The 57,671-nt window shown below is 48.6% G+C and carries 46 protein-coding genes and 2 pseudogenes (1 of these 48 running past the window's edge); 25 read left to right on the top strand and 23 right to left on the bottom strand.

The genetic code is table 11. The features are described from left to right. The 4 genes from ftsH to B9A32_RS16965 form a co-directional block, all read left to right on the top strand. A protein-coding gene (gene ftsH / locus B9A32_RS16980) for an ATP-dependent zinc metalloprotease FtsH (protein ID WP_084071162.1) crosses the window boundary here: on the top strand, positions 1–1,428 show its 3' portion. It extends 564 nt beyond the left edge of the window; the window shows 1,428 of its 1,992 coding nt (coding positions 565–1,992); its start codon lies off the left edge, out of view; the stop codon is at positions 1,426–1,428. Further along, positions 1,425–2,291 (top strand): dihydropteroate synthase, encoded by an 867-nt coding sequence (gene folP, locus B9A32_RS16975; protein ID WP_084071161.1) that lies wholly within the window; start codon positions 1,425–1,427, stop codon positions 2,289–2,291. Before ftsH ends, folP begins: the two co-directional genes overlap by 4 nt. Before the next feature lie 62 nt (positions 2,292–2,353). Then, on the top strand, positions 2,354–3,268 hold the full coding sequence (locus B9A32_RS16970; RefSeq protein WP_170923881.1) for a CdaR family protein: 915 nt from the start codon (positions 2,354–2,356) through the stop codon (positions 3,266–3,268). 219 nt (positions 3,269–3,487) lie between these two features. Continuing rightward, the gene (locus B9A32_RS16965; RefSeq protein ID WP_084071159.1) at positions 3,488–4,267 is read left to right on the top strand and encodes a type III pantothenate kinase; all 780 of its coding nucleotides are present in this window, start codon (positions 3,488–3,490) and stop codon (positions 4,265–4,267) included. Between the two features lie 353 nt (positions 4,268–4,620). On the opposite strand, the gene B9A32_RS16960 is transcribed toward B9A32_RS16965, so the two are convergent. From B9A32_RS16960 to B9A32_RS16940, 5 genes are all read right to left on the bottom strand, one after another. Then, entirely contained in the window at positions 4,621–5,298 is a 678-nt protein-coding gene (locus B9A32_RS16960; protein WP_084071158.1) for a zinc ribbon domain-containing protein, read from the bottom strand. 5 nt (positions 5,299–5,303) lie between these two features. Beyond that, complete coding sequence (locus B9A32_RS16955) at positions 5,304–6,467, bottom strand: type IV pilus twitching motility protein PilT (protein ID WP_084071157.1); 1,164 nt, start codon at positions 6,465–6,467, stop codon at positions 5,304–5,306. Between the two features lie 169 nt (positions 6,468–6,636). Next, positions 6,637–7,719 carry a type IV pilus twitching motility protein PilT gene (locus B9A32_RS16950; RefSeq protein ID WP_084071156.1) on the bottom strand — a complete coding sequence of 361 codons (1,083 nt, stop codon included), beginning with the start codon at positions 7,717–7,719 and terminating at the stop codon, positions 6,637–6,639. A 52-nt stretch (positions 7,720–7,771) separates the two neighbouring features. Then, a complete protein-coding gene (locus B9A32_RS16945) occupies positions 7,772–8,272 on the bottom strand; it encodes a DivIVA domain-containing protein (protein WP_084071155.1) in 501 nt (166 codons plus the stop codon). Between the two features lie 112 nt (positions 8,273–8,384). Next, positions 8,385–8,684 carry a YggT family protein gene (locus tag B9A32_RS16940; protein WP_084071154.1) on the bottom strand — a complete coding sequence of 100 codons (300 nt, stop codon included), beginning with the start codon at positions 8,682–8,684 and terminating at the stop codon, positions 8,385–8,387. Positions 8,685–9,056: 372 nt separating this feature from the next. Here B9A32_RS16940 and B9A32_RS16935 point away from each other — a divergent pair, with 372 nt between their 5' ends. The 11 genes from B9A32_RS16935 to B9A32_RS16880 all read left to right on the top strand — a co-directional run bounded on the left by B9A32_RS16935 (position 9,057) and on the right by B9A32_RS16880 (position 23,009). Next, positions 9,057–9,794, top strand: a complete 738-nt coding sequence (locus tag B9A32_RS16935) for a FadR/GntR family transcriptional regulator (RefSeq protein WP_084071153.1) — start codon at positions 9,057–9,059, stop codon at positions 9,792–9,794. A 71-nt stretch (positions 9,795–9,865) separates the two neighbouring features. Continuing rightward, on the top strand, positions 9,866–11,950 hold the full coding sequence (locus tag B9A32_RS16930; RefSeq protein WP_084071152.1) for an FAD-dependent oxidoreductase: 2,085 nt from the start codon (positions 9,866–9,868) through the stop codon (positions 11,948–11,950). Further along, positions 11,950–13,107 (top strand): NAD(P)/FAD-dependent oxidoreductase, encoded by a 1,158-nt coding sequence (locus tag B9A32_RS16925; RefSeq protein ID WP_084071151.1) that lies wholly within the window; start codon positions 11,950–11,952, stop codon positions 13,105–13,107. The genes B9A32_RS16930 and B9A32_RS16925 overlap by 1 nt, the downstream gene beginning before the upstream one ends. 577 nt (positions 13,108–13,684) lie before the next feature. Then, a complete protein-coding gene (locus tag B9A32_RS16920; RefSeq protein WP_084071150.1) occupies positions 13,685–14,692 on the top strand; it encodes a proline racemase family protein in 1,008 nt (335 codons plus the stop codon). A 550-nt stretch (positions 14,693–15,242) separates the two neighbouring features. Continuing rightward, positions 15,243–16,553 carry a histidinol dehydrogenase gene (hisD, locus tag B9A32_RS16910; RefSeq protein ID WP_084071148.1) on the top strand — a complete coding sequence of 437 codons (1,311 nt, stop codon included), beginning with the start codon at positions 15,243–15,245 and terminating at the stop codon, positions 16,551–16,553. A 158-nt stretch (positions 16,554–16,711) separates the two neighbouring features. Beyond that, positions 16,712–17,914, top strand: coding sequence for a DegT/DnrJ/EryC1/StrS family aminotransferase (locus B9A32_RS16905; RefSeq protein ID WP_084071147.1), 1,203 nt, complete (start codon positions 16,712–16,714; stop codon positions 17,912–17,914). 100 nt (positions 17,915–18,014) lie between these two features. Continuing rightward, positions 18,015–18,395 carry a RidA family protein gene (locus B9A32_RS16900; protein ID WP_084071146.1) on the top strand — a complete coding sequence of 127 codons (381 nt, stop codon included), beginning with the start codon at positions 18,015–18,017 and terminating at the stop codon, positions 18,393–18,395. Positions 18,396–18,814: 419 nt separating this feature from the next. Continuing rightward, on the top strand, positions 18,815–19,819 hold the full coding sequence (gene cuyA, locus B9A32_RS16895; RefSeq protein WP_084071145.1) for a D-cysteate sulfo-lyase: 1,005 nt from the start codon (positions 18,815–18,817) through the stop codon (positions 19,817–19,819). Between the two features lie 120 nt (positions 19,820–19,939). Then, entirely contained in the window at positions 19,940–20,647 is a 708-nt protein-coding gene (gene cuyB / locus B9A32_RS16890) for a cysteate racemase (protein ID WP_084071144.1), read from the top strand. Between the two features lie 35 nt (positions 20,648–20,682). Continuing rightward, positions 20,683–21,345 carry a GntR family transcriptional regulator gene (locus tag B9A32_RS16885; protein ID WP_084071143.1) on the top strand — a complete coding sequence of 221 codons (663 nt, stop codon included), beginning with the start codon at positions 20,683–20,685 and terminating at the stop codon, positions 21,343–21,345. Positions 21,346–21,557: 212 nt separating this feature from the next. Beyond that, positions 21,558–23,009 carry an SDR family oxidoreductase gene (locus B9A32_RS16880; protein WP_084071142.1) on the top strand — a complete coding sequence of 484 codons (1,452 nt, stop codon included), beginning with the start codon at positions 21,558–21,560 and terminating at the stop codon, positions 23,007–23,009. Positions 23,010–23,024: 15 nt separating this feature from the next. Here the strand turns inward: B9A32_RS16880 and B9A32_RS16875 are convergent, their stop codons facing one another. Both B9A32_RS16875 and B9A32_RS21895 read right to left on the bottom strand, forming a co-directional pair. Further along, positions 23,025–23,690, bottom strand: coding sequence for a nitrite/sulfite reductase domain-containing protein (locus B9A32_RS16875; RefSeq protein ID WP_084071141.1), 666 nt, complete (start codon positions 23,688–23,690; stop codon positions 23,025–23,027). 79 nt (positions 23,691–23,769) lie between these two features. Next, entirely contained in the window at positions 23,770–23,910 is a 141-nt protein-coding gene (locus tag B9A32_RS21895; protein WP_212637984.1) for a hypothetical protein, read from the bottom strand. A 64-nt stretch (positions 23,911–23,974) separates the two neighbouring features. Here B9A32_RS21895 and B9A32_RS16870 point away from each other — a divergent pair, with 64 nt between their 5' ends. From B9A32_RS16870 to B9A32_RS16855, 4 genes are all read left to right on the top strand, one after another. Further along, positions 23,975–26,284 (top strand): TolC family protein, encoded by a 2,310-nt coding sequence (locus B9A32_RS16870; RefSeq protein ID WP_170923880.1) that lies wholly within the window; start codon positions 23,975–23,977, stop codon positions 26,282–26,284. A 138-nt stretch (positions 26,285–26,422) separates the two neighbouring features. Further along, positions 26,423–27,589, top strand: a complete 1,167-nt coding sequence (locus tag B9A32_RS16865) for an efflux RND transporter periplasmic adaptor subunit (RefSeq protein ID WP_170923879.1) — start codon at positions 26,423–26,425, stop codon at positions 27,587–27,589. Between the two features lie 30 nt (positions 27,590–27,619). Continuing rightward, entirely contained in the window at positions 27,620–30,763 is a 3,144-nt protein-coding gene (locus B9A32_RS16860; protein ID WP_084071138.1) for an efflux RND transporter permease subunit, read from the top strand. A 423-nt stretch (positions 30,764–31,186) separates the two neighbouring features. Continuing rightward, positions 31,187–31,438, top strand: a complete 252-nt coding sequence (locus B9A32_RS16855; RefSeq protein ID WP_084071137.1) for a prevent-host-death protein — start codon at positions 31,187–31,189, stop codon at positions 31,436–31,438. Positions 31,439–31,913: 475 nt separating this feature from the next. Here the strand turns inward: B9A32_RS16855 and B9A32_RS16845 are convergent, their stop codons facing one another. The 4 genes from B9A32_RS16845 to B9A32_RS16825 form a co-directional block, all read right to left on the bottom strand. Continuing rightward, on the bottom strand, positions 31,914–33,002 hold the full coding sequence (locus tag B9A32_RS16845; protein WP_084071135.1) for an alkene reductase: 1,089 nt from the start codon (positions 33,000–33,002) through the stop codon (positions 31,914–31,916). A gap of 344 nt (positions 33,003–33,346) precedes the next feature. Next, positions 33,347–34,702 carry a type II toxin-antitoxin system HipA family toxin YjjJ gene (yjjJ, locus tag B9A32_RS16840; RefSeq protein WP_084071134.1) on the bottom strand — a complete coding sequence of 452 codons (1,356 nt, stop codon included), beginning with the start codon at positions 34,700–34,702 and terminating at the stop codon, positions 33,347–33,349. 521 nt (positions 34,703–35,223) lie between these two features. Beyond that, the gene (locus tag B9A32_RS16830; RefSeq protein ID WP_332308532.1) at positions 35,224–35,820 is read right to left on the bottom strand and encodes a DUF2238 domain-containing protein; all 597 of its coding nucleotides are present in this window, start codon (positions 35,818–35,820) and stop codon (positions 35,224–35,226) included. 302 nt (positions 35,821–36,122) lie between these two features. Further along, positions 36,123–37,289, bottom strand: a complete 1,167-nt coding sequence (locus B9A32_RS16825) for a Fic family protein (RefSeq protein WP_084071131.1) — start codon at positions 37,287–37,289, stop codon at positions 36,123–36,125. A 378-nt stretch (positions 37,290–37,667) separates the two neighbouring features. On the opposite strand from B9A32_RS16825, the gene B9A32_RS22215 reads away from it, so the two are divergent. The 5 genes and pseudogenes from B9A32_RS22215 to B9A32_RS22195 all read left to right on the top strand — a co-directional run bounded on the left by B9A32_RS22215 (position 37,668) and on the right by B9A32_RS22195 (position 39,062). Continuing rightward, positions 37,668–37,952 carry a transposase zinc-binding domain-containing protein gene (locus B9A32_RS22215; protein ID WP_232367211.1) on the top strand — a complete coding sequence of 95 codons (285 nt, stop codon included), beginning with the start codon at positions 37,668–37,670 and terminating at the stop codon, positions 37,950–37,952. Beyond that, positions 37,949–38,017: pseudogene (locus tag B9A32_RS22210) on the top strand (hypothetical protein); the annotation flags it as partial. The gene B9A32_RS22215 and the pseudogene B9A32_RS22210, both read left to right, overlap by 4 nt. Before the next feature lie 102 nt (positions 38,018–38,119). After that, positions 38,120–38,491, top strand: coding sequence for a transposase (locus B9A32_RS22205; protein ID WP_232367210.1), 372 nt, complete (start codon positions 38,120–38,122; stop codon positions 38,489–38,491). Continuing rightward, positions 38,394–38,717: pseudogene (locus B9A32_RS22410) on the top strand (transposase); the annotation flags it as partial. The gene B9A32_RS22205 and the pseudogene B9A32_RS22410, both read left to right, overlap by 98 nt. Positions 38,718–38,756: 39 nt before the next feature. After that, the gene (locus B9A32_RS22195; protein ID WP_232367212.1) at positions 38,757–39,062 is read left to right on the top strand and encodes a hypothetical protein; all 306 of its coding nucleotides are present in this window, start codon (positions 38,757–38,759) and stop codon (positions 39,060–39,062) included. Between the two features lie 91 nt (positions 39,063–39,153). Here B9A32_RS22195 and B9A32_RS16815 read toward each other — a convergent pair whose 3' ends face one another. From B9A32_RS16815 to B9A32_RS16765, 11 genes are all read right to left on the bottom strand, one after another. After that, complete coding sequence (locus B9A32_RS16815; RefSeq protein WP_084071130.1) at positions 39,154–40,242, bottom strand: S41 family peptidase; 1,089 nt, start codon at positions 40,240–40,242, stop codon at positions 39,154–39,156. A gap of 4 nt (positions 40,243–40,246) precedes the next feature. After that, positions 40,247–40,744, bottom strand: coding sequence for a hypothetical protein (locus B9A32_RS16810; RefSeq protein ID WP_084071129.1), 498 nt, complete (start codon positions 40,742–40,744; stop codon positions 40,247–40,249). Positions 40,745–40,761: 17 nt separating this feature from the next. Continuing rightward, positions 40,762–41,439, bottom strand: coding sequence for a glycine zipper domain-containing protein (locus B9A32_RS16805; protein WP_170923878.1), 678 nt, complete (start codon positions 41,437–41,439; stop codon positions 40,762–40,764). Positions 41,440–41,463: 24 nt separating this feature from the next. Beyond that, positions 41,464–43,260: a hypothetical protein gene (locus B9A32_RS16800; protein WP_084071127.1), complete on the bottom strand. Its 1,797-nt coding sequence runs from the start codon at positions 43,258–43,260 to the stop codon at positions 41,464–41,466. A gap of 10 nt (positions 43,261–43,270) precedes the next feature. Then, positions 43,271–44,848: an SUMF1/EgtB/PvdO family nonheme iron enzyme gene (locus B9A32_RS16795; protein WP_084071126.1), complete on the bottom strand. Its 1,578-nt coding sequence runs from the start codon at positions 44,846–44,848 to the stop codon at positions 43,271–43,273. Beyond that, positions 44,848–46,647, bottom strand: a complete 1,800-nt coding sequence (locus B9A32_RS16790) for an ABC transporter permease (RefSeq protein ID WP_084071125.1) — start codon at positions 46,645–46,647, stop codon at positions 44,848–44,850. Before B9A32_RS16790 ends, B9A32_RS16795 begins: the two co-directional genes overlap by 1 nt. After that, positions 46,644–47,375: an ABC transporter ATP-binding protein gene (locus B9A32_RS16785; protein ID WP_084071124.1), complete on the bottom strand. Its 732-nt coding sequence runs from the start codon at positions 47,373–47,375 to the stop codon at positions 46,644–46,646. The genes B9A32_RS16790 and B9A32_RS16785 overlap by 4 nt, the downstream gene beginning before the upstream one ends. Before the next feature lie 5 nt (positions 47,376–47,380). Then, positions 47,381–49,534 (bottom strand): vWA domain-containing protein, encoded by a 2,154-nt coding sequence (locus tag B9A32_RS16780; RefSeq protein WP_084071123.1) that lies wholly within the window; start codon positions 49,532–49,534, stop codon positions 47,381–47,383. 256 nt (positions 49,535–49,790) lie between these two features. Further along, positions 49,791–50,498, bottom strand: coding sequence for a tetratricopeptide repeat protein (locus B9A32_RS16775; protein ID WP_084071122.1), 708 nt, complete (start codon positions 50,496–50,498; stop codon positions 49,791–49,793). After that, positions 50,495–50,797: a hypothetical protein gene (locus tag B9A32_RS21165; RefSeq protein WP_139795873.1), complete on the bottom strand. Its 303-nt coding sequence runs from the start codon at positions 50,795–50,797 to the stop codon at positions 50,495–50,497. Before B9A32_RS21165 ends, B9A32_RS16775 begins: the two co-directional genes overlap by 4 nt. Before the next feature lie 281 nt (positions 50,798–51,078). Then, positions 51,079–56,349, bottom strand: a complete 5,271-nt coding sequence (locus tag B9A32_RS16765) for a hypothetical protein (protein WP_084071120.1) — start codon at positions 56,347–56,349, stop codon at positions 51,079–51,081. 300 nt (positions 56,350–56,649) lie between these two features. Between B9A32_RS16765 and B9A32_RS16760 the strand changes: the two genes are divergently transcribed. Further along, a complete protein-coding gene (locus tag B9A32_RS16760; protein ID WP_084071119.1) occupies positions 56,650–56,880 on the top strand; it encodes a TetR/AcrR family transcriptional regulator in 231 nt (76 codons plus the stop codon). Between the two features lie 402 nt (positions 56,881–57,282). On the opposite strand, the gene B9A32_RS16755 is transcribed toward B9A32_RS16760, so the two are convergent. Beyond that, positions 57,283–57,537 carry a hypothetical protein gene (locus B9A32_RS16755; RefSeq protein ID WP_084071118.1) on the bottom strand — a complete coding sequence of 85 codons (255 nt, stop codon included), beginning with the start codon at positions 57,535–57,537 and terminating at the stop codon, positions 57,283–57,285. Positions 57,538–57,671: the final 134 nt, after the last annotated feature.

Raw genomic sequence — 57,671 nt, 5'->3', positions numbered from 1 at the left:
GGCGTTTTGTTGGTGGGTTCTCCTGGTACGGGAAAGACTTTGTTATCCCGGGCCGTTGCCGGGGAAGCAGGTGTACCTTTTTTCACCATCAGCGGATCTGATTTTGTTGAGATGTTTGTGGGTGTGGGTGCCTCCCGGGTGCGGGATCTGTTTGCCCAGGGTAAGAAAAATGCCCCTTGCATTATTTTCATTGATGAAATTGATGCTGTGGGCCGCCAGCGGGGGGCCGGCATGGGCGGCGGACATGATGAACGGGAGCAGACTTTGAATCAGCTGCTGGTGGAGATGGACGGTTTTGAATCCAATGAGGGGGTTATCCTCATGGCTGCCACCAACCGGGCAGATGTGCTGGACCCGGCCCTGCTCAGACCCGGGCGCTTTGATCGCCAGGTGGTGGTGGATATGCCCGACATAAAAGGCCGCATCGGTATCCTTAAAGTTCATATGAAAAAGACGCCCCTGGGCGATGATGTGGATGTGGTCACCCTGGCCAAGGGAACCCCCGGTTTTTCCGGTGCAGACCTGGAAAACCTGGTGAACGAGGCAGCCTTGCTGGCAGCAAAGAAAAATCATGAAAAATTGACCATGATGGATTTTGAGGAGTCCAAAGATAAGGTTTACATGGGACTTGAGCGAAAATCCAAGGTAATCCGCAAAGATGAAAAACGCACCACAGCCTACCATGAAGGGGGGCACGCCCTGGTGGCACGCCTGCTTCCCAATACCGATGCCGTCAATAAAGTGACCATTATTCCCCGGGGACGGGCTGCCGGGGTGACCTGGTTTCTTCCCGAAGAGGGGGGCTTTAAATATAAAGATCAACTGGAAAATGAGCTTGCCGTGGCCTTTGGGGGACGGGTGGCTGAAGAGTTGATTTTTAAACGTATCAGTACCGGAGCCTCCAACGATATCAAGCAGGCCACATCCATGGCCAACCGCATGGTCCGTGTGTGGGGTATGAGTGAAGAATTGGGGCCCCTGGCCTATGATTCAGGAGATGAGCAGATTTTCATTGGCAGAGAGGTGGGGCATGCCAAGGAATACTCCGAAGATACGGCCCGGAAAATTGATGCTGAAGTGGCTGCCATTATTGATAGAAACTACAAAAAAGCCTGGAATGTACTGGAAGAAAATATTGATATCCTCCACAGCCTTGCAGATCTTCTGCTGGAACAGGAAACAGTCATGGGAGCGGAGCTTGATGAATTAATTAAATCCATGAAACCTGATTTTGATCCGCCAAAACCGGAGAATCTCTTTAAAGATGAGGAGCTTCAAGCAGAGGTTGAAAAAGAAGACAGCCCGTCCGAGGGCGATGATCAAGGCAGTGATAATAAAGATGACCAAGGTACAGACATCCGTGAAGATGAGTCCGATGATGTCCGGAAAGACCATGGTGAAAAGGATGGAGGCAGCAAAGAGTCATGAAATCTTTTACCATTGAGTGGGATGGCTATTGCCTTGATCTGAGCCCGGGCAATACCTGTATCATGGGCATTCTTAACACCACCCCGGATTCTTTTTCCGATGGGGGAAAATTTTTCAGCTTTGATGACGCCTTGGCCCAGGGCAGGGCATTGGTTGACGCCGGGGCCGGAATCCTTGACATCGGGGGGGAGTCCACCCGTCCTTTTTCAAAGGGGGTATCTGTCCAGGAAGAGATGGACCGTGTGGTTCCGGTGATTGAACGACTGTCCCGGGAAATTGATGTGCCCATATCCATTGATACCGTGAAAGCTGATGTGGCAAAGGAGGCCCTCAAAGCCGGGGCCGCCATTATTAATGATATCACGGCCCTGGAACGGGATCCCGGCATGGCCGTCCTTGCTGCTGCAGAAAAGGTGCCTGTCATGCTCATGCACATGAAGGGTACCCCGGAAACCATGCAGGTCGATCCCCAATATGATGATTTCATGGGTGAGATAACAGCCTACCTGGAACAACGGATTCAATTTGCCGTTGAATCCGGCATATCAAGGGAGCACCTCATTGTGGACCCCGGCATTGGATTTGGTAAAACCGTGGACCATAATCTCATGCTTATTAAACACCTTGATCAGATTCATTCATTGGGATGTCCGGTGTTAATGGGACCCTCAAGGAAATCTTTTATCAGGAACCTCCTGTCCCGGAAGCTCAATAAAACAGAAGTGGATATGAACCGTATGGAGCTGGGTAATCTGGGGGCCGTGGCAGCCTGTATACTCAATGGTGCTCAGATTGTCCGGGTTCACGATGTCAACCTTCTGCGTCCCCTGGCCTGCATCATTAACGCCATTCAAACCGTATGATCCCGTGGGAAATACACCGGAACGGTGTATTTCCCATTGATATTTCTGGCTTGGATTTTCCAGTGAGACCATTTTGCCTTATCATCTGTACATGGCTTTTTCTTTTTGCAGGATGTGCCCCGGATCCTGTGGAAACAGATCTGCTGGTTCCGGTGAAATTTGCTGCTGTACCCGCAGGGCTTACCCGGACACAGTTCTATACCCGACACATTGAAGTTCGTGTGAAAGGTCGTCCGGGGAAGATTCGTCAGGTGGAGGCATTGGATTTGACTTACCTTGTGGATTTGTACGCTGATCTCACCTCTGATCCTGTAGATGTTACTGCTTTTATTCCTCCGGCATTTTATGCCATTCCTGTGATAAAAAAACGATTGCCCCTTCCCCCGGGTGTTGACATTATCCATGTGAAACCCGCGTATATTAAAGTGGAGCTGGACAGGAAAGAAACCCGCCGTCTTCCGGTGAAGGTGATGATCACCGGTGAACCCGCCGTGGGATATGAAGTGGCCCACATAAAAAGTGAACCGGCAACCATGGCCCTCACAGGTCCGGCATCATTGTTTGACAAAATCACTGAAATTCAAACAAAACCTGTGGATATAACCGGGGCAGATGCAGATCTGAAAAAAACAGGATCTCTGGACATTGATGCACTTGCAGGGGCAGATGTGAATTCCCTGGTTACTGTCATGGTTGCCATTCAAGAGAAGATTGTCACCCATACCTATGGGGGGATTCCGGTGGGCATCCGCAACGGCCCTGACACGGTCCAGGTAACTCCCCCTGAAATGCAGATTATGCTAAGGGGGGCTGCCAATGTTTTTAAAGATAAGGATAATGCCGGTTATTTTGAGGTATTCATTGATTTAAAAGATCTGCCCCCGGGGGTATATGTGCGACCGGCTGTTATCAATGTACCGGTGGGAGTGATGCTTGTGAGTGCAAAGCCGGAGAATTTTACCGTGACAATAAAGTAATACCTTCGCCAATTTTATGTCGGCTGGCATTTCAAGGGATATATTGTGATTTAAATATAAGTATAAATACAATATATGGTATTGTGATTGCCAGATTTCACATTGATTTTGAGTTTGGCGAAGGCCTTGTAAAATAGATCTGTTTGTTTTCTCATATGGTGCTGAACACCGTGGTCGCGGACTTTTGTGTGGGTAATATTAAATAAAAAAGGAAAAAAGATGCTGCTGGTAATTGATGTGGGAAACACCAATACGGTGCTGGGTGTGTTTGACAAGGATCATTTGATTTGCGACTGGCGAATTCGCACAGTGAGGGATACCACCGCTGATGAGTTTAACATCCTTGCCAGGGGGTTGTTCAATGACAACGGCATTGCCTTTTCTGACATTGGAAAAACCGTGATTTCCTGCGTGGTGCCCCCGGCCGTGAGGATTCTTGACAACTTTTGCCACAAATATCTTGATCAGACCCCCTTGTGGGTGAATCCCGATGCTGTCAGACAGTTGATGCCCGTCCTTTACAACAACCCTGCCGAAGTGGGGGCAGACAGGGTGGTCAATGCCATTGCAGCCTATGAGAAGTATAAAGAGAGTCTTATCATCATTGATTTTGGCACGGCAACCACCTTTGATGTCATCACCGAAAAAGGGGAATATCTGGGGGGAGCCATCATTCCGGGCATCATGATTTCAGCCGAGGCCTTGTTTCAAAAAGCGTCACGCCTTCCCCGGGTGGAGATGTTCATGCCCCCGGAGTCGGTGATTGGGCGGGACACCATTGACAGCATTAAATCAGGACTCATGCACGGCAATGCGGCCCTTGTGGACGGCATGGTGGCCCGCATGAAAAAAGAGATGGGCACATCCCCCCGGGTGATTGCCACAGGTGGACTTGCGGTGCTCATTGCCGAACTCACCGATACCATTGAGGTTGTGGATAATAGTCTCACCCTGGAGGGGCTTCGTATTATCAGCCGGGAACTTGACAAAAACAATTAAGCTTTTTTTATAACCGCCACGGGCGGACCTTATTCTGTCCTCGCTCCGCCCACAACAAAGTTTGAAATACACCCCTGATTTGCGGAGTATTTCATATAAACCCACATCTCCTGGCGGACACAACAAATATAGGGTCGTAGACGCGGAGCCAAATGGTATTATGCCGCTGCCCCCCGATGGGCAATGGGCCCGGACCGGAACTGTAGACAGCTCAATTGTCCGGTTCCTATTACCCATCGGGGGGCGGCTCTGCCTTAGCTTGCCTTGTATATAAAACTGCCACAGGTACCTTGCCCCCATGGGGCTTTATTTCAGGGGGCGGTTGATATGGGATGAGGGATGTTTGAAATCGTCTAAATTTTACCCATCTTTTTAAGGGTTTCATTGAATATGGCGTAAAATTGTCCGTGGTCTTTCAGTGTCTTTTTAAAGAGGTTCAGGGCATTGGCGGGCATATCCTTGCGATTGATGATCTGGTTGACACTGGTGTGCAGGGCCGCCATGTTATCCTGGGTTCTCACTGTATTGGAGATGAGAATCACCACAATCTGTCTTCTTAGCCCCATATCCAGATCTTTTAATTCCTGGAACAGGGTGCCGGTGCCCCTGTGCTCTGTGTCAAATTGTTCATCCAGCACAATGATATTAAACAGATGATATTTCATCCGGGTTAATGCTGTTCTGACATCTTTCACCGCTTCTATGTGATACCCCATCTTTTCCAGGGCATTGCGGGCATGCCCTTGGATGTCTGATTCTCCAAGGCAGATCAGGGCGGTCTCTGCGTCATCATCAAGATAATCAAAGGGTCTTTCTGATGCATCATAGTCCGGTGTGTTGGATTGGGCCGGTGCCTCCGCAGCGGCTGTCGGGGCTGTGGGCTTTGGCGTTTCTCCGGTGCCTGGTGCGTCTTGGCCCACATAGAGGCGCTGTTTGCATTTGGGGCACAAAAAAGAGGCTTTTCTATCCTTGGGGATTTTGTGATCCGGTATATTGAGTTTGGCGCTGCAGCCGGTACAGATGATTTCCACGGGTGTTACGCTCCTTCGTAGTTATGGTCCAGTTCCAGGTTTTCAATTTCTGTGGTCTTTTCCCCCCGGGCACTTTTGATGGAGTCCATGCCCCTGCCCACCACCGCCTTTCTGGAAGCATAGCCCATGGCAATGTCCTCGGTGATAAGACCTTTCTGGTATAACCCCAGAATGAAGTCGTCAAAGGTGGTCATATCAAATGCCGTACCGTCTTTGATGATTTGATAAAAAGTTTTGTCTTCGGATTCTCCGTTGGTGATGGCATCCTTGATCCTGAGGTTGTTGCCCATAATTTCAAAGGCCGCCACCCGGCCCCCCCCGGTTTTAGGTAAAAGCCGCTGGCATACAATCCATCTCACAGTGTCTGCCAGGCGCAGACGGATTTGTTTTTCCTCTTCGGATGAAAACATGCCCACAATACGATTAATGGTCTGGCCTGCATCCACGGTGTGCAGGGTGGACAAGACAAGATGGCCGGTTTCTGCAGCGGAAAGACCTATTTCCACGGTTTCCCTGTCCCGCATCTCCCCCACCAGAATTATTTTGGGGGCCTGGCGAAGGGCGGCACGAAGGCCACTTGCAAAGGTGTCAAAATCTGCCCCCAGCTCCCGCTGGTTAAAGGTGGCTTTTTTCTGGGGGTGCTGGAACTCAATGGGATCTTCCAATGTGATGATATGAACAGACCGGGTGTCATTGAACTCATCAAGCAGGGCTGCAAGGGAGGTACTTTTACCACTTCCCGTGGAGCCGGTGACAAATATGATGCCGTTTTTTTCATGGACCATCTTATTAAATGCCGGGGGCAGATTCAGTTGTTTCACCGTGGGAATCTGGGTTTCCAGTTTTCGTAAAACAATGGCGTATTTACCGGATCTTGAAAAAATATTTACCCTGAAACGTGCCATGTCCCCTAATGCATAAGATAAATCGCAGGAGCCTTCTTTTAAAAGGGTTTCTGTGAGACGTCGGTCACCGTGTATGAGATTCAGGGCAAAGGCTTCTGTTTGAAAGGGGGTCAATAAATCAAATTCCGGCTCCATGTGAACCGGGACCAGTTCTCCTGAGCTTTCCACCTGCAATGGTTTTCCCGGGGTAAAATTCAAATCGGAAACATTGTTGTGGGACTCGAGCATCTTGGTCAGTATGTGATCCATTTCTTGTCTTTGCATGGTGGCTTCCTGATTCGTAAATAGTCGGTTTGGTAATGTAAATGTTTTGCCGGTGGCCCATATTGGTTTGTCTGGGCCTGGGCAGTATTGGGCTACTTATGTGAGCCGGGCAAAATGGATGACAATGGCGGTCTTTTCCAATTTTTCCCCAGACACTGTTGTGATTTGTTTAAGCATCTGTGAAGTCTGCCGGCGGTTTCTTGAGAAAGGGCCGAAACAATGACTTGGTATTGGCTTTGGCATAGGCTTCATCCGGGCTGATCCATCCTTTTTCGTAGAGTTGCATGATGGCATCGTCCAACAGCTGCATACCGTATTGTTTCCCGGTCTGGATCATGGAGGGAAGCTGGTGGGTTTTCGATTCCCGGACCAGATTTCGCACGGCCGGGGTGGCCACCATGACCTCCATGGCAGCGCATCTACCTTTTTTGTCAACGCGCTTAAATAATACCTGGGCCACCACAGCCCGAAGTCCGTCGGACAGAGTGGATCTGATCTGTTCCTGTTCTGATGAAGGAAAGACTTCAATGATTCGATCAACGGTTTTAGGGGCAGAAGAGGTGTGCAGGGTGCCAAAGACCAGATGGCCGGTGGAGGCGGCTTCCACAGCCAGGGAGATGGTTTCAAGATCCCTGAGTTCCCCCACCAGGATGATGTCCGGGTCTTCACGAAGGGCTCCTTTAAGGGCGGATGAGAATGTTTTGGTGTGGGTTCCCACCTCCCGGTGGTTTACAATGCATCCCTGGCTCTTATGGACAAATTCAATGGGGTCTTCCACGGTGATGATATGATCTTTTCTGGTTCTGTTGGCCTGGTCAATGATGGCGGCAAGGGTGGTGGATTTTCCGCTGCCGGTGGGACCGGTGACCAGTACAAGCCCCCTGGGAAGATCGGCAAGTTTTGATATAACAGGCGGCAATCCCAGCTGTTCTGCGGTTAATATGTCCGAAGGGATTTCACGGAATACGGCGGCAATGCCGTATTTCTGCATAAAATAATTGGCCCTGTACCGGGCAAGCCCCGGGATTTCATAACCAAAATCCACATCCCCTGTTTCTTCAAAAACCTTTATTTTTTCTTCCGGTGTGATTTCATATAAAAGGCCTCTGAGATCATCATTGGAAAGGACATTATAACGGACCCGTTCAATGTCTCCATGGAGCCTCAAGGCCGGTGGCTGTCCTGCAACGAGGTGTAAATCCGAAGCCCCCTGTTCGTTCATCAACTTGAAAAAAGCGTCTATCTTTGCCATGGAGTCTCCTGGTGTTGTATGGGGTTCTTTTGTCTGACCGGCGGGTTTTGTCCTATCCTTGTTTCATGAATTTCAGGGAGGGATCTGCCTCATCTGCGGCCTTATTTTCTTCTATACTCATTTTGAGTAATTTGGAATGATTTTCAATCACAGCCCCGATTTGAACTTCTATCTGCATACGCTGGCGTTTTAATTCTGTGATGTCACTGTATAGCTGGGCCAGGCGCTGGTGGGCGCGGTTCAGTATTTTTTCTGCCTGGGTTTCTGCATCTGCAATAATGGATTCCGCGGATTTGCTGGCATTTTTTTTCATCTCATCTATGACTTGCTGGGATTTTACCATGATATGCTTCATGGTGTTTTCCCGCTCCCTGTAGCCTCGATTTTCCAGATCCAGACGGTGTCTTTCCGCATCCATTATTTTAATTTTATCGTTGAGCCGGGTCAGTTCCTGGGCCACCTCTTCAAGAAAAGTGTCTACTTCGCGTATATCAAAGCCCCGGAAACGGGTGGAAAATTCCTTTTGTTGAATCACAGCCGGTGTGATGCCCATTTTGGGCTCCTTTTGTTTAAAGAGTAAATAAGTCTTACACTCTTTCATGCTTCGTTGTGGGCGGAACGAGGTCAGAATTCGGTCCGCCCGGAAGGGTTTGGGGCGGTAATGATCAGGACAGTGTCATGGCCAGGCGGTGCAGGCTTCCCACAACAAAGGTTTGAATAAATATGATGCCCAGCATGGCAATAATGGGGGAGATGTCCAGGCCGCCAAAATTGACCGGCAGGTTTCTTCTAATCTGGTATAGAACGGGATCAGTGATGTTATTGATGAATCTGACGATGTTGTTGTAGGGGTCCGGATTGACCCAGGAAAGAACGGCCCTGGCAATGATGATCCACATGAAAATGCTCAATGCATAGTCCAGAACAACGGCAACGGCCTCAAAAAAATTTCCAAGGATAAACATTAATATTCAAAATCTCCTGTTAAATTAAGATGGTTTTTTCTGGTTAAGCCAATGTGATTTTTTGCACGTCAGCCCCGGTGGCCGGGTTGCAGGTGAACCCGTTAACTGAAAACAGTTGATAAAGAAAGAAATATGATATCTGCCCGTTAAATGTCAAGATATTTCGACCTTTTAGGAATCAAAATTGCCGGATTTGATATGTGTCACAAGGAGGCTGGGGAGTGGTAAAAAAAAACAGCCCCGGTGGATACTTTTTTACTGGAAACAGGAGGCTGCATGCCGGTTGGGCATGGAAATGATGTAAAGGGTGCTTGACAAGTAAATAAATATACCATAATAATGGTTTAACCATTCAAAAAGGAAAGGATCCCCATGGCGCTGAAAGTAAAAGCCGATTTCCAGAAAGTGAAAAAAAACAGAATTTTTCAGGATGTCGTAGATCAGATACAAGAGGCTATTTTGAATCGCACACTTCGTCCCGGGGATATGCTTCCCCCGGAGCGGGAGTTGCGGGAAACTTTTAATATCAGCCGTGGTACCCTGCGGGAGTCATTGCGGGTTCTTGAGCAAAAAGGGCTCATTGAAATTCGTCTTGGCACCGGCGGCGGGGCCATGGTGAAAAATGCCGGTACAGAACAACTCACGGAAACATTGGGGCTCATGATTCGCTCAGGCACCCTTTCTGTCCAGGATATCGGTGAATTCAGACAGGGCATAGAGGGTCAGATTGCAAGGCTTGCCACCCGGCGGGCCACCCCCGAAGATATCGCCATCCTTGAAGATCTGGTGGAAAATGCCCGGGTAAAAACCTCCCAGGGGGCCGTGGAAGCATTCCTTGACATTGACCAGGCTGTCCATAAGGAGATGGGGCGCATTGCGGGAAATGCCCTGTATCAATATGCAGCCCAGGTGGTCCACGATAATATTCGAAAATATTATGACAATTTCCTGGATTTCACCCAGAAAAGAATGGAAGAAAATCTGTTGGACCTGCAACGCATTGTCAAGGCCATGCAGGACCAACAGCCCCGGGAAGCCGCCCGTATTGCCGAACAACATGTGAGTCGATTTAATGAACGCATGTTAAAAAAAGAGTCCCTGGGCCATTGATTGCCTGGGACATGCCTGTTGCCTTATTCGTATGACAAAGCAGTTGATTTCATATTTTTGGAGGAACCCAAATGTCTAAGCAAAGATTGACAAAACATCCTGTCATGGAGGTGGACCAGGGGGAGATGGTGGCCTTTTCATGGAACAAAAAATCGCTACAGGGTATCAAGGGAGAAATGATCTCTTCTGCCCTTTTTGCCAATGGTATCCAGGTGTTTGGGCACCACACCAAAGATCACAGTGCCCAGGGCATGTTTTGTGCCAATGGACAATGTTCCCAGTGCCTTGTGATGGCCGACGGCCTTCCTGTAAAATCGTGTATGACCCCTTTGACGTCGGGGATGGTGGTGGAATCCCTGGAGGGGCTGCCCCGGGTGCCCGGGGCCGATGATCCCATTGAGCGAAAAGAGGTTGAGATCCGGGCGGTATCGGTGTTGATCATTGGCGGGGGACCGGCAGGACTTTCCGCTGCCATTGAGCTTGGAAAACTGGGGGTGGACACCCTGATCATTGATGACAAGGATCGGTTGGGGGGAAAACTGGTACTCCAGACCCATAAATTTTTTGGGTCGGTGGAGGATTCCTGGGCCGGGACACGGGGCTTTGAGATCGGTCATATTCTGGCCCGGGAAGTGGAAATATTTTCCACTGTGGAAACCTGGCTTGAAACCACGGCTGTGGGGGTTTTTTCCGACAAAGTGGTGGGGGTGGTGAGAAAAAACAGATATGTGATGATTAAACCCCAAAAGGTTCTTGTGGCCACCGGGGCCCGGGAAAAGATGCTTCCCTTTCCCGGCAATACCCTGCCCGGTGTCTATGGGGCCGGGGCCTTTCAGACCCTGGTGAACCGCGATCTTATCAAGGCATCGGAACGGGTACTCATTGTGGGGGGCGGCAACGTGGGCATCATTGCCGGATACCATGCCCTCCAGGCGGATATTGAGGTGGTGGCCGTCATTGAAGGGCTGCCGGAGGTGGGCGGTTATAAGGTCCACGCGGACAAGTTAAAACGATTGGGTGTCCCTATCTTTACCCGGCACACCGTTGTGTCTGCCAATGGTGAGGAGCGCCTGGAATCGGTGACCATGGCAGCCATAGATGATAATTGGAAGGTCATTCCCGGCACAGAAAAAACCGTTGAAGTGGACACTTTGCTCATTGCCGTGGGCCTTTCTCCGGTGGACGAGTTTTTTGCCAAGGCAAAGGAGTGGGAAATGGATGTCTATGCCGCCGGTGATGCCCAGGAAATTGCCGAAGCCTCTGCTGCCATGTTCACGGGAAAAATAGAAGGGGTTAAGATTGGAAAAGCTCTGGGGGCTTATAAAGGTGACGTTCCCCGGGAATGGCTGGACAAAGCCCGGGTGTTGAAATCCCGTCCCGGTGAAATAAAAAAACAGCCCCCGCCCCTGCCGGTGCCGGAAGGGGTCATGCCGGTGTTCCATTGCACCCAGGAGATTCCCTGCAACCCCTGCACCTCCATCTGTCCGGAACATATCATTAAAACAGAAAACGATCTCATCACAGGACTTCCCCATGTGGATGACGTTAATAAGTGCAAGGGGTGTCTCAATTGTGTGGCCATTTGTCCGGGCCTTGCCGTGAGTGTGGTGGATTATCGAAAGGATACGGCCCACCCCACGGTGACCCTTCCCTATGAACTGGGCCGGGATGCCGTGGAAAAGGGCACCATGATCACGGTCACCGATGTTGATGGAGAGGTTATTGGGGACTATCCGGTGCAGCGGGTGGTGGCAAACAAAAAGAAATTTCCAGGCACTTTGATGGTGCAGATAAAAATGCCCCATGAACTTGCATCCAGGGCCATTGGAATCAAGGAGCAGAAAAGTCCCTTAACATCCCTGGACATCCCAGATCTTTCCGCCTGCCCGGATGATGCTGTTATCTGTCGCTGTGAACGCATCACCGCAGGGGAGATCCGGGCTGCCATCCGTGGGGGGGTGAGGGATATGAACCAGCTCAAAGGTTTGAATCGCACCGGTATGGGGGCCTGCGGTTCTAAAACGTGCCGCCCCATGGTGATGGGACTGTTCCGGGATGAGGGGGTTGACCTTAAAGAGGTAACCGACGGCACCCATCGTCCTTTGTTTGTGGAGGTGCCCTTTGGCACCCTGGCCGGTATCAAAGGAGGTAAATAATGGCAAAGCAATATGATGTGATTCTTGTGGGTGCAGGTTCTGTGGGGGTACCAACGGCCATGGCCCTGGGAGCCCTGGGGGTGAAAACCTGTGTCATTGACAAGATGGCCTCCCCGGGTCAGGGCGAAAATAAACATGCCATTGGCGGTATCCGGGCCACCCATTCTGATCCCGGCAAAATTATTGCCTGCATGCGATCCATAGAGATTTTTTCCACCTGGCAGCAGATCCATGGGGATGATATTGAGTGGCTCAAAGGGGGGTATCTTTTTCCGGTGTACAGAAAAGAGGAAGAAACCCTTTTAAAGGGCTTTCTCCCCATCCAGAAAAAACATGGCTTAAATATTGATTATGTGGATGCCGACACTGTGGCTGACGTGGCACCGGGCATTAATCGTCAGGGGCTTTTGGGGGGCACCTTTTCCCCGGATGACGGGTCTGCGTCCCCCCTTGTCACCGGCAGTGCTTTTTTTCGCCGGGCCGTGGCCACGGGCCATGTGGATTTTTATTTCAATGAAATGGTTATGGAAATTCACCGGGATAAAGGGCGGGTGTGCGGGGTGACAACCAATAAAGAACGTTATGATGCACCTGTGATCATTGATGCGGCAGGCCCCTTTTCAAGGGAGCTTGGGAGCCTTGTTGAGCAGGATATCCCGGTGTTTCCAGACTCCCATGAAGGGGGTGTCTCAGAGCCGGTGGAGCCTTTTTTCAAAGCCATGCTGGTGGATCTTCGTCCGGCCCCGGGTTCCCGGAATTACTATTTTTATCAAAATGCCCATGGGCATATTATTTTCTGCATCACCCCGGACCCCCCCATTGTGGGCATAGACAAGCGGGAAACCTCCCAATTTCTTCCCCAGGTGGCGGCCCGCATGGTAAACCTTTTGCCACGGCTGAAAAATGTCCGGGTGCGCCGGGTGTGGCGGGGGCTTTATCCCATGACCCCGGACGGCAGCCCCATTCTGGGATGGAATAAAGAGGTGACGGGGCTGCTCCATGCCACGGGCATGTGCGGTCAGGGGTATATGCTGGGGCCGGGCCTGGGGGAGATCATTGCAAGGATGGTTACCAGGGAAGTCAGCCCAAAGGATGCTGTTGTTATTGATGAATTTTCCCTGTACCGTGATTTTGGCAAAGAAGAAGGCTTGAAATAAGAGAGATTTGATTTCGGTATGCCACAATAAAGATAGAAAATTTCCACAGATTTGCGGTGTATGTCATATAAACGGGCATCTCCTGCCGGACACAACGAATATAGGGTCGTAGACGCGGAGCCAAATGGTATTATACCGCCCCCCCCCGATGGGCAATGGTCCCGGACCGGAACTGTAGACAGCTCAATTGTCCGGTTCCTATTACCCATCAGGGGGGCGGCTCTGCCTTAGCTTGCCCTGGAGGCTGCCTTGTATATAAACCCACATGGCTGTGACCTCCAGCCACAACGAATAATGAAAAAGCAGTTGCTGTGAACACCCAGAACCTAATACCCATTACCCAACACCCGCTTTGTATATAACTCAACTTTCGGTGTTCGCATTTCGTGGTGGGGTCAGGCTTTCGTTATTGACATTATCGAGGCTTTTTTCGTTGGCAAAGGCCTTGGTCGATAACATCAATAACAAAAGCCTGACCCCGTCGGTACACTGACCCCATCGGTACATTTAAAAATGCCAGCTTTGAAATGAAGCCCGAAAGTTGAGTATATAAAAAAAAGCAGAAAAGGATCGTTGTATGAATATTAAAAAAACAGTAACCACGGTGGATGCCCACACAGCCGGAGAAGCCACCCGCATTGTTACAGGCGGCATCCCCCATGTTCCCGGTAAAACCATGGGGGATAAAAAAAAGTGGATAGAGCAGCATCTGGATGATCTTCGTAAAATGCTCATGTGGGAACCCCGGGGGCACCAGGATATGTTTGGTGCTATTTTAACGGCTCCGGCCTCAGAAGATGCCCACACCGGGGTTGTGTTCATGGATTCCGGTGGATATCTGGACATGTGCGGTCATGGTTCCATGGGGGCTGCAGCGGTTCTTGTGGATACGGGGATGGTGTCTTTGGATGATCTTGAAAACGGTATGGAAAAGAAAATTTTTCTGGATACCCCGGCCGGGAAGATCACTGCCCGGGTGGAAATTGAGGACGGCGGGGCCGATGCTGTTACCATTCAAAATGTGCCTGCATTTTATTACGATACCGTGGAAATCCCTTTGGCAGGACTGGGGAGCATCCGGGTGGATATCTCCTATGGCGGCAATTTTTTTGCTTTGGTCAATGTGGAACAGCTTAAGATGACATTGGCGTTGCCCTGTCTGGATCAATTAAAGTCCCTGGGACTTGAGATCCGGGATCGGGTAAATGAAACGGTTTCCATTGTGCATCCCGGCACGGGAAAACCGGCCCGGGTGGATCTTACGGAAATATATCAGGATGGTGATCCTGTAAAGAATATGGTTATTTTTGGAAACGGCCAGGTGGATCGTTCTCCCTGCGGTACAGGTACCTGTGCCAAGATGGCCTGGCTCCATGAAATGGGCCGCCTTGCTGTGGGGGAACGCTATGACCATGCCAGCATGTTAAATACCCTTTTTACGGGCAAAATTGTTTCAAAAACCAGTGTGGGAGGCAGGACCGCCATTGTACCTGAAATCAGCGGCAGTGCCCATATCACCGGGTTTCATCAATTTGTTGCAGAAAAAAAAGATCCTTTTAAGACAGGATTCTTATTAAAGGCGTAAGATTATATAACCGCCACGGGCGGACCGCATTCTGATCCCGTTCCGCTCACAACAAATATAGGGTCGTAGACGCGGAGCCAAATGGTATTATGCCGCCGTCCCCCCGATGGGCAATGGTCCCGGATCGGAACTGTAGACAGCTCAATTGTCCGGTTCCTATTGCCCATCGGGGGGGGCTCTGCTGAGGTTGCATTGTATATAAACCGCCACGGGCAGAGTGTATTCTGATCCGGCTCTGCCCACAACAAAGCTTGAAATACACCCCTGATTTGCGGAGTATTTCCGTCCATCGCATCGTACATAATAAATAATGATAATGCGCTTATTTTGCTCCTGATCATCCCTTGCTTGCAATGGGAATATCGGGGTTTTTTTTGTGCATACAAGTATTTTATAAAATATTTTATAAAATACTTGCATTGAAATTATTTTTCTTATATTTATGGAAGTACATTATGCGACACGATTGAATCTTAAGGGTGGATTCTGATATCGGATATTTTGTTGGCCGGATCAGGGGCAACCGTCAGCGATAAAAGGAGAAAGATCAATGGAATATATAAAAAAGGCAGTTAAATCAGCAGAATCTGATTCAGATGAAATTCGCGGCATTGTAAAGGGCATTCTTGATGATATTGAAAAGAATGGCGAAAAAGCCGTCCGGGAGCTGGCCAGGAAATTTGATAACTGGGAAGGCGATTTTATCCTCAGTCCGGAAAAAAAACAAAAACTCATTGATCAGGTTCCCGAGGATATTAAACAGGATATCCGTTTTGCCCATGAGCAGATTTTTGGATTTGCCAAGGCCCAGAAAGAGAGCATCTCTGAATTTGAAAAAGAGACCCTTCCCGGTGTGCGCCTGGGCCAGAGAATTGTGCCCATGGATGTGGCCGGATGTTATATCCCCGGAGGGCGTTTTGCCCATGCCTGCTCTGCCCTCATGAGTGTGGGCACGGCCAAAGCCGCCGGAGTTAAGACTGTCATTGCCTGCTCTCCGCCACGGGGTGAGAGCATTGCCCCTGCCGTTGCCTATGCCCTGGATGTGGCAGGTGCTGATATCATCATTGAGATGGGTGGGGTCCAGGCAATTGCCACCATGGCCTTTGGCCTTTTTACCGGTAAACCGGCCAACATACTGGCAGGGCCCGGTAATGCCTATGTGGCAGAAGCCAAAAGTATTTTATCCTCCAACGGCAAATGCACCATTGATGTTTTTGCGGGCCCCACGGAATCTGCTATTATTGCTGATAAAACAGCTGACTACATGACCGTTGCCATTGATCTTGTGTCCCAGGCGGAACATGGGATTAATTCCCCTGTGTGGCTTTTCACCGACTCAAGGGAACTGGGCGAAAAAGTACTTGAAGTAATGCCCAAGATTATTGCAGATATGCCCGATCCCAAGGTGCCTGAAGCTTCCTGGCGGGATTATGGTGAAATTGTTCTTTGTAAAGATCGTGAGGAACTGTGCCGGGTCAATGATGAATATGCTGCAGAACATGTCCAGGTCATTGCGGAAGATCTTGAGTTCTGGGTGAAAAATCTTAATTCCTATGGTTCTTTGTTCCTGGGTGAAGGCAGCACAGTCCCCCATGGGGACAAGTGTTCCGGAACCAATCATATTTTACCCACCAAAAAAGCAGGATTTTATTCCGGTGGACTCAATGTGCTTAAGTTCCTGAAAATTTATACCTACCAGGAGATCAGCAAAGATGCCAACAAGGTCATCAGTGCAGCAGCTTCCCGTCTTTCCCGCGTTGAAGGCATGGAAGGCCATGCCAGGGCCTGTGACTGGAGATTGAAAAAATATTTCCCCGGGCAGGACTGGGATTTTAACGTCTATGCGCAGAAAAAATATTAATGAATTTGATTTTCGGGTCCGCCATCATTGGTGATCCAATGATCACGCCCGGAAATTCAAGGCATTATTTACGTGGGACAGGGCTTTGGGTGAATCCGGGTGATTAACACCCACCCATGGGCCGGGCCTGACCCCGTTGTCATTAAGGAGTATATATCATGTCCCAGAAAAAAAAATTTACAAAGGATTTTACCTTACAGGAACCCATTTGTGACCAGGGTATTGAAAAGGCTCTGGAAATTTTAAAGTCCGGTAAACTGCACAGATACAATGTGAATCCCGGTGAAAAAGGCGAAGCTGCACTTCTGGAAGAAGAGTTTGCCGCGTATATGGGTAAAAAATATTGTCTCTCCTGCGCCTCCTGCGGCAGCGCCATGTATCTTGCCCTGAAAAGTGCCGGTGTAAAACCCGGGGACAAGGTGTTGTGCAATGCCTATACCCTGGCCCCTGTGCCCGGTGCCATTGAAAACACCGGTGCCACCATTGAGCTTGTTGATATCCAGGACGATTACACCATTGATCTGGAGGATCTTGAAGCCAAGGCTGCTGCTTCTGATGCCAGGTGGTTCATGCTGTCCCACATGCGGGGGCACATTGCCAACATGGACAGAATCATGGAAATCTGCACCATCTATGATCTTGTGCTCATTGAAGACTGCGCCCATACCATGGGGGCCACCTGGGATGGTAAAAAATCAGGTTCCTTTGGCACTGCGGCCTGCTTCAGCACCCAGACCTACAAGCATATGAATTCAGGAGAGGGGGGGCTTCTGGTCACTGATGATCCGGAACTCATTGCCCGGGCCATTATTTATTCCGGATCATACATGCTCTACGAGCGCCACACGGCAAGGCCTGACATGGAGGTATTTGAAAGCCTTAAAACCCAGGTGCCCAATTATTCATGCAGAATGGATAATCTTCGGGCCGCCATTTTGCGTCCCCAGTTAAAGGCGTTGGATGTGCAGTGTGAGCGTTGGAATAAACGCTATCGGATTCTGGAAGCCGGATTAAATAAGATTGACGGCATCACCTGTCCCCCAAGGGACCCCCGGGAAAATTATGCCGGAAGCTCCATACAGTTTTCCCTGGTGGGCCGGGATGAAAAAACCATCCAGGCCTTTCTGGCTGCCTGCATGGATCAGGGGGTGGAACTAAAATGGTTTGGTAATAAAGAGCCCGTGGGATTCACCAGTGCCTATTCAAGCTGGAAATATTTTGGTAATCTGCCGGAGCTTGTCAATACCCGGCGCATTCTTGCCACCATGTGCGATATGCGCATTCCCCTTACCTTTACTGAATCAGACTGTGGCCTTATTCTGGAAATCATAGAACAGGCAGCCAAAGCCACCATTATATAACGGCCACGGGCAGACCGTATTTTGGCCTCGGCCTGCCCACAACAATGCTTGAAATACCCACCTGGTTTGCGGAGTATTTCATATAAAAGGAGATTCTATTATGTCCAAGACAGTCGTGAAAACCGATAATGCCCCTGCTGCCATTGGCCCTTATTCCCAGGGTGTGGTAACCAATGGCCTTTTATTCACTTCAGGCCAGCTTCCCATTGATCCTGCAACGGGTAAAATCCCCCAGGGCACCATTGCTGAGAAAGCCGCCATTGTTTTTAAAAATCTTGGTGCCATTGCAAAAGAGGCTGGAACCAGCCTGGATAATGCCGTGAAAATAACGGTGTTTCTGGCGGATATCAACGATTTTGCCGCTGTTAATGAAGTTTATGCCCAATATTTTAAAGAGCCCTTTCCCGCCCGCAGTGCATTCCAGGTGGCTGCATTGCCACTGGGGGCAGAATTGGAAGTGGAAGGTATCTTTCAGCTTTAGCAGTTGCTGCGGGCAGATCATATTGGGATTTGACCTGTCCACAACGAATATAGGGTCGTAGACGCGGAGCCAAATGGCATTATGCCGCCCCCCCGAGGGGCAATGGGCCCGGCCGGAACTGTAGACAGCTCAATTGGCCGGTTCCTATTGCCCCTCGGGGGGGCTCTGCAGAGGTAAACTTGAAGATTACCTTTTCATATAACCGCCACGGGCGGACCGTATTCTGATACGGCTCTGCCCACAACAAAGCATGAAATACGCCTCTTATTTACGGAGCATTTCATATAAACCCACATGGCTGTAAGCACCAGCCACAACGAATAATGAAAAAGTAGTTGCTGTGAGCACCCAGAACCTAATACCCGGCACCCACTTTTTCATATAAAAAAAATTACATATATTTTTTAAAAGGACAATTCATGAATTTTACAAAATTTCCCCGACGCAATTATCTCCAGGGTGCAACCCCCATTGAATTTATGCCCGCTTTAACAAAGGCCCTTGGCAATGATGTTAAATTGTACATTAAAAGGGATGATCTCCTGCCCGGTTCTGCCGGCGGTAACAAAACAAGAAAGCTTGAATTCTGCATTGCCGATGCCATGGAAAAAGGGGCTGACACCATTATTACCTGTGGTGCTGTGCAATCCAACCATGCCCGTCTCACAGCGTCCTGGTCTGCCAAAGAGGGCCTGGATTGCCATTTGATCCTTGAAGAGCGGGTAAAAGGTTCTTACAAAGAAGAGGCCAGCGGGAATAATTTTCTTTTTGAGCTTCTCGGTGTCAAGAGCATTGGTGTTGTTGCCGGTGGATCGGACATGATGGGGGAAATGGAAAAAAAGGCTGCCGAGCTCACCGCAGCCGGAAAAAAACCATACATTATTCCAGGGGGGGCCTCCAATGCCATTGGTGCCATGGGTTATGCCGTGTGTGCCGAAGAGACCATGGCGCAGTTAAATGAGATGCGTCTTGTTGTGGATCACATCATCGTCCCCTCAGGTTCCGCCGGAACCCATGCCGGTATGATGGTGGGCATGACCGGTGTGAACGGCAATATTCCCATCAGCGGTGTCAATGTTTCCAGACCCAAGGATGTTCAGGAAGAAATTGTTTACAAGCTGGCCGTTGAAACGGCTGAAAAACTTGAGGTTAAAGGCGGTGTTGCCAGGGAAGGCATTGTCTGTTTTGATCAATATGTGGGCCCTGGTTATTCTCTGCCCACGGATTCCATGGTGGAAGCGGTGAATCTGTTTGCCAAAACAGAAGCCATCCTCCTGGACCCTGTATATTCCGGGAAAGCTGCCGCAGGACTCATTGATCTGGTTCGTAAAGGACATTTTGCCAAGGGCTCAACTGTGCTTTTTCTCCACACCGGTGGATCGCCTGCTCTTTATGCCTATATGGATACTTTCCGACAGGCTTAAATTTTTTTTTTATATGAAATACTCCGTTAACCAGGGGAGTATTTGAAGCTTTGTTGTGGGCAGAACCGGGTCAGAATACGGTCTGCCCGTGGCAGTTATAGGAAAAGGAAGCAAATTGAGATGACACAGGTTCAGGAAAAAACAGTGGGAATTATAGGGGGGATGGGTCCGGAAGCCACCGTTGACCTTATGCAGCGCATTATTGATCTGACACCGGCAACGGATGATATAGACCATATTCACTGTCTTGTGGATAACAATCCCAAAATTCCATCCAGAATCAAAGCGCTTATTGAAGGAACCGGTGAAGATCCCGGCCCCTGCATGGCAGACATGGGCAAACGGCTTGAATCCTGGGGCGCTGATTTTCTCGTGATTCCCTGTAATACGGCCCACTATTATTACCATGCGGTTCAAGATGCCGTTAGCATTCCTGTCATCCATCTCATTGACCTTGTGACAAAGCATGTGCAATCTGATTTTCCCACCCACAAAAAAGTGGGGATACTGGCATCCCCGGCCGTTGCCAAAACAGGCCTTTACACCAAACGCCTGGAAGAGCTCAGTATCCGGGATGTGTGGCCGGATCCTTTTTACCAAGATCAGCTTTTGTCTGTGATTAAACAGGTTAAAAAAGGCAATACAGGCCCCGGGGTAATGAAGGAATATAAAGAAGTTTGTGAAAATCTTATTGATAAAGATGCCAATCTTGCTATTATCGCCTGTACCGAGTTAAGTGCACTTGGCGGAGAACTACCTGTCACGGCCGTTGATGCGGCCGATGTCCTGGCAACTGAAATTGTTCGGGTTGCCAAGAACTGGACATAGTAAATATCACGTTTTAATATACAGGAGCTTTAAAATTGGCTGATACAAAATCTTCCATGAAATCCTTAAAGGCCTATGAGAAGATCAGGGACATGATACTCAGCGGTTTTAAGCTTCCCGGCACACGCCTTGTGTTGTCGGAACTTGAAACAGAACTTGGCATTGGGCGTGGCCCCATACGCGAAGCCCTCATGCGTCTGGACCGGTCCGGCCTTGTGAAAAATATTCCTTATAAAGGAGCCATTGTGGCTGCCCCTCCCACACAAAAAGAGGTGCTGCACATTTTTGATCTCCGGGTGGATTTAGAATGCACGCTTTGTGTGGAAGCCATGGAAAATTTAACTGAATCTCATATCAATTCCCTGGAGGAACTGCATGGGAAAATGGAAAAACTGCCTCCCAATCATTATCAGTTTGACCGGCAGTTCCACTCCCTTATTTACGATGCCTCAAACCTTCCCCACCTTTGCAACATTGCCCAGGCATTGACTTTTTCCGTGGAAAGTGTTCTCAACATTTATCAACGGGAAAAAAGCCATTGCATAAAATTCAATACAGAGCACCGGGCAATTATTGATGCGCTTAAAAGTAAAAAACCGGAACAGGTTAAAAAGATGATAGAAATAAATATTAAAAGCGGACTTGAAATCATCAAAGACACCTATGACAGGATGGTGAAAGGGCCCAACCTGTCATGACAAAAAATAGGAAATTTTGAATAACAAATTTTACCCCATTGTTTTGGATAAGTGTCATCTGGTGGACTCGTTGCCTCATTTCTGTTGAAAAAATATAGTATTTATTTTTTGTTCGTGAGATTAATATAAAAATATTCGCCTTTCCATTTCTTTTTTTGAAATGGGTTATTGTGGATGTTGTTTCGATAATTCTCACATCAGGAGTGCTAATCATGCCGAATCCCAGGATCTTGATCACCGGAGCCACAGGGTATGTGGGGCGTCGTTTAAAAGAGGCGTTTCTTAAAGATAATCCCACTGCCATTCGCCTCATGGTTCGCAATAAAAATAAAATTTCCCCTGCCGTGCGTGAACGGGTGGAGATCGTTGAGGGAGACACCTTTGATCCGGTAAGCCTGGACCGGGCACTAAGGGGCATTGACGTTGCTTACTATCTGATTCATTCCATGGGAAAGGGATCTGATTTTGAATCCCGGGATCGCATCAGTGCAGAAAATTTCCGGGAGGCCTGTATTCGCCAGGGGGTTGGACGGATCATCTATCTTGGGGGGCTCGGGGCCAAAGCCACGGCCAGCCGTCATCTGTTAAGCCGCATGGAAACCGGCGAAATTTTGAGCCAAAAGGAAAAACAGGTGGAGGCCATCTGGTTCCGGGCAGGGATTATCATTGGTGCCGGCAGTGCCAGTTTTGAAATTATCCGGAATTTAATTCAAAAGTTACCGGTGATGATCACCCCCCGGTGGGTCAATACCCTGACCCAGCCCGTGGCCATTGATGATGTTATTCGTTATCTGATGGCTGGGGCTAACCTTGTACACACCGGCAATCTCATGGTGGACATTGGTACCGAGGCCATGAATTTCAAGGAGATGATGATCCGGGGGGCTGCTGTGATGGGTTTAAAAAGGCACTTGATCCCGGTGCCGGTACTGACCCCTTCCTTATCTTCCTACTGGCTTATTTTTTTTACCCCCATTCCCCTTGCCATGGCCTCAGCCCTGGTGGAAGGATTAAAATCTGAAACCATTTTGTTGAACAACCATGCTGAAAAATTTTTTCCGGACATCATACCCATGGGCTTTGACCAATGCGTGTCAGAGGCCGTCAAAGAGATGGAACATGACCAGATCATCAGCCGCTGGTGCGACAGCAGCGGCGGAAACCAATGCGATCTGACTGAAGAAGATTTTCCCCGTGGCCCCATTTTACGGGACCGGAAGGTTTTTTATACACAGTCTCTTTCCCGGGATCAGGTGTTTGATTCAGTGTGTTCCCTGGGGGGGGATGCCGGATGGTTTGCCTACAATCTGTTGTGGCAGCTCCGGGGCGCCATGGATAAGTTCATGGGGGGATACGGGCTCAATCGGGGGCGACGCCTTAAGCGGGAATTGCGGGTGGGGGATGCTGTTGATTTTTGGAAAGTGGCGGACATAAAACCCGGAAAGCGCCTTTTGTTTCTGGCCCAGATGAAGGTGCCGGGCAAGGCGTGGCTGGAGTTTGATATTCGGGAAGACAGGTTGATCCAGACCGCGCATTTTCATCCCCGGGGGCTTTGGGGCCGGGCCTATTGGTTTGCCATGCTTCCTTTTCACATATTTATTTTTAAAGCGCTTGGGGAAAAAATTCTGGAGCATGCGGCAACTTTGCCCCCTGTGTCAGAATAAGGTCTGCCGTGGCAGTTATTGGATTTTTAGATGGGATTTTATGGTTTCAAGGCCAATACGCTCCACCATGCGTCCCATGCGTTCGCGTTTGGAATTGGCTTTGTAATATTCCACCACAGAGTCAACCATGGCCCGGGCTTCATCAAAAGTAAGGTCTTCCATCAGGATATCTGCCAGCCTTGGTCTTGCAGATCCGTTTCCGCCAATCATGAGGGTCCACCCTTTCTGGGTACCATAGAGAGAGATGTCTTTGATGCAGTTTTCAGCACACTGGACCTTACACCCGCTGACCCCCATTTTCATTTTACTGGGCAGTACCATGCCATGGTAGGTCTTGTCCAGAAGCATGCCCATCCGAAGACTGTCCTGCTGTGCCAGGCGGCAATAGTCAATGCCTGGACAAACCTTGATGCTTCTGACGCAAAGCCCGGTGGCGTGGCCGGGATCCATGCCAAGATCCTGCCATACCTTGTCCACCTGATCTTCGGTGATGCCCACCAGGGCGATGCGTGCGGCACTGGTGATTTTTATGGCAGATACTGAATGTTTGCGGGCCACCTTTCCCAGGTTGATGAGCTGGTCCGGGGTCACCAGCCCGCACGGGATGTGCGGTGCAATGGCATAGGTTATCTCTTCTTTTCCCCGTTGGCGAATTACGCCTTTTTCACCGTCTTTGAGCATATTGAATTCCTTTTTTGTTTTTTTTGTTCGTAAAGGGTATAAGGACAAAATACCTTGAATATTTAAGGCTTACTTTGTATTATTCATGGTTCCATATGTCAAGAAGATCAGGAGGCGGTACATGGAATTTGATCCCTTTGATGCATTGTTTCCGGTGGGTTGATGCGTTGATTTTAATGGCATCCATTATAAACCAGGAAATGCTCGATAATATTATCATTGAGCAAAAGGATTTGCATATGAGATTACGTTTTTGGTCATTTATTTTACTGTGGGTATTATTGATGGCAATACCCTCAAGTGCCTGGAGTGAAAAAGTTTTTAAGATTGCCCTTCTCATGGGGGCAGGTGAAGAGACAGTGTATCAAGGCCAAATCACCCAGGAGATCAATACCCTGCTGGAGAGTCGGGTCAAGGTTAAATATTTAAAAGTCCAAATTGATGAGCGGCTTGACATGGTTGATAACACCATATCCAAGTTGATGCAGGATTCATCCATTGATTGTGTTATCGGCATCGGGCTTGATGCTTCCGCCTTCCTGGTGCGGCGGGGCAGCTATGCCAAACCCACCATTGCCGCCACCATTCTGGATCGTCAGATCCAGGGACTTCCCCTGACACCCCGGGGGACCAGTGGCATCCGGCATTTTAACTATATTTTGTCTCCCTTTGATGTGGAAAAGGATTTGCAGACCTTTCGATCCATCTATCCATACAAACATCTTGCCGTTCTCATGCCTGCCGGTGAAACCGTTATGTTTCATGCACTTTACAGTTATTTTGGAAAAGCAATGGAGACGGTATCTCCCGATGCCAAACTCTCCATTGTGGAGATTGACCCCAATGATATTGACGGGAGCATGTCAGGTATCCCGGAACGTGCCGATGCCGCTTATGTGCTGCCCCTGTTTCCCCAGTGTCAAGTGGACAGAGAGCAGGCCCTGATTCATGGGGTGAACCGGAAAGGCTTGCCTTCCTTTGCACTGGCAGGGGAGTCCCATGTAAAAATGGGTGCCATGGCATCCATTGCACCGGAGCGAAATTTCAATGCCATGATCCGGCGCATTGCCATCAATGTTCTGGAAATCATGGACGGACGTGATGCCGGAACTTTGCCCGTTAACGTGTCTGCCTATGCGGATAATTTTGTGGTCAATGTGGCAACCCTGCGCAAAATTGATATTTATCCCGGATTTAAAGTGCTGGAAAAAGCCCGTTTGCTGAACCTTGATAAGTTACGCCAGGGCCGGGAAGTTAATTTGAAAGGGGTGATCCTTGAGGCGTTGGAACGAAATCTTGATCTACAAATGGAAAAGACGGACACAAAACTCCAGGCCAAAGCTGTGAATGTGGCGGCATCCCAGCTGCGTCCCCAGATCAATCTTTCATCCAGCCTCACCCATGTGGATGAAAATCAGGTGGATATTGCCGGAACGGTTGCCGCCCGCACCAGCTGGTCAACCACCGGTCAATTCACCCAGACCCTTTTTTCCGATGATATTCTGGCCAACTATGCCATCCAGAAAATTATTCTGGAGTCCCGGCGCTATCAGGAAAAAGCTGCATTGCTCGATACCGTGCTCACAGCTGCCCAGGCCTACATAACCCTTTTGTCGGCACGGACCAACCAGGCCATTCAAAACAACAATCTCAAGGTTACCCGGACCAATCTGGATCTTGCCAGAAACAAGGTGGCCGTAGGATCGGTGGATGCATCCGAGGTCAATCGCTGGGAAAGTGAAGAGGCCACAGGGCAGATGGCGCTCAACGATGCCCACAGGGATCTGGAGCTGGCGGGGATGGCCCTTAATCAGTTGCTGGACAGACCCATTACCCGGGAATTTTCTCCCCGGGATATTGAACCGGATACGGCCATTGAATTGATGGTCACCGATCCTGAAATTTATGGTCTGGTGGAAAATTTCAAGCAGTTGGAGCGATTCAGTAATTTTCTTATCCAGGAGTCCAATGCTAATTTGCCGGAGCTGAAACAGATTGCCCAGAGCTTGAAGTCTGAAGAACGGCGTCTTTTGAACCGAAGGCGGGCCCTTTATTTGCCGGATGTGGCCCTGACCGGCCGGATGGATAATATTATGGATGAATATGATGCCCCCCGGGGAACCCCGTCGGATCTGGATCATCCCTGGAGCCTTTCCCTCACCGCCACCTGGCCCCTTTATAGTGGTGGAATAAGAAAAAGCGAATTGGCCCAAAGCCGAATTCAGGTGGGCAGGATTCAAATGGAGGAGAAAAATTTGAGGAGCAGGCTGCACCTTGAGGTTCGATCCAGACTACAGACAGCCGCTGTATCAGCCAGGGAGATTGATCTGGCTGAGCGTTCCAGAAGGTCCGCTAAAAAAAGTTTTGAGATCATTCAGGCGGGGTATGCCCAGGGCCGAAACAGTGTGACGGATCTGGTGGATGCCCAGAATGCCATGGTGACCAGTGAGCGCAGTGCCGCTTTATCCAAATATCAGTTTGTTCTTGATTTTCTCAGCCTGGAGCGGGCCATTGGCGGGTTTTATTTTCTGAAATCCCCTGAACAAAAAGCGCATTTCATGGATGAACTTCGAAAATATATGGCAGCAAGCTAATAAGAGCGTACCTTTTCCGGTTATCCCGGGGAGAGGGCATCCCCATCTCAACACCCCCTTAATAAGACTTTAGATGGTGAGAACAGATAGGGTGGCATTCAACGAATAATGCATTTATTAAACATTTGGAAAATTGAAATGAAATACTATTTTTTACTGTTTACATTAATGGTCTTTTTTTGCAGCGGCTGTACCCAGGAGTCACAGACACAATCCCAGGCAGATACAAAAACAGCCATTCGGCCGGTGCGATACATTACCCTGAGCTCGGAAAGCGTTGATCAGAGCCGCACCTTCAGCGGCACTGCCAAAGCAAGTAATGAATCTATCCTCAGTTTCAAAGTGGCCGGAACCATCAAGTCCATTCCTGTTAAAGTGGGTGACAAAGTAAAAAAGCACACGCTGCTGGCTGAGCTGGATAAGACCGATCTTACCGTGGGGCTGGAATCGGCAAAGGCAGGCCTTAAAACCAGCCAGGCCGATGCCAAATCTGCCCAAACCACGGTGAACACCGCCCGATCCAATTATCAGCGTATTCAGAATCTTTATGAAAATAACAATGTTTCATTGAGCGAATTCGAGCAGGCCAGGGGGGATTATGAAACTGCCGTGGCCCAGCTTCAGGCGGCAAAATCACGTATTAATACCGAAAACGCCAAATTAAAATCGGCCCGGAATCAGCTTCAATATACCCGTCTCAATGCCCCGTTTGAAGGAATCATCAGTGAGATTCCTGTGGATGAAAACGAAGAAGTTTCATCTGGTGAGGCCATTTTAACTTTGAGCGGCCTTGGTAATCTTGAAGTGAAGATAAATGTTTCTGACATCTATATCAGCAGAATGGGCAAGGGCATGGCCTGTCATATCACCTTTCCGGCACTTCCCGGTATAGAATTTCAGGGCCGTGTGGCAGAAGTTCCCTACGCTGCAATGGATGCACCCACCTATCCTGTCACCATTGTCATCCAGACCGGGGATGATCGCCTCAGGCCCGGTATGGCAGCCCGGGTTCGATTTTATTTCGGGGATGCGGCTTCCACCGGTGCCCTTTATCTTCCTGTGGACGGGGTGGGTGAAGAAAATGGAGAAAATTTTGTTTTTGTCATCACACCGGATAAAAATAACGGCCAAAAGAATCAGGGAACGGTGCAAAAACGCCCTGTTACCATTGGTGAACTCACTGAAAACGGATTTCTGGTGAAGTCAGGGCTTTCATCCGGGGATATGGTGGCAACTTCGGGGCTGCAGCTGTTGATGCAGGGAATGGCCGTTAAATTGCTGAATGATCCGGTCAATGAATGGTAATACAAGCGCGATAAAGGAGTGATGAGTAAAATGAATCTGACACAGTTTGCCATTCAAAAAAACCGTATTTCCCTCAGTTTGCTCTTTATTGTGGTGGTGATGGGTATGGCCCTTTACCCCGATCTTCCCAGGGACAGCATGCCGCCCTACACTGTTCGGGTGGCCACCATTGTTTCCAGTTTTCCCGGAGCCAATCCCCAGCGGGTGGAACTTCTGGTGAGTAAAAATATTGAAGAGGTGGTGCAGGAAATTCCCGAAGTGAAAACCATTTCCAGTCAATCCCGTACCGGTCTTTCTGTTGTTACGGTGACCCTGAAAGATGAAGTGGGACCGGATGCCCTTCAGGATGTGTGGGATAATTTACGGCGAAAACTGGAAGATATGCAAACCCTTCCCCAGGGGGTAACACCGGACCTCAACGATGATGATGTGGGTGTGGTTTATGGTATTATACTGGGACTTTTGTCCGACGAATTTTCCTATGATGAAATGGAGGATGTGGCCAAACGAATCCGGGACGATCTTATCACTTTGCCGGATTCAGCCAAGGTGGTGCTGGGGGGTATCCAGGAACAGCAGGTGCTGGTGGAATTTGACACCACCCGTCTCAGTGAATACGGCCTCACCGCAGGCAAGCTCAATGAGATCATCCGGGGTATGAATATCCTGGATTCCGGCGGGGAGATCAATGTGGGCAATAAGCGGTTGATTCTGGAGCCCACAGGAAATTACGATACCGTTGACGCCCTTAAAAAAACAGTGATACCGGTGGGTAACAGCGGTGAGACCGTTTATCTGGACGCCATCACCCATATCCGCAAAAGCTATAAATCACCGGCAACCGCTCTTGTGAGGGTGAATGGAAAGCGGGCCATCTCCCTTGCGGTTTCATTGAAAGAAGGTGCCAATATCACTGCCATGGGAAAGATGATTGACCAGAAAATTGTGGATTATAACCGTCGTCTTCCCCTGGGGCTTGAGGTCCTTCGCCTGGCGTCCCTGGACGGCTTTGTTTTAAAATCCATTGATGATTTCATCAGTAATCTGTTCCAGAGCATCGCCATTGTTATGGTGGTGATGTTGATTTTTTTGGGTTTTCGAACCGGGATTGTTGTCTCCAGTCTCATTCCCCTTGTGACCATCATGACTCTGATGCTCATGGGGGTTATTCAAATGGGACTCAATCAAGTTACACTGGCTGCCTTGATCATGGCTTTGGGAATGATGGTGGACAACGGTATTGTGGTGTCAGAATCCATTATTGTGAAATTGGAAGAAGGGAAGAAACGGCTTGCAGCTGCTGTGGAAACCTGCAAAGAGTTGATGATTCCGCTTCTTATTTCAACGCTTACCACCTCTGCTGCCTTTCTTTCCTTTTATCTGGCGGAATCGGCCATGGGGGATATTGTGGGGCCCCTTTTTGTGGTGATCTCCTTTGCCTTGGTTTCTTCCTGGATTGTCAGCCTCACCATTGTGCCGCTGCTGGCCTACTGGATAATGAAGGTTAAGCAAAAAAATACCGGCAATATGAAACAAGATGGCCTCAATGGTCATGGTTCGGAAGGGAAAGAAAAAAGAAAAATCAGTAAAAAAAATTCTTTGTTTGATGTGTTAACAACGGCTTACCTGTTTGTTCTGAAAAGTGTTCTCAAGGTTAAGATTTTATTTGTATGTGCCATGTTGGTTCTTTTTGCTGTTTCATTAAAGGGATTTGGCATGGTGCCGTTTATCTTTTTTCCCGACAGTGACCGGAATATGGTCACTGTGGACATTAATCTGCCCCTGGGTACCAGAATAGAAAGAACCCTTGAGGTGGTCCAGGGCATTGAAGATCATATATTTTCCCATCTTAAAACCGGAGCGGATCGACAAAAGGGCATTGTGGACTGGTCTTCCTTCATCGGTAAGGGGCCGGAATCCTATGACCAGGGATATACAGCGGATGAAGCCAATTCCAGCTATGCTCACATCCTTGTGAACACCAGCAGTGGTGAGGACAATGCCTTTATTATTAATGAGCTTGATGCATTTTGTTTTAATGCCTTTCCCGATGCCGATATCCGGGTGGCACTTTTGGGGCAGGGCGGGGGGGGAACCCCTGTGGAAGTGAGAATTTTCGGTTCAGACCAGGCCACCCTTTATCAATTGGCCACCCAGACCAAAGAGGCGTTGATCCAGATCCCGGGAACCAAGAACGTCATGGATGACTGGGGACCAAAACTGTTAAAATTTGTCATCAACATTGATGCGGCCAAAGCCCAGATCGTGGGCGTGACCCATGAAGATATTGCGGTGAGTCTTCAGACCCAGCTCACCGGTTACCAGGCAGGTACGTTCCGGGAAGATCAAGACAGTCTGGCCATTGTCATGCGAAGCCGTCACTTTACCCAGGAAACACTGCAGGGGCTGGAAAACACCAATGTGTTTGTTCAATCCACGGGAAAGCCGGTACCATTAAGTCAGGTTGCCCGTATCATACCCCAGTGGGATTACGCCAAAATCATGCATTATGATCTGTCCAGAAGCATCACGGTGACGGCCCGGATCAAAGCTGGCTTCACGGCTGCACAAATAAATAAAGAGATCAATGCATGGCTTGCCAAAGCTTCTGAAAAATGGCCCAACCACTACCGTTTCGAGCTGGGGGGGGATGAAGAAAATACCCAGGAAAACATGGCTGCCGTGACCAGATATCTGCCCCTTTCCGGGTGCATTATTCTATTATTGTTGATTATACAGTTCAATTCCATGCGAAAAACAGCCATGGTGGTGACCACCATTCCATTGGGCATCATTGGGGTGGTGATCGGACTGATTGCGTTTAGATCCTATTTTGGTTTTATGGGCTTTCTGGGGGTGATCTCCCTGGCAGGAATTGTCATCAATAATGCCATTGTGCTTATTGATCGCATTGAAATCGAACAGATGGCGTTTGGTCGTCAACCCTCCGATGCCGTGGTGGAAGCATGTCGTCAACGGTTTCGTCCCATTTTACTCACCACCTTGACCACCACCCTGGGGCTTATTCCCCTTTATTTAGGTGGCGGTTCCATGTGGGAGCCCATGGCCATTTCCATTATGATCGGGCTTTTGTTCGGCACCACGATTACGCTGCTGTTTATTCCGGCACTTTACAGTGTCCTTTATCGGGTGAATCATTTTCACCCAGAGTGACCATTTTAGAAATAGCAATGATTTCACCTTTACAGTCGGATATGATTTTTCAAACATTGGGATAACGGAGCTGAATTCATGTGCAGTGATCTGAAAGATTTAAAGTGCTTTTACCCACACCGTTTTTTAATGACTCAATTTTCGGGCTTCATTTCAAAGCCGGCATTTTTAAATGTACCGATGGGCTCAGTGTGCCGACGGGGTCAGGCTTTTGTTATTGATGTTATCGACCAAGGCCTTTGCCAACGAAAAAAGCCTCGATAATGTCAATAACGTGAAAATCTGCGGTTTATCCGTCAGCATTTTTTTTGTTTTAGTTATTTATACTTTTTGTTCTCTGATATTTTTATTTGACGTGTGCTCTAAAAAGCATTATATATAGTACTATAAAAAGTTTTTATAGAATAAAAATAGGGGATTTTTATGAATACTATAACGGCAAACCAACTAAAAACAAAGGGAGTCTCTGTAATTCAAAACAATCTTTTGCAGAATCAGGAATTGGTGATCACAGTTCGTGGCAAAGAAAAATTTGTTGTAATGAATATGGAACATTATAATTATTTACGAGAGTGTGAATTAGATGCTGCTCTTCACCAGGCAAAATCTGATTATGAATCTGGAAGCTATATAACCGAAGATGTAGAAGCCCATATCAAGAGAATTACACAGTGACTTATACCCTCATCTATACAAATAGTTATATTAAAAGGGCTTCTAAATTTGTTAAAAAGCACCCTGAGTTAGTGTCTCAATATGAAAAAACGCTGAAATTGTTGGAAATTGATCCAACTCATCCTTCATTGAGACTCCATCCATTGAAAGGGAAATTGAAAGAATTGCATTCCGTATCCATTAATATTTCTTATAGAATTACCCTTGAATTTGTTCTTGTTAACAAAGAAATCATCTTGGTGAATGTTGGGCATCATGATGAAGTGTATTAAATTTAATCGTCACTTTGCAATTTTTGGTAAATGCTTCTTAGAAGCCCAATTTCGGGGTCAAAATGGGGCCACTAAGAGCCATTTTTGAGGGTTTCGTAGAAAATTATCTATTATTAACAGTGTGTTGCAAGAATTTCCTCGGTCCGACCCCATCTGCTGCTGTACTGATACAGAACTGAACATGGAAAATTTCCAATAATCGGTTAATCAGATGGATTATAGGGCGAATAATCTGTATACCCTTCAGGTCCCGGGGAGTACCATAAGGACATATCTTCCGAAGGGTTCAACTGCCAGCCATTCTTTAACCGTTCCGGCAGATCCGGATTGGTAATATAGGGTCGGCCAAAGGCAGCCAGATCCGCATCACCATTTATGATCCGCTCTTCAGCCGATTCTTTTGTGTATCCGCAATTGCCCACAATGACACCTTTGTATATCTTTCGGAACTCTGACAGGGTCATGGGTTCGCCTTTTTCATGAAAGCCAAAAGCAAGCCCATCCATAATGTGCAGATACCCCAGGTTCAGTTTATCCAATTTTCCTGCCACATAAAGGAAGGTCTCCCTGAAATCACTGCTGCCCATATCGTTGAAAATACCATTGGGTGATATCCGGACACCCACCTGTTCCGGTGACCAAACCTCTAAAGTGACATCAAGGACTTCCTTTAAAAACCGGAATTTATTTTCAGGGCTGCCACCGTATTCATCGTCCCGGAGATTTGTTTTTGAATCAAGGAACTGGTTGATCAGGTAGCCGTTGGCTGCATGTACTTCTACCCCTGAAAAACCCGCTTCTTTCGCATTCACAGATGCCTTTCGGTAGTCCGCCACCGTGGTTTTGATTTCATCAATGGTCAAGGCACGGGGTGTTTCATACTCTTTTTTTCCCAACGGCGTATGAATACCGTCACCTTCCAGCCTGACAGCAGAAGCCGAGACCGGTAGATCGCCATTGTGGAAATCTGAGTGGGAGGCCCTGCCACAGTGCCAGAGCTGTAAGAAGATCGGCGTCCCTGTGGATTTTACTTTCCGGGTGACCTTCTTCCATCCTTCTACCATTTTGCTGTTATATATTCCCGGGGAATCAATCCATCCAATGCCTTGTTCCGAAACCACGGTGGCCTCCGTGATGATTAACCCGGCTGATGCCCGCTGAAAATAGTACTCGGCCATTAAATCATTGGGTATGCGCTCAGATCCGGCACGTCCCCGCGTCATGGGAGCCAGTACAATCCTATTTTTTAAATCAATATTTTTTATTGAGAGAGGATCAAATAAACTTTTCATGTTGAAATTCTCCTTGATTAAGACGGTTAAGTTTTTTAACCGTGACTTTAAACATGGTCATTTTACAGGTGTAATGCAATACCCAACTCCCAGTTTTTGATACCGCCTTGCTTTCAATGGTAGGGTAAGCTGGCTGACCAAAAACCATTTGATCAAGATTACCGAAAATAGCGTCAAGGCTGTCTGCCCGTCCTCACTTTGGTAGATCTCAAATTGTTTTTTTCACTCAATCTTGTTTTTCCGTTTCAAAATATTCATCGCATTTTTACATTTATGGGATATCATATAATCTTCTTTTTTTTCTTAAAAAAGTATAACACCCCAAATAAGCGGTATCACCCGCTTCATTTGGATTGTTGAATAATGGGTTCAAGCGGATTTCCCTGGTCTAAGAAACGTTTAAACTCTTCTGAGATCCTCTCATCTTTCGTAACATTGTTCCAAAAGGTATGTGCCAGTCTTTTTAACCTTTCAAGTTCCTCCTGACTGAAATTTGCATCCGGGATATCCGATGCATCAAAAAGGAAGGGTTGGGCTTCTCCTCCGCTTTTAGGTGCAAACCCCATTGAGCACATATCATAGCATGGCAATAGTCTGAATGAATTCCGTTCCATAGTTAAACTTAGATTACCTGGATGCATGTCAGTATTGTTAATGAGCTGGCCAAAATACCACAAACGCTCAGTTGTTAGTACATCCTGTTCAGGAACCAAATTCTGAGTGAACAATTCATTCATAATTTTAGGCCAACTATGACCAAGTCCTACAAATTCATTATCAATAGATTGCAATGAAACCATTGAAGCACGACCAAACTCTCCAAACCTGTCAAACCTCTGCGTTTCCAGAAACAAGCGTCCATCCATTTCAAAAAGGTTGGTTTCAGCAGACAGGTAGATACTCTCTCTTATGATTCGGGATGCATGATATTCGGTAACTAAAATATCTCTCCACCTTTGAGCGACGTCATTATTGCCTTTGGGTGAAAATTTAACAATTACATGAGACCTATTACCGCTTGCTGCAGGAGATGGATGGTCACTTTTGAAAGCCGTGAATTTGGGTTGTTCCCCTCCGGCGGATGATCCAGGGAGTTCACCTTTCATTACGTTTTCTGCGAGCTTCGGGTAATTATTAATAGTAACCGGGGTTGCTCTCCGACGGATACGTATAAACGCTTGTTCGCCAAATATAAAATTCCCGGGCAGATCATCGCCATTGGAGATTAAGTATTTTCCAATATGCTTGTTTGTCCACTGCCTCGGATCAGATGGGAAATCATCATGCCATTTTGAGATTTCTCGGGCAACCTGCCGACCCAAATAGCCTTGTGGTCTCAGATCGTATAGAAAATATGGTAGGCCGTCATACAGACCGTTCCCACGCTCTCCCAGTAAAAGATTAGAAATTGAATGCAAGGGCTCCAAAAAAAATCCCCCGTGAATCAATGGGCGAATAAAGGCAACGACCTTAGCCTTCCCGGTATGATCAATAATACCTAAGGGGATTTTATCATCAGCGCCAAATGCATTGCAGGTTGCAGCATACCTGATTAAGCGCCCTTCTTGTATTTGAACAACACTATCGCGCATCTCCCTTAGCCTGCGCGCAACCGAACTTTGACTAAGACCGGTTGCGGCCTGAATTTCTTTCGATGTGGAGGGGCCTCGTCCTATATATTTTTTTATTGTAAGGGGCACAGCAGCACTCTAAATAATTATTTGGTTTGTATTCTGAATAATTAAATTAGTTGAAATATATACGATATGGAATATAATATCAATATCTTAAATGCTTTGTTGTGAATATTTTGACGCAAATGTTGACTAATAAAAAAACAAAAACATGATCGGTAAATTGATTCAGGCAAAATATACTTCATATTTGCTTTGCATTGGATACTGAAATGCTATTTTATGGAGTTGCAGAGCTGTTGCAAAAAGAACTAAAAGCGTTTTGTCAGATAGTCCCGTCCATAAAGAATGCACGGCTATCAGATGCACCAAAAATATTTGGTTATGAGCAGAGACTGATATCTGTCAAAGAACGTGGGTGAAAATTTATTACCCGGCCACGGCCCGGTAAATTTAATTGTCGCACAATATTGGCAGTGCAAGGATGTGGGGCGAAGGATTTTCAGGGCATACTTACCCCCCTGGGCATGAAATTTCACATACATTGGGACTTCGGGAAGGTCGTGTTGAATATTTATCCTGATTTTCTATATAGCTCTTTTGGGCCCCAAAAAATGGAAAATCACTATCGCGAAAATTGCACCAAGAGTGTCTGCAACGATATCTTTTTGGGCATCCCATATATCTCCTTGGGATCCCAGAACCTCGATCCCAGCCTTTGGGTCACCCAAAATTGCAAATTGCCATTCCATAACTTCATAGGTTCCGGCAAGAGACATGATGGCAAATAATGCAAATAAGTAGGTAATAACTTTTGAATTTGTGAGTTTTTTACACGTCAATAATTCTGCTATTGGAAATGCGTAAAAACCTACGGTAAAATGTGCAATTCTGTCGTAATGATTTCTCTCAAAGCCGAAGAAATCAGTGAACCAGTCAAAAGGAACTGCCGCAAAAGTATAATAACCTCCAATTGTATGCATAAATATCAAAAAAGAAATAAGAAAATAACTCAGGTTTGAAAATCTAAACCATCTGTATGTAACTACAAAAAGTATAACTATAAGTAAAATTGGCAAATTTTCAGCAAACCATACTTCTCTTCCACTTAGAGGCTTAATTCCTAAAATGATAAACAGTATTAAATAAGCAATAAGGAGGATATGAGGAAGTTTGTTGTGCAAGAATACCATAATATGATTCCCTGTTTTTAAGTCATTAATATAATGAAGAAAAAGATTTAGTTAAAAAGTGATTTTTTTAGATTATAGTAGACATAAAATCATGCCTTTATCTCGTATAATTATGTTTTTTATTAATTCCATATTTTTTTGAATTGAACCCTCAAAATCACTGGCTTGCCTGTGTGGATTTTGTTTGTTGAAAATAAATTTTCAGGATAAGGTTAAGTTTGACAACCATGTGTTGAAAGGATTTGCTCGGTCCGACCCCATCTGGGACATCTGGTCGACCCATCTGGACCCACTTAACGGGGTAATTCGGTCCCTTCGCTCATGATCCGGATATACTCTGCATAAGAATAAAGGCGATTACGCTTCTGGCCGGTTATTTCTTTCACTATACCAAGCTGTTCAAGTTCACGCAGGCAGGCATTAACTGTAGCCGGTGCAAGTTGCGTTTTTTCCTGGACCCAATTCGGTGAAGCCATTGGGCGCTCGAGCATTGCCCTATGAACGAGATGGGCCGAACCGGATATACGTTTCAGTCCGTTAATGCGCAGCCCATCTTCAGCAGACAGTTTCATCAGTTGCTGAGCGGCTTCAACGGCCTTTGTTGCTGTATGAATAACGGCATCGGCAAAGAAATCGAGCCAAGCCTCCCAGTCACCGGTCAGCCGTACTTCGTTCAAAAGTTCATAATAACGTTTTCTGTATGTTTTGAAATAGAGGCTGAGATACAGCATCGGTTCCTTGAGAACTTTTTCAGAGCATAGCAATAGAGTAATGATCAAGCGGCCGAGACGACCATTACCATCAAGAAACGGATGGATGGTTTCAAACTGGACATGTGCCAATGCCGCTTTGATCAACACCGGAGTTTTTTCCGGCAGATCATGTAGAAACAGTTCCAGCTTCCCCATACATTCTTGAAGATATTCAGGTGGTGGTGGTACAAAAGCGGCATTACCGGGGCGACTTCCACCAATCCAGTTTTGACTTCTTCGAAACTCACCAGGATCACATTCTTTGCCACGGCCTTTCGATAGCAATACACTATGAATCTCTTTCAGCAACCTGAGCGAAAGAGGAAAATCCTCTCCAAGTCGTATGAGACCATGATTAAGAGCGGCTACATAGTTGCTTACCTCTTGCACATCATCTAAAGGAACTCCGGGTTGATGTTCGAATTCAAACATTAGGAGGTCTGAGAGTGATGATTGAGTGCCCTCGATCATAGACGAGAGCACTGCTTCCTTGCGCACATACATATAAAGGAAAAGCGATGTATCTGGAAGCAGTACTGAGACACTGTCCAAGCGGCCAAGGGCTAACAGAGCCTGGTCAAATTTTTCCCTGAGTTCGGATGACCATTCAATGGGAGGTGCCGGTGGCAACGGGGCTGGAACGAATGCTTGAGCCTTTTCTCCAACTGTCGATATATTGATATATTGGCCTTGCAGATCTCTGTTCATATTTTTATTTCAATTTTTGAATTAACCACTTTCTTATTTTAAATTACTGTGCAACGTAAAATAACGCCATGCCGACAGATTGTCAAGGAGCATTCCACAATTGACCGGATTTGTGCCAGGCTATGCTTGAACTGACGGGCAGTGCCGGACTGGGCTTCAACCATTCTGACACCCAGCGATGAACCCAGTTGTTTGTTCACGCCGCGCAGCGGCGTGCCCCCCCAAAAACCGCAAACATCTGCGGCTTGTCCGTCAGCATGTTTTGGTTTGCTATTCAGTTTTTTATTTTCTTTGTGTTTGCTTTATGCAACAAGTGTTGTATATTTTCAATAAACGTTTTGTCTCCATCCTGCACACAAATTCTGATTTTCTTTTGGTATGTTTAAAGATTTTACCACCATTAACGGTTTCGCCATGGCCCAAGTAACAACATACAATTTAGATGTTTATCAGCCGCGTAACCCTAAGGCAAGCGCATATTATCAGTGTGTTGAAAATCCTTTTGAAGAACTGGAACGGGCATGGGACGGCATGTACGCATCCCGCCTGGGATTCTGGCGAACATACGTTATGACCGTAATTTTTAAATACCTGGACTGCGGGGATTTTTATATGGGTTTTGCCAGGCCCGGTGTGAGGAATGCGGCCACGAATACCTCCTGACATTCTCCTGCAAACGCAGTCAGTTCTGTCCTTCCTGCCACCAGAAAAGAGTCATTGAATACGGTGAGTGGCTGCTCTCTAATGTGCTCAAGAATGTACCCCAGCGGCAGTGGGTATTCAGTATTCCCAAGCGGTTAAGGATTTACTTCCTCTTCGACAGAAAACTGTTGGCAAAATTTTCCATATGTGCCTGGAAGGTTATCAAAGCCTATTTAAAATCATACGCTTCTGATGACAGTGCAGTCCCCGGCTCCAGTATTGCAGTTCAGGCCTACGGAGATTTTTTAAATTTCAATCCCCATCTGCATGCCATTGTTTCCGATGGCTGTTTTTTTAAAGATGGGGATTTTCAAATGGTTCCTGGGTTCATGCTGGAAGACCTGGAAGGCATCTTTCAGTATGAGGGTCTCAAAATGCTTAAAAAAGAGTGTAAAATAACGGATGCCATCATTGAGAATATGCTTTCATGGCGCCATTCAGGTTTCCATGTCTATATCGGTAACAGGATCTTTTCCGAGTTTCTGCCCTTCAGGGTATGACCAGGTAGGTCTCGGTAATCTTTCCCGTTACATTATCCGCGCCTGTTTTTCCCAGGAACGTATGGGCTATATCCCGGCAAAAGATTCCCATGACGGTACTGCCAAGGTCATATATAGATCAAAGGATCGGAAATCCCGAAAAGTTTTCAACGCACTGGACTGGCTGGCCAGACTTACGACGCATATTCCCGGCCGATATGAGCATACCGTCCGTTATTACGGTCATTATTCGAACAAATCCCGGGGTATGAGGAAAAAGGCAGGGATGGATGATAGCATTCCTGCTGTTATGCCAAATGAGATGACATCCAAAGAATCCCGGCAGAACTGGGCACGTCTGATTCAGAAGATTTATGAAGTGGACCCGCTGATCTGCCCGAAATGCTGGGGGCAGATGTACATCATCAGTTTTATCGAAGAACTTGACATTATCGAAACAATATTGCGCCATCTTGGACTTTGGGATATCCGTAACCATGATCCGCCAAAACCTTCTATTTCCAATTTAATTCCAGATTTGGTTTACGACTTTTCCGATTCCCAAATCCCGGCAGTCGATTATTGGAACTGATTTTTTGATGATAGACGGTTTTCTGGCCGCCCGGATGAATTAAAGACCTCAGATGAAATAAAATAAACAAAATTGGGCCGAACTTTCTTTTTTATTTTAATTTTTCCTGGGTGATACGGACCCAGGCCTTATCAGAGTCTTGGATTTCAACCTTGGGCTTGAGCCCCTTGTTTTGCCAGCTATAGCCTTTTGGACCGGATAACCGGCCCCTGCTGATGATGAGTGCAGACCCGTCGGATAACTCCATGACCTTCTGTGTCAAGGCTTTTCCGTAGGTTATAGACCCAAAATTCTGGGCCGTATTGTTGGCAGTCAGGCCGGCGATCAACACTTCCGAGGCAGAGGCGGTAAATCTGTTTTGCCATATGCCAAGTTTTTTGCCGGTCCAGATACGGCCCCTGGCGGTATAGCTTATCTTACCCGTATTGGTTTCCACGGTGAGAATCTTGGTGCCCGGGGCCAGAAACAGGCCAGCAATATCCACGGCGGCAAAGAGATCGCCTCCTGAATTATTACGCAGGTCCAGCACCAGTTGCCTGCTTTGATCAAGCGTATCCAACACCGCTTTTATTTCAGGTAAGCTTTGGGGTGTAAAATGGCTGATACGAAGAATATCAAGTCCGCCTGCCCGGCTTAACCAGATTGACCGGTCCTGGAGGGGGCGTCGTTCAATAGCCACCAACAACTGACTGCGGTTACGAGTCACCGTCAACTTTACCCGGGTATTCTCCTCTCCCCGGATGGCGCCTGCCACCCAATGAATGGATCTGCCGGCAACCGGTTGACCATCCACAGCCACCAGTTTGTCCCCCTGTCTTATGCCCCCGGCCTGAGCCTGACTTTTCGGCCTTGGCAGACAATAAAAAAGGTTGTCCCGCTGGATAATGTCCATGCCGACACCATGGTAGCGAAAATTCTGGGATAGCTTCCACTGCCGGTATTCTGCCGGAGATAAATAGTCACCATAGGGATCAGATTGCTTCATATATGCCTTTATGGCTTCGGTGGCAATCCGTCCCGGACCGGGCGAATCAAGGGCATGTTTCTTGATTTTGGTCACGGCCTCAAAAAAAGTCAACATGGCCTGGTTGTTGGTCCAGGCCATATTGCCGGCATGGGCCGGGATGTGCAGCCCCGGCCACAAAAGCAACCCAAAAACAAATATGGATACAAGCCTCATCTGTCTACAAGGCGCTTAAGGCTTCGGCCTCTTTCAGAAGTTTATCCATACGCTTTTGTAAACGGTCAATTTCAGCCTGCTTGGCCGAATCAGAGGCACTGGAGTTATTGGTTTTTATGGTATTGGATTGTAGATCGGCCACCTCATTTTTCAAGCGTTTCAACTCCTTTTCCTGTGCGGCATTGGCGGCTTTGGCCTGGTCCAGCTGATTTTGTAATTTACCGCTTTTGGCGTAAAGCGTCGTGAGTTCTTGTTTCAATACCTCCTGGCGGGACTGTTTTTCCTGCTTGCTGGCCTCCAGCTGCCGCTGCTCGTGTTTGGCCTGCTCAGTAACGGCCTCGGTTTGGGAAAGGCTTGCTTTTCTTTGTTCAATTCGTTTTTCATAGGCCGTGGGATTGTAGCTGAACAAACCGCCTTTGCGGGGATCGGTCTCGGTTGAAACGCAGGCCCCAAGATTCAAGAGTATAATCAGGGCACCAAAAATGCGAATAATGATAGTCATGATCAATACCTCCCGTGTTAAACAGCCATCCGTCCGGACAGGCTGGCCAGGTTCTCGCTATACTGTTCCAGTTCGGAGATCAGGGTCGAAAGCTTTGCAATCTCAGCGTCCAGGGCTTTGGACTGGTCTACTGAGCCCTTCTGGCCTACCTGGGCCAGGGCCTGTTTCTGGGAATCCAGCTCAAACTTTGCCCGGGCCAGCTTCTCGTCTGTTAATTTTATGGTCTCATCGATATTCTTTTTCTCGGCCAGCAAGGTGTCTTTACTTGCCTGTTTGGCCGCGTACTGCTGCTTGAGTTTACGGGTCTCGACATCCAGCTGGGCAATATCATTGCGAATTTCGTTATTGTATGCCAGGGTCTCCTGGTTGATCTTGCGGGCACTGGCGATACACTCATCCAGCCAGTCTTCTTCCTTGGCGTATTCGGCCTTTTTGGAGGCCACATGATCGCCATAGGAATATCCGGCGACACCGCCGGCTGCTGCCCCGATAGCAGCGCCGATCAAGGCGCCTTTAGAGTCCCCCCCGACCAGTGCACCAATAAGTCCACCCAGAACCGCACCGGTACCGGCACCAACAGCAGTCCCCTCGTTCCGGGTTCTCTGACCGTCTGTGGTGGTACCGGTGGTGGTGCATCCCATCAAACACATCGCCAAGATGAGAACCCCGGCAATAAAACGACACATACCAGACATATTCATACTCCTTTTTTATTGGCCTTATCTTTCCATGGGAAGGATAAGAGATTCATTATTGTCAAATCTTATGACAAGCTCCAATTGTTCTTTTCCCGCGGCAATGGTGTGATTGTCCTGGAGCCAGAGGTCCAGTTTTTCTTCTTTCTTGCCCAGGGTATATCCCAAAGACCCGTCTGTCAGGTTAATGGGTTTATTTTTTTTAGTCACTGCCACAAGCCAGACCCTGTTTTCCGGGATGGTATCCCATATGGCATTTGGGGTCCCGGCCTGTCTGACCACGAGGCTGGCAATCGTTTTATCCGGGGCCTCAATCTCCAGCCTGAGCTGGCTGTCCGGGGAACCGTCTCCCTGGAACCTTTCATTCCGGCCCACAAAATCACCAAAACCCTTTACCTTTTTCAACTTGATCCTGGCCTTTACACTGCCCGTGGATGCAGTCCCCAAAGTATTTTCAGGGGGTGGTCCCTCCGGGGTGACCACATCCTGGGTCCCCGAAGAGGAGACTGGCGGGTCTGCCTTGGCATACTCCTTTTGGGGAATACCCGCGGGTGAATAGCTGTAGGTTCCGCTGCCAAGATCCGAAAGTTCGGGTATAGCGGGAACAGGTCCGGCAGATCTGTCCGGCGGATCTGATTTGCCGCTGTCTATTTTCAAAGAATTTAGAGAGGCGTCTAAAATATCCCCATATTTCTCATCTTCGAGAACCGTTAAAATGCCCAGCGGCTTCCCGTCCGAGGGGGTGTCCTCAAACAGAATCAGCCGGGTCTTGGCTTTTCCGCCTTTACCCAGACCTGAATATTCCACCGCATCCAGCCCACTGATCTCTATCTCTTTTTTTGTCACTCCGGTCATATATTTTAATTGTTTTTCACCGCCCTTTTCCCTGACAACAGTTATTTCTGCCAGTCTGAGCCCCACTTCGAACCTGCCGCTTCCCTTGCGGATCTTGCTCTCCCAGGTATCCGGGACCTGGAGGCTGATTGGTCCCAGGCTGTATTCCTTCCATGACGGTCCCGGGTCAATGGTGCCAGGACAGCCAAGGGGCTCATAATGCTCGCCAAACTCCTGGCCGCAGATGGGCAGGGCAAGCCAAGCCACCCGACGTTCTATCCATCCCTCCCGGTTCCATCCGTCATTGATTTTGCCGTCAACAATCATTTCTCTTTTGATTTTGTAGAGCAGGCTTATTTCGATCACCACAGGAGCGGTCAGATCCGGGCCGCGTTTGTCTTCAACAATGGAAGGGATCCAGCTGATCTCCATGGTATCCTTGTTTTCAACCAGGCTGATCTTTTCTCTGTCCTTATCAAGGGTAACGTCCCCCTGGTCGTTGGTGATTCGCATATGGCAAATGCGTTTAATGGCCTGGTATCTTATATTGCCGGCTAACCCGCCTGCCCCGGACAGGGGCATTGTGATCTCCTCGGGCAGTGGGGCGACAAGTTTTATCTTTACGGGGGTCCCCACAGACTGGATGGCTGTCAGGCGAAGAAACGGGGTTTTATAATATTTATCCGCATTGGGGTTGTATTCAATTTCTCGTTTCATGCCCGTTTCTTTGTATTTTTCCCAAAAATAGGCGGCCACAGGATGCTCTTGGGGCAAAGGCCCCCAGAGGCCCTGAGTTTCAATGGTCACAGGCAGTTTCAACTCAAATTTTCCAGACCCTGTCTTTTCCGCTGTATCAAATTCAAAAAAAGGGATATCGGTCAGGCTTAACCCGTCCATGGGTATGCCCTGCTCAAGGGCATACCCTGGCACCAGGTACAAAAGGACAAATGCCGCACTGATTAACACCAGCTTCCAATTTTTTTTCAAGAAAACCTCCTTATAACCCTAGGGTGCTCAACTCATTTAGCCAGTCTTCAATGGCCGTGCGTTTCGTTTTTACCAAGGTCTGCAGATGAGCTGCCACCAGTTTGGCTGCCCGGACCTGTTGTGCCGCATTGTTTTCCAGAAGAAATTGAAGGTACCGGGTCTCGCCGGTTTGCCGGGCCTCCTGGTCCAGGGTCTCAAGCTGGCGCAGGGAAATAGAGTAGTTCTCCATGGACTGGCGGATGTTGGCTTCAATTTCAGCCCGGCGGGTGGTCAATTTTTCTATCATGGCTTCCCGTTTGCCTGCCTTTGCCGCTTCTATCAGCTTGTGTACCATGGGCAGTTTTTTACTTTCCAGGTAAACAAAAAATCCCCTTTCAGCGGCGATTTTAAACCAGGCATAGGCGGTTTCACCATCCGCCTTGGCCTGGATGAACTGCACATCAGCCATGACACTTTTGAGCCTGCCCAGCTCCTGCTGCATTCCAGGATTATCAGCGGCCATCTCTTCCAGCCGGGCCAGATACTGACCGGCCTGATCAATGCTGACCCGGGTCTTTTGACTGGTGGGTGCTGTGCTCACAGCTGCAGGGGTGTCGGCCCCGGTACCGTTTCGATAGATGTCCCAGGCCTCGGCATAGGTCTGAGCTGTATTGCGGTCTCCAAAGACCACGGCCGCCAGAACAGGCCGCATGCCCAAGGTCGCTTTTTTGTTGGGTGTGGGTGGGGCACTGCCCCTGGCAATATAAAATGGTTCTTCAGTGCGCAAACTGGATCGCAGCCTTTTCTCCGAAGACAGATAATGCCCGCCTCTGGCAACAAAACCGCCGGGCCGGCCCTGGTAATACTCGATCATATAAAGGCCCCAGGTCATTTCAGCAACATTGCCCAGCATATCGTACAAGCCCAGGGGGTTGGGATTTAAGCGGCCCACGGCCTTTAGTTTACCGTGGCTGGATTTGGGCCCGGCAAACCACTCGCAGCTGCTCAGCCGCTGTTGGTAAGGCGTCCTGCGATCAAAGACATCTGCCGATACCTGGGCCCCCCCCCGGGCGGCAAACTCCCACTCCGCTTCAAGGGGCAGACGGACAAACCCCTTGCTGCCGCCTGATGTGGGCAGTTTATCCAGGGCATTGGCAAACAGCCATTGGTTTAGTTTGTCTAAAAACTGCTGGGCCTCAAACCATGTAATGTTGGTGATGGGTGTGTCTGCTGTTTTCCGGTCCGGCGCCGGCAGTCCGTTGACAGCAGCCCATTGACCTTGATTCACCTCATATTTGGCCATGTAATACAGCCAGTCCTTGCCGAATTTCCCCTCACCCAGAAAAGAACCGCTGAGGCTCACCCCTGTGGGATGTTCCTTAAATCCACCGTCCGGATCACCCATGCGAAAGCTGCGCTGGGCAAAAGGTGCGCCTCCCAGCCCCAGAAAAACCGGCCTGAAAACCATCTGGCGGTTATCAGGCAAAGGGATGATCACATCACCATCGGCCGGGCGCGGGTTGTCAGGTGTTTTATCGGCATAGACCGGAACGGCCAGAAAAAAGGCCAGTATAAGAACCCAAATATGTGGTAAGCAAACTCTTGCCATTATTCATCCCTCAGGGCCTCGGCCGGGTCAATGGTGATGACCCGCCAGGCAGCCAGTGCAGCGGCAGTTTGTCCAAGAAGCATCACCCCGGATACCGCAGAAACCAGGTGGACAAGATTCAGCCGGCAAAACCGTTCGCCTGCTGCCAGTTGAGAGGAAAAAAGCTGGTTGATCAACCCTGCCATTCCCCCATAGAAGACAAAGGCCAGACCTAATCCCCCCAAGCATAAGAAAAGGGCCTGGAACAGGGGGAAACACAAAAGCCCGCCCCTTCCAAAACCGATAAGCGCCATGACCCCCAGGTCCCTTCTTTTGCGCTCCACCGAGGCATACAAGCTGGCAGTCAAAGATCCTGCTCCCCCCAGAACTCCGCCCAGGGCAATGAGCCAGAAAATCAATCCCAGGTGCGTGTCCAGCTCCTTGAGATCCCGGATCCGATCGGCCTCGGTATGGACGGGTATACCCTGGGCTTCCAGTTCCAGTTTCAGGGGTTCTACCTGGTCCAGGGTCTTGGCATAAAGCCTGAAAGCGGCATACCCCCTTCGTTTTAAAATAAACCGGTCTTTTTCGGGAAGCCAGTGTATCTCACGCCGGCGGCTTAAGTTCAGGATTCCGGCAAGTTCAGGCGGGACCTGCGCATATTGGCTGTTAGAAAACATCCCATCCAAGGGGGTAACCCTCAGGCTGAGAGAAGATTTTCCCGGGCAGGTCAGCTGGCTGCCGGGTTTTAACAGGATGTCCCGGGGCAGAATGATCTGCCGCCAGGCAGGCCCCATGGCCAGGTCTTTGTCCCAGGGGGCATTCACCCCTTCTGCCTGGGGCAATGCCAGAACAAAAAGTTTTTTATCCTGATCCAGTTCAATCTCTACCGGCGCCACCCAGGGCAGCACCAGGGCATTCTTCCCCCGCAGGCGGTGGTTGACCGTGGTTAACATTTCCCGGCCCAGGGCCCGGGTGGTTGTGATCAGATACAGATATTTTTTATGGTTGACCTGGTAACCCAGGCGGTGAAGGTGCTGATCTTTTTTTAACTCCTCCAACCGGCTCAAACCAGTGCCCGAAGTCAGCCGGACCTTGAGTACGGGATCCATGGGCATATCCAGCCCCAGGACCACACCGTCAAACACAGGCTGGGCCAGGGGGACTGCGCCCTTCCAGCCTAAAGCGGGTACGGCCTGACCGTCTTTAAACCCTTCTATATTTTCCAAAAGCCCCAGGGAAAAATAAACCACATCCCGGGTGGTGGCCCTTGGATCCAGAACTCCCGATACAGTCAGGGGCGTCCGGCCCAGTTCAAACCGGCTGCCTTTCAAACGCTTGACTGAAAGTTCAATCTCATCCCCGGCCCCGGCCCCAAGTTTGCGGGCCGCCTCAGCCGACAGGACACATTGACCGTCCCCCGGTGGGGCGGCCTTGTTCTCTATCAAAAGAGGATCGCCCACGGCACTGGGCCGGGCTTCCAGGATCAATTTATCCGTATTGGATTTAAGCTCCACACTGGCGGAAATACTGCGGGTGGTGGGCACTAAAAACAATACCTTTGGATCATCCTTGAGTGCATTCAGCCACTGCGGGGTAAATGACCGGCTGACCATGGGGCGGATTTCCCTGTTGCGCGGATCCTGGAGAAGGCGGGACCGCAAGGTCTCCATGGTGCCGTTTTTCAGGCCGAACAGCAGCAAAAGCGGACCGACCACGGCAGCAACGGCAAGAAAAAGACAGATGCTGAGTATCCATTCGTGCTTGAGGTCTGCCAATGCCAGCCCTGGAACCAGGCCGGCTGATCGCTGCCGGTTCATAGTCTGTCAAGTTCCTCCAGTGTGGAGGTTGTTAATTCCTGGGATTTTCGCACCACCTTAAAGCCGAATACCCGGTCCACTTGGTCCCTGAGCAGAGACCTGTCATGGGTGACCATGATGGTGGTGGTGCCGAATTTATGACTCAGTTCCCGGAACTGGTCCCGGATCTCCACGGCGGTCAGTTCGTCCACAGCAGCCGTGGGTTCATCAGCCAGGACAATTCTGGGTTTATGGACCAGGGCCCTGGCAATGGCCACCCGCTGCCGCTGGCCGCCAGAAAGAAAACTTGGACGTTTATCCAGTTGCCCCTCTATGCCTAGAATCCGGGCCATGGTTTCAACCTGGATCGGATCATTCTGCCGATTCAGTCGCAGGGGCAGGGCAATATTCTGACGAACGCTTAGGAAGGGCAAAAGCCCCCCGGTCTGCAGCACATAGCCAAGATCCCGGCTGCGAACAGTCGCCTGGTTGGCCTGGCTCAAACAGGTTAAATCCATGGGATCTTTTTTGCCGCCAATGCTGAAGGACCCTATTTTTTCGGGTTTGAGCACCAGGCCCAGGATGTCCAGAAGAGTAGATTTGCCGCACCCGCTGGGACCGACCACAGCTGCAAACTGTCCGGAATCCAGGTCCATTTGCGGCACAATCAACTGAAAACGCACCCCGGCCTGGATGCGTGTATGCATTAATTGACCCAGGTGAAGGGCATCCCCTTTTTTTGAAATCATCTTGCTCAGGGAAGCAGCTCCAGGCTTACAGGGTATACATGTTCATCCGGATCATCTTCCGGGCTAAGGGCGACCCAGCCTTCAGGCCTGTCATGGATGGACTGATATGCCTGTATCTTGGCTTCCAGTTCATTTAAAAATTCATCCTGTTCATCCACGGACCAACTCATCCACAAATCATTGTTCATGCTCATCAGACGGCTCTTGTAGGGCAGACCTGAAAGAAATTCAGGAATCAGGCCGGTATCTGACATGATTTTTGCGTTCTTGATCAGATTGGGATCACGGGAAGCGGCGGCAGATGTGGCCTGGAGGGCACTGAAAAAATCCTCTCCGCCGATCTGCCCCCTGCGCCCCGCTGCCATGACTTCTTTTAAAATGGTATTCAAGGAATCCAGCTGACGCTTGTTGATCAGAAGCCTGACTTCCATGGCCTGAATATCAGGCTCCATCAGGTCCTTGTCCATGGCCCAGGCCACAATATCCCTGGGGGCTTTGGCGCCGCTTTGTTTACCCACCCACTCCACCATGGCAGCTTTTACCATTTGAAAGGCCAGGTCCTGGGCGCTGGGCTCCACGCTTAATTCCAGGGCATCATTGTCCCCTGCCGGGGACACCACCCCGGTGCTGGCTTCTGTTTTGGCTCCAGCGGCCGGTGTTTCAGATGTCCCAGCAACCGGAGGTTGACTGAGCATGGCCTCTTCACTTAAAACTGTCCCCTGGCCGCCCGGTGCACTGAACCCGTTCCCCATGTCCCCCTGTTTGACAGTACTGAGCATGCTCGTCAGGGCATAGGTAATGTCCGAGGCAATTTGTTTAAACCCGTCAATATTTTCAGAGTTCATGGAAAAATACGCATTTTTTCCCTGCATACCGGGGTTGGCACTCAGCTCCATGAACTGCATCTCAGCCGCTTCATGATACTTTCTGGCCCTGGGCGCTTTGACATGCATGGCATACACATAGATGGACGCATCATCGGAAATGGCCCTCAGGGTCTGGGTGGATTGGCCCGATGCATTGTACTTGTGTCCCGGTTCGTGGCCGGGCGCATCCCCTAAAAGAACGATGATCCTTACAGCACCCTCGGTCCATGCGGTCTGGGTAATGGCATCATTGATCCCGCTGAACACATCTTCAGCATAATCATCGCTGTCCACCTGGGTCACATCGACCTTGGAAAGGGCCTGAACAAACTCATTTGCAGGCAAAAGGGCCGGGGTATAGTTAAAGGTCGTATAGCCGATACCCGGGATCTGGTCCACAGGATCCCGGTATCCCCATACCCCGAACCGGAGGCTTTGGGCTGTGGCCTTGTCAGAGCCAAGGTCCCGGGCGACCTGCCGGATGACATCCAAAGTCGCCTGAATATAGGGACGCATGGAAACCGTGGTATCAGACACAAAGACCACGTCCATCTTCATCGCCTTTAAGACCCCGGCATCAACCCCGGCTGCCTCCTGATTGGCCTCATCCAGATAGCCCTTGTTATGACGGATATCTGTTGATTGTCTGGCATCCGGCCCCCCGGCCGTTGCAGCCGCCAGCTGAACGAGCCTGCCTTCGCGCCCCTCTATCTCCACTTCTTCAAAAGACAGAATCGGCAAAAGATAAAACTGGGTGGCAATATCCACGGCCTGCTTAGGTTCCACCGACCGGATGGGAAAGTCCTCTGGTATCTGTTGTGTTTCCAAGGCATTGTAGATCTTGCCCACCTCTGCCAGGCGGGTGGGTGTATCTTTTTGAGAAAGCTCTGCCAGGGGATCGCGCCGGGCAAACATGAGAACCGGCTTGCGTCCCTCCGGGTGGGTATAGGCCAGACACATGGTCTGCTTCCACTCGAACACGTCCTTGGCCTGCATCCATCCCAGAACATTGCCCCGGTTGTCTGCCCCCACTTCATACCAGCCGTCCTGAAGCTCTATATCTTCAGCGCTTGGCCGTGCGTAGACATAATATGGCTGAAACGCCGGGACATTTTCTTTCACTGTACCGCCATCCGCATCTTTCCCATTATAGATATGAGAAAACGGCCGGGCCAGAACCCGAAGGGGCAATAGTTTTTTGCCTTCTATTGAAACAGGTTTTCGCCGCTCTGATGCTGATACAGGTATGGCCAGGCAGGAAATAATTAACAGCAAAAAACACTTTTTCAACATAAATCGAACCTCCTGTATTACTTAAGGCAATTCCTTAATTTCGGACCTTTGTCAGCCATTTTCAGCACAGAACGTGTGCAAAATGCCTGGGCTCTATCGCATCTTGCTAAATTGAGTATTATCACTATGCGGGTTATTAGCTCAAGGCATTGGTCTTTGTCAAGAGACACAGCATATCCCCCTAAGGATATGGCAATAGGACAAAGTAAAAATTCACCGGCTTTCAAGCCCTCAACGATTTCGTAAAATAATGAGGTCACAGATCATGCCTGTGTGCCGCTTTATACCGGATCGAAATATCCCCATAGTATCGTAACCAGAAGTCTCCTTCCTGAGAAGAAAAAAAACCGGGGCTATTCCGGCCAAGACCATAGGCTTTCAGGGCATTCCCATAAGCCCCGTCAATGTCACCAAACCTGTCCCGCACCTTTGATTCCAGGAAAAAGGCCAAAGCCGATCCCGGATCAGATGCCAGGGCCTTTCGGGAATCTGCCTCTGCGTTTTTATTCTCGCCAACGGCCAGGCAAGACAGTCCCCGGCGGGCATAATAATAGGATTCGGTCGCAGGCTTCAAGGGGCCTGAATTTTCAAATCCTTTTTTAAAATCATCAAGGGCGGCCGTATAATTTTTCTGCGTGTAGGCCAGATCTCCCCTTCGCAGATAACACAGACCGCAGTCTGGCTCAAGCTGGATGGCCTCACCCAGAAGAGAGATTGCTTTTTCAGGATGGCCAAGCCGGACGGCAATGGCATATTGCAGTTTCAGGGCCTTTGCCATAATTTTTTTATCATTTCCCATGGCAAAACGCGTCCGTCTGGCATGACGCATGGCCTGGTCCATATCCCGGTATTCATAGGCTTTATACGCCAGATTCAATTCTTTTTTTGCATCCAGGACAAAGACGCCCAGCCCCAGCAATCCCAAAGCCGCAAAAAAGGTCAGGATTCGGCCATATTTAATCATTGGTTGTCCTCGGGCTGACTGTTAACACCCACAAGCAGGAAAAACACCATGAAAAAAAGGTCGAACAGGTTTAAAAAAATCCAGAAAACCCCGTTCACCCCCAGTTGAAAATTTTTTGCAACCGCGCCTCCAAGAAGGGTGATCCCCCAGATCGACTCTTTGGTATCGTTCTGGATCACCCGGCCCAGCCAGCCCAGAGGCTCAAACCATGGCTGGGCCAGGCCGAATCCAATGGCCTGGGCAATCATGAAACAGGCAAAAAAAATCAGAACCTGGGTCATGGAATCGGGTTTTTTCATGGTTTTTCCAGGCGTTAAAGTGCTTGGACATAAAATCCCTGCCGCCCAGGGAACGAACAACCCAGCAAGGGTTCCCTGGCCCAATACAAAATACCCATACCAATACCTGCCCCATCCGGCAGCTGCACCGGCGAAAACTGCCAAGCCCATTCCGGCTGCCAGCCTGCAAACCGGCATACGCAGCGTTTTTCCGTGTAACCGGGCACTTATCTTTTCTGTTTTTTGAACCGCCACAGCCCCCTCTTTTTCATTAATAGAATTTTATAAATTCACCTGCGTCTTTATTTGGCCATATATTTTTTACGTTGCTCTAACCACTTTTGATAGCCTTTATTGTCTTTGCGCTTGAATTCACGGATTGCTTTTCCCACCTGGCAGACCTGAAGACTATAGCTGTCCGAAGCCATGTCACGTCGCCCACAGCCCCAGTTGCCCTGCATGCAGGGAGGACCCGGGTTGTCGCATGAGGGGCTGCGTCCCTTGGTCGGCTCAGGATGATAGGAACAGCCTGAGCCCATGATCGAATAACGGTTGCACAGGCATTTTAATACCTTGATGTTCCCGCTTCTCTTTAACAACACTTCTATGGCCCGTGTGGCCTTTTTAGACAATTCCTTTACCTTGGGAGTGCTCTTGGGGGGCAGGGGTTTGGGCAGTGCACCGCAGGCCTTTGCATTGGCGGCCATGATTTGTTTATAGGACCCCGGGTTTATCAAGGCTTCACAGACCAGCTGGTCCTGCAGCCGCTGGTTTTCTATTTTTCCAATCTGGCATGCACCGTCTTTGCCCTGCCAGCTGGCCATCTGCTGAAGCACCTGGGCTCTCAGGTCCAGATAACTTTTAAAGGCAAGGGCTTTTCGGGCACATGTCATCGATGAATAGGTCTGTTTGCCTGAGGCCAGCCCCGATGCTTTGTCATAAAGGTGACTGGAGCCTTCCTTGACCGTATCAAAAAAACTTTTGCCCTTTACCTGGGTCATATAAGAATCAAACTTACATTTACTATTGTACCAGGCATCTTTCATCTCCTTGTAGAATTTATCCTGGCCCTTGTCTTTTTTCTCTTTCTGGTACCATTTTTCCAGATGGCCCATGACGGTATCGTCAATTTCCTGTGCATCTAACTTGATGGGCAGCCCCTTTATGGCCAGGCGCCTGTTTTCAGGGGTTAAAAATTCTTTGTATCCTTTTGGGTTGGCTTCGATTCGGTTGCGCAGTGAGGTTCTTAAATAGTTAGCCCCCCTGCCGCTCAAAATATCATTCACCTGGGAGATGGTGCCGCCTTCGGCTCTCAGTTTTCTGTATTCATCCATAAAATCAACGGTTTCGGCGTTAATAAGCCCACCTCTCAGGACGTTGAGGGTTTCATAATAGGCTTTCACAGCAGACCATCCTGGAATTTTAGTCACCATGGCCATGGTGGCACCTTTCATGGTGTTGATGGCAGCTGCCCGGGCCATTTCAAGGGCTTTGGCATCTGGATTCGGCACACTGAGCTGTCCTGCAAGATCAGCAAACTTTGCGGTCTTTTTTTGCAATTCTTTGAGATCATTGTCGTCCAGAAGAACCACCATCCGGGTGTACTCCTTTTTCCAGGCCGCCTGCTGATCCGGGGTCATTTTCAGGGGATTATAACTTTTGAGCTTGTGTTCGATGGCTTTTTTGCCCAGCCTGGACAGGCAGTCTCCGGTCACACAGGTCTTGAGCATGGCCTGTGTGCTATCCCAGAGTGCCCCTTTGACCCCCTCTTCCCAGCCATTTTTTTCAACATTGGATTTGAGTTTCATGGCCTTGTCGTAGTACCCTTGGGTTTTGTCATAATAGGCTTTTGCCTGGGCCACGTGTTTCTGACCCATAACCAGGTCTGTTGCCATTTTGGTGGCCAGCTCGCCGACCACACGCCTTAAATCAACCCCGTCTCCAAAGTTAATGTTCACCTTGCGCATGTTTTCAAGGGCCAAATCGATATCGGTCTCGCAATCTTTTTTTTCCTTGCCTGCGGCACAGGCTGAGGATGGAGAAATTATGGCAAGAATGTACTGAGAAAGTATGGTGCGCTTTGCCGAATCGCTTCTGCCTTCAAGCTGTTTTAAAAGTTCAGGGGGAACTGAAATCGGCGTCAAACTCGGCACCTCAAGATTTTTTTCATACTGATCCTGATGTATCTTTTCAATGGCCTTTATATCCTCATCATAATCCGGCAGGGCCTCGAGGAAGGCGTCTGCCTGTTCATTGGCTACCTGTTCAAGATGCTCCATATCCGGAAGGTCCAGGATGATGGTGCGGTGGAGCATCAAACGGCCGTTTTTGGCATTGTCGTACATGCAAAGCTGGTATCTGCCAGGTGTTTCCGGCATGCGCAGAGAAAAAGTTCCCCTGTCTTTACCACCCAGATTAATCAATGCGATGGCCGCTTTTCTTGCGGCAGCTGAATCTGTATTTTTCAGATCAACGGCTTTGGGCAGGATACCGATCCAGGCACTTGGGTCATAGGCAATGGAGGCCGTGAAACGGCCTGTTGTGTGCATACCGGCATACAAGGCCTTGTTCTGTGCAAAATAGGCCTGAAGCTCAACTTCTGGCTGATGAACGGCCAGGTATCTTTTATCAAGGCGAACATTCACGGTACGGCGAACTGCCGATGCCGGAAGGTCAAAAAAATCTTCTTTGCCCGTACCCTCCCAGAAACAAACATGGTATTCACCGGGTCTTGTCGGTGCGGTTAAAGTGGTTTGTATGACCCTTCCCTGGGTCGATTTGATGATTTCCGGCCCATGGATAAACCCAATATTTCCCTGGTCATCTTCCCCGGCCAGGGCCCAGGTCAGAGGATCGTTCCAGGTTGAAGACGGATGAAGCTGTATTGTTGTAAGCCCATTGGGGATGATGTTTGAATCCGTCACATGGACCTCTGCTTTGGGGCTCAGTGTTGGGGGGGAGGTCAGCCGGATGGGATATGCTGTCTTAAAACCACCCATAACCAACTGATAATTGCCGGGTTCAACATCCAATGAAAGAATGGCTTGAAACACATTTTCTTTGATTTTTTTAAACCTGGCTTTGGCCAATGAACCTGGGCGGTTGTGAACGGTATTGATATCCTCGGAATAAAGATACACATCTTTAAAAATTCGGGAAAATCCAGGCTCAGGATCTGTGTTTGCCGTGAGCACAAGATTCCCTTTGGCAAAGGCAGGCTCAGGTGTGATTATTTTTGTGTGGTAAACATCCTGTACCGTGAATTCCATCTGGGTGATCAGGCTTGGAGGGCCAGCCTTGGTCCATTGAAGGGTATCATAAACATAGAGCCGGTAACTGCCGGGTTCCGGTGCGGTCAGGGTAATAATATCTTTGTGAGAATCCAGTTTCTTCACCGTCAGGGCCTGTTTGAGGGCCCGGGCAAGTGATGACGGCGCCGGCCCTTTAGGGAGAAGGACAAGGCAGGCCGGCAGGGTTTGAGGAATTGAATAATTAATCAGCATCTCCTGTCCCGGTACAAACCGGGAGGCAAACAGATTAAATTGAGCAAAATCTGAATCTTCAAGCCGATCCTTGTTCCCAAAAGCGGCAACCGCTTCAGGGCTGATGGAAGATGCGTCAGGGTCAGTCTTTGGCCGGACCATCTTTGCTTTATCAAAAAAAGTGACACTGGTCTGGGCCTTTGGTTGTTCATCGCCCTTGACAAAAAAGAGTATCTGGTAGGTGCCGGCTTCTTCAGGGGCCTTGATACTCCCTGGATAATCCATGTACTGCTTGTAAAGATTTTGTTTCAGCACCTCTTTCTCATCTTTAATGAACCTGGCGATCCCGTACTCTGGAATCCCGTCAACCGGTTGAAAGACTTTATATTTAAAGGGCATTTGAGTCTGGTAGGGCCCTTGTGCCACCTGGATGAGGGCTCCGGCTTGTTCTTTTGCGACAATGGTCAAAGGAAGGGCTGCGCAAAGCTGAGCTCTATTGTAGACTGTGAGAAAGTAGTGACCAGGGGTCAAGGGGGCGGTGATATCAAACCAGCCGCTGCCATCGGTATACGCGTTTTTATTTAGGGAAACGGCATACCGTTTGTTCCTGACATATTTGGCTTTATGTGTATTAACCTGCAGATGTTCTCCAGGCAGAAGAAAGGCATTCAGATCTCCTGGGTCGCCACCCACATGGATGCCTGCACGAATATTCGCCCCTGGCAAGTAATTTGTCTGGGGCAATACAAGTTTAACATAATCTTTTCCTTTAATCTGGACCACGGCCAGTTTTTTGGCAGGTGCCTGCGATTTAAGGGATCGCCAATGGGGATAATATAGGATATCGTAACTGCCCCCTGTCTGTGGCAGGTCCACCCTGAGGTTGGGTCTGCCTAAGAATTTATGCCTTTCCGAAAGGGCATGGTTTAACCCGTGCCTGATATCTTTGGGCGCAAACCATGATGGCACCACAAGACAATGAAAATCCGGCTTTTGGGCGACATCAAGTCCAAGGCCACTGCCTGCAATTTCGATCCGCTGTTTTTTATCAAAAACCAGAAAGGAACCAGAGGTGCTAAATCCTTTTACCAATTTTACGGGTTGAGGGTTGCCGACCATGAGGTCGACCTTCAGCAAAAGGTGTTGATCTTTGCTGTCCTCGCTGAAAATGCGCAATTGATATTCTCCGGGTTCTTTTATCCGATACTTTACCCGGGTAAATTCTTCTTTTTGATTTATGTACCAATAGGTTATATGTTTTTTAGAATCATCAGGGGTCTCTTTTCTGAACAGCCCCACCCAGGGACGTTTTCCTTTTACACCGGTGAGCCATGCCTGGGAGTTGTGAATAACCCCATTAAACTCGTAGCCCGGGGCGATGGCCGTCCCCCCCAGTCCCGGATACCCCCGGGTTTCCACCTTGAGTTTTCCCGCCCATCCAACCGGCTTTTGTATGGAAATATTTTTTTGGGTCAAGAAAAGACCCCTGCTGTCATAAACATTCAACATATATTCTGCCGGCACATCGGGCAGTTGAACCTGAAGGGTATTATCAAGTGCCGGGGTAGGATAGAGGACAGGCAAGGTTGTTTGACGGTTTTTCTCTTGTTCATCCAAAGAGGGGGTGATCGGAACAAGGTGCAGCCAGACACCGCCCGGCTGCTTGCGGGTAATACGGCACTCAAGCCGCTGCCCGGGGTGGTAGACCTCTTGATAAAGACCTAAAGCATCTTCCTTTATAAGGGTGAAGGCACCGGCCAGGGGGGTATCTTGTTTTTTTTTCAGAGCGGCAATTTTCTTTTTTAAAAGTTGATGCCGCCCATTGTCAGTCGGCGGATACTTGTCCCAGATAAGATCCAGGTATTGATAGGCCCGTCTGGCCTCGGAAAAAACACCCACTGTTTCAAACACTTGCCCTGTGTCAAACAGCTTGTCATGAAGAACAATTGAGGCTTCAGGCAGGGTTCTAACCGCTTGTTTCAAATCCTGGCGGTATTTTTGAATATCGGCACGGGCCGGGGAAATGCTGCAGCATAGCAATGTCACAACCCCAAAAAACAAGGCGGTGAGATTTATTTTTTTTGTCTTCATCAACATACCTCTTGGTTTTCTGCCTTCAAAGAAGCGATTTATCAAAAAAAGCTCTGGGACCATATCCAAAGAAAGGAACCCAGGTATAAAAAGGAGGGGTAACCTCCAATTCGAGTATCATCCCAGCCTGGATTTAAAATTCATATCACCGTTTTTCGCAATAGGCAAAATTTAAAAGCCGTCATAGAAACCCTGAACGACAAAATTGCCGAAAATATACAGAATCTGGGCAAACCGGAAAAAAATTATTTCAACCTGTCCCATTTACGATTGACACGACCGGTCATATTTTTTTCACCTATGAAGAAAACGATCCATAAAAATAAAATCAGAACCCGGCTTATTGAAATCGGGTTACGTCTGTTTTCACACTACGGGTACAATGGCACCGAAATCAAGGCCATTGTGGATGAAGTCGGGGTGCCAAAAGGATCCTTTTATAATTATTTTAAAAGCAAGGAAGACTTTACCGTTGCCGGCATTGAATTTTACTCAGACACCTTGATCACACTATCTCTGCAGGCTCACTAATCCTATCTTTTACGAGTATTGCTTGTTTTGCTGTCGCTATTAGATTTTTCAAATAATAAATCAATTAATTCTTTTTTGGCTTCATGTTTTAGACCATGTTCTTTGAGCATTTCTGCTTTTTGAATAGATGCTGCGAAAATTCAAGATGGAAAAATGAAGCACATTACCAGAGGAACAAATAATAAAGTCTTTTTCATAAATATTCTCCTTAACAACAGTTGTATTCAAGGGTAGCCGACCAAAGGGAGGGGGCTTGGGGTGTGTCGGACAAAGTCCGCCCCAAGCTGTTCGATGTAATAATGGTTATGGGTTATTCTTTTGTTTCACGTTGAAACATTTTTCCGCCAGTAGACCACAAATAAAGGGTTTCAGAATAGCCAAATCTGAAAATTTTTCGTTTAATCACTGGTTCAGACAACTATCCTGACACATAGGGAAAACAAGCCCACGCCCAAGCAACGAAACTCCAGCGCCAAATTCATCTAAAATACCATCAGCGGATGCAATGAAAGGCATGTTTAACCCAAATCTAAAATAAACAATAGAAACACCCTCCGGTATAGCACCCATCGGCTGAACAACAAAAATACCGCAAATAATTCTGAACATTATTGCAGATAGCAATAGCATTCCAACGAAAAGAGTTCGTTTTTTCATATTATACCTTTAGGATGATTTAACTGAATTAGAATTTGTAATGTTTAACTCACTGGCTTGTCCACGTGCAGTGGTTTGTTCAACGGCCCGGGGAAGTGGGGTGGAGAATTCACCTTAACTGCCGCTGAAGCGTT

The sequence above is a fragment of the Desulfocicer vacuolatum DSM 3385 genome, from assembly GCF_900176365.1.
Classification (GTDB): domain Bacteria; phylum Desulfobacterota; class Desulfobacteria; order Desulfobacterales; family Desulfobacteraceae; genus Desulfocicer; species Desulfocicer vacuolatum.
This window is presented reverse-complemented; position numbering and strand designations above follow the sequence as displayed.

What these genes read in the sequence shown, in the direction of transcription:
- folP (WP_084071161.1), top strand. Translation starts at nt 1,425, where the DNA reads ATGAAATCTTTTACCATTGAGTGGGATGGCTATTGCCTTGATCTGAGC.
- B9A32_RS16965 (WP_084071159.1), top strand. Translation starts at nt 3,488, where the DNA reads ATGCTGCTGGTAATTGATGTGGGAAACACCAATACGGTGCTGGGTGTG.
- B9A32_RS16955 (WP_084071157.1), bottom strand. Translation starts at nt 6,467, where the DNA reads ATGCAAAGACAAGAAATGGATCACATACTGACCAAGATGCTCGAGTCC.
- B9A32_RS16950 (WP_084071156.1), bottom strand. Translation starts at nt 7,719, where the DNA reads ATGGCAAAGATAGACGCTTTTTTCAAGTTGATGAACGAACAGGGGGCT.
- B9A32_RS16945 (WP_084071155.1), bottom strand. Translation starts at nt 8,272, where the DNA reads ATGGGCATCACACCGGCTGTGATTCAACAAAAGGAATTTTCCACCCGT.
- B9A32_RS16940 (WP_084071154.1), bottom strand. Translation starts at nt 8,684, where the DNA reads ATGTTTATCCTTGGAAATTTTTTTGAGGCCGTTGCCGTTGTTCTGGAC.
- B9A32_RS16935 (WP_084071153.1), top strand. Translation starts at nt 9,057, where the DNA reads ATGGCGCTGAAAGTAAAAGCCGATTTCCAGAAAGTGAAAAAAAACAGA.
- B9A32_RS16930 (WP_084071152.1), top strand. Translation starts at nt 9,866, where the DNA reads ATGTCTAAGCAAAGATTGACAAAACATCCTGTCATGGAGGTGGACCAG.
- B9A32_RS16925 (WP_084071151.1), top strand. Translation starts at nt 11,950, where the DNA reads ATGGCAAAGCAATATGATGTGATTCTTGTGGGTGCAGGTTCTGTGGGG.
- B9A32_RS16920 (WP_084071150.1), top strand. Translation starts at nt 13,685, where the DNA reads ATGAATATTAAAAAAACAGTAACCACGGTGGATGCCCACACAGCCGGA.
- hisD (WP_084071148.1), top strand. Translation starts at nt 15,243, where the DNA reads ATGGAATATATAAAAAAGGCAGTTAAATCAGCAGAATCTGATTCAGAT.
- B9A32_RS16905 (WP_084071147.1), top strand. Translation starts at nt 16,712, where the DNA reads ATGTCCCAGAAAAAAAAATTTACAAAGGATTTTACCTTACAGGAACCC.
- B9A32_RS16900 (WP_084071146.1), top strand. Translation starts at nt 18,015, where the DNA reads ATGTCCAAGACAGTCGTGAAAACCGATAATGCCCCTGCTGCCATTGGC.
- cuyA (WP_084071145.1), top strand. Translation starts at nt 18,815, where the DNA reads ATGAATTTTACAAAATTTCCCCGACGCAATTATCTCCAGGGTGCAACC.
- cuyB (WP_084071144.1), top strand. Translation starts at nt 19,940, where the DNA reads ATGACACAGGTTCAGGAAAAAACAGTGGGAATTATAGGGGGGATGGGT.
- B9A32_RS16880 (WP_084071142.1), top strand. Translation starts at nt 21,558, where the DNA reads ATGCCGAATCCCAGGATCTTGATCACCGGAGCCACAGGGTATGTGGGG.
- B9A32_RS16875 (WP_084071141.1), bottom strand. Translation starts at nt 23,690, where the DNA reads ATGCTCAAAGACGGTGAAAAAGGCGTAATTCGCCAACGGGGAAAAGAA.
- B9A32_RS21895 (WP_212637984.1), bottom strand. Translation starts at nt 23,910, where the DNA reads ATGATAATATTATCGAGCATTTCCTGGTTTATAATGGATGCCATTAAA.
- B9A32_RS16870 (WP_170923880.1), top strand. Translation starts at nt 23,975, where the DNA reads ATGGCAATACCCTCAAGTGCCTGGAGTGAAAAAGTTTTTAAGATTGCC.
- B9A32_RS16865 (WP_170923879.1), top strand. Translation starts at nt 26,423, where the DNA reads ATGAAATACTATTTTTTACTGTTTACATTAATGGTCTTTTTTTGCAGC.
- B9A32_RS16860 (WP_084071138.1), top strand. Translation starts at nt 27,620, where the DNA reads ATGAATCTGACACAGTTTGCCATTCAAAAAAACCGTATTTCCCTCAGT.
- B9A32_RS16855 (WP_084071137.1), top strand. Translation starts at nt 31,187, where the DNA reads ATGAATACTATAACGGCAAACCAACTAAAAACAAAGGGAGTCTCTGTA.
- B9A32_RS16845 (WP_084071135.1), bottom strand. Translation starts at nt 33,002, where the DNA reads ATGAAAAGTTTATTTGATCCTCTCTCAATAAAAAATATTGATTTAAAA.
- B9A32_RS16825 (WP_084071131.1), bottom strand. Translation starts at nt 37,289, where the DNA reads ATGAACAGAGATCTGCAAGGCCAATATATCAATATATCGACAGTTGGA.
- B9A32_RS22215 (WP_232367211.1), top strand. Translation starts at nt 37,668, where the DNA reads ATGTTTAAAGATTTTACCACCATTAACGGTTTCGCCATGGCCCAAGTA.
- B9A32_RS22195 (WP_232367212.1), top strand. Translation starts at nt 38,757, where the DNA reads ATGGATGATAGCATTCCTGCTGTTATGCCAAATGAGATGACATCCAAA.
- B9A32_RS16815 (WP_084071130.1), bottom strand. Translation starts at nt 40,242, where the DNA reads ATGAGGCTTGTATCCATATTTGTTTTTGGGTTGCTTTTGTGGCCGGGG.
- B9A32_RS16810 (WP_084071129.1), bottom strand. Translation starts at nt 40,744, where the DNA reads ATGACTATCATTATTCGCATTTTTGGTGCCCTGATTATACTCTTGAAT.
- B9A32_RS16805 (WP_170923878.1), bottom strand. Translation starts at nt 41,439, where the DNA reads ATGTCTGGTATGTGTCGTTTTATTGCCGGGGTTCTCATCTTGGCGATG.
- B9A32_RS16795 (WP_084071126.1), bottom strand. Translation starts at nt 44,848, where the DNA reads ATGGCAAGAGTTTGCTTACCACATATTTGGGTTCTTATACTGGCCTTT.
- B9A32_RS16790 (WP_084071125.1), bottom strand. Translation starts at nt 46,647, where the DNA reads ATGAACCGGCAGCGATCAGCCGGCCTGGTTCCAGGGCTGGCATTGGCA.
- B9A32_RS16785 (WP_084071124.1), bottom strand. Translation starts at nt 47,375, where the DNA reads ATGATTTCAAAAAAAGGGGATGCCCTTCACCTGGGTCAATTAATGCAT.
- B9A32_RS16780 (WP_084071123.1), bottom strand. Translation starts at nt 49,534, where the DNA reads ATGTTGAAAAAGTGTTTTTTGCTGTTAATTATTTCCTGCCTGGCCATA.
- B9A32_RS16775 (WP_084071122.1), bottom strand. Translation starts at nt 50,498, where the DNA reads ATGATTAAATATGGCCGAATCCTGACCTTTTTTGCGGCTTTGGGATTG.
- B9A32_RS21165 (WP_139795873.1), bottom strand. Translation starts at nt 50,797, where the DNA reads ATGAAAAAACCCGATTCCATGACCCAGGTTCTGATTTTTTTTGCCTGT.
- B9A32_RS16765 (WP_084071120.1), bottom strand. Translation starts at nt 56,349, where the DNA reads ATGAAGACAAAAAAAATAAATCTCACCGCCTTGTTTTTTGGGGTTGTG.
- B9A32_RS16760 (WP_084071119.1), top strand. Translation starts at nt 56,650, where the DNA reads ATGAAGAAAACGATCCATAAAAATAAAATCAGAACCCGGCTTATTGAA.
- B9A32_RS16755 (WP_084071118.1), bottom strand. Translation starts at nt 57,537, where the DNA reads ATGAAAAAACGAACTCTTTTCGTTGGAATGCTATTGCTATCTGCAATA.